We start from the raw sequence: 55,023 nt of genomic DNA, 5'->3' as shown, positions 1-55,023 counted from the left end.
AAGCTCGCCGATCTCGTTCGCGCGAGTCAGCGTAGCGCCACCTAGCGCGGCGCGCTCAACCGTAACGCAGTTCACCCCGGAAGGGCAGATTACGACGAGCAATTTCGGTGTTCACCGCCTGTTGCAGCGGCGTATTCGACTCGCGCGCAGCCGCACGACGGGCGATTGCGTATAATTCGGCATCCAGCATGGCTCTCGCCATGTCCGTGCATTCGTCGGTTAATTTTCTCATCGGATGTCCCTCCTATCGAGGGGCAAAGCGGAATTCCGCGCACTGTCAGCTGCAATGTACAGCCGACTCGATGATAAACAGCGAAACTCCCCGCCTCAACGCGAGAAGTGTAACACAGCTGGCAAAAAATGGGTGGGAAATCCGAACCGCTCGCCCGATTTCCCGTGCCGCCGGTCAGGCCGCCTTGCGGAACTCCAGGTCCAGCCGATCCCAAATCTCGACCAGCGCGGAGACAAGCTCACGCATCATCTCTTCGCTGTGGGACGGGCCGGGCGTGAACCGCAGCCGCTCCGTACCGCGCGGCACGGTGGGGAAGTTGATGGGCTGCACATACACGCCATATTCGGCGAGCAGAATGTCGCTGATCCGCTTGGCCTTCACCGGATCGCCGACCATCAGCGGCACGATATGGGTGACCGACGGCATGACCGGCAGATTGGCATTGGCCATTTCGGCCTTGAGGAACGCCGCTGCGGCCTGTTGCGCGTCGCGCTCGACCTGGCTCTGCTTGAGGTGACGCACGGCCGCCAGCACGCCGGCAACGAGCACCGGCGAGAGGGAGGTAGTGAAGATAAAACCCGGCGCATAGCTGCGGATCACATCGATGATCACCTTGTCGGCAGCGATATAGCCGCCCATCACGCCAAAGGCTTTGCCCAACGTGCCCTCGAGGATCGTGATGCGGTGCGCCGCCTCGTCCCGCTCGGTGATGCCACCGCCGCGCTGGCCGTACATTCCTACGGCATGCACTTCATCGCAGTAGGTGAGCGCGTTGAACTCATCGGCAAGGTCGCAGATGTCGTGGATGGGCGCCACGTCGCCGTCCATCGAATAAACGCTCTCGAAGGCGATCAGCTTGGGCGCATCCGGATCGGCCTCGGCCAGCAGTTCGCGCAGATGGGCCACGTCATTATGACGGAACACGCGCTTCTCGCAGCCCGAATTGCGGATGCCCGCAATCATCGAGGCGTGGTTGAGCGCATCAGAAAAGATGATGCAGCCGGGCAGCAGCTTGCCCAGCGTGGCGAGTGTCGCCTCGTTGGAGACATAGCCGGATGTGAAGAGCAGCGCGCTCTCCTTGCCGTGCAGGTCAGCCAGCTCGGCTTCCAGATCGATATGATAATGGGTGTTGCCGCCGATATTGCGGGTGCCGCCGGAGCCGGCGCCGACATCGTGCAGCGCCTCTTCCATGGCCGCGATCACCTTGGGATGCTGGCCCATGGCGAGATAATCGTTGGAGCACCAGACGGTGATCGGCTTCGGACCGTTATGCCCGGCAAAGCAGCGCGCATTGGGGAAGGCGCCCTTGTTCCGCAGAATGTCGATGAAGACCCGGTAGCGGCCCTCGCCATGCAGGCGCTCGATCGCCTGCGTGAAAACATGCTGATAATTCATGGTCGGCAGCTTGTCCCGTCTCGATACCGCGCCTCTAGCGGTCTATGGCTCGCAATTCCACTGATAATGGCTTGCAAGTCGATATTGGCGTCTAATGATGTAGCGCCGCTACGCTTTGATTTGCCTCAAAGCAGTTCGGTTTTGGTGATGCCGTAAGTCTGCAGCGCGGGGCTGAGTGCGTCGATGTCCGGTGAGGGGCCGGTGAAGACGGCTTTGCCCGGCGCCGGCTCGGCCGGCCAAGGCGCCTCGCCATTCAGCCAGGCGATCCGCCGCGCGATTCCGTCGCCGCCGTGGAGGAAGGTGATGGGGCGCGGCGCGGCCTCGGCCAGTTCGGCTTCCACCAACGGAAAGTGCGTGCAGGCGAGCACCACCATGTCCATCCGGTCTCCGCCCGGCTGCTCGAGCAGGCCGGCGAGGGCGGTGGCCGGAATTTCCGGGTCGGCCGGTGCACCGCGCAGCCGCGCCTCGGCATAAGCGACCAAAGCGGCGCTGCCATGGCGCAAGACCGTACAGTCCGCGCCATGCTCGCGGGCGAGCCGATCGACATAGGGTTGTCGCACCGTCGCATCCGTGCCCAGCACGCCGATGACCCGAGTCTTCGAGGCTAGAGCGGCCGGCTTGATCGCAGGCACCGTGCCGACAACGGGAATATCGAGCGCCGCGCGCACCGAGGCGAGGGCGATGGTCGAAGCGGTGTTGCAGGCGATCACGGCCATGCGGGGGCGATAGCGCTCCACCAGCCGGCCCAGCAGCGCCGGGACGCGCGCCGCGATCTCCGCCTCGCTCTTGATGCCATAGGGAAAGCCGGCATTGTCGGCGGCATAGACGATGGGCATCGTCGGCAGCAGGGCCATGGCGGGGCGCAGGATGGACAGCCCCCCCACGCCGGAATCGAAGAACAGGACGGGAGCCGCTTCAGGCGGGCGGGTCGGTTCAGCCATGGCGCTTCTCTTGACGCTGCGTGTCCGCACAAGTCAATCGTCGATGATGGGCGCGGTTGAGCGCTGATGGCGGCTCTGCCATCATGGCATCCGATAACGGAGGAAGAGGATGGACGGCACAATCGACCGTGAAGAGCGGCATCGGCTTATCGACATGATCACGGCGGCCTGGAAGACCAAGGTGATTGGCGAGGCGGTTGGGTTGGGCCTCATCGAGGAACTCGCTGCCGGACGCCACGATAGCGCGGCTATCGCTCAGTCACTGGGTGCCAGTGAGGACGGGGTCATGCGCCTGTTGCGCGCACTGGCGGTGCTTGGCCTTGTCACGCATGAGGGCTCGGATCGCTTCTCGCCTACGCCGCTCGGGGATTGCCTGCGCAAGGACGCGCCAGATTCGCTATATGGCATGAGCGGACATTGGAATGAGCGGATGTGGAACAGCTTCGCCAATCTGGGTGTCAGCGTGAAGAGCGGGGAGCCCTCCGTGCCGTCCGGCCCTGATCATTTCGTCCAGCAGCAGGCTGATCCGGCGCGGGCGGATGTCTTCAACCGCGCCATGGCAGAAGGGAGCCTGCGTGTCGGGCGGGCTCTCGCGCGGGCTTATGACTTTTCCGACGTGAAGACGGTGCGGGACGTCGGCGGCGGCTATGGCGCACTGCTTGTCGGCTTGCTCGAAGCCCATCCCCATCTGCGCGGCGAAATTTTTGATCTGGCCACGCTCGGCGACGCTGCGCTCAATTGGCAGGACGGGCAGCCCGTTCGAGATCGCATTGCCTATCTCGGCGGCAGCTTTTTCGATGCCGTTCCGCCCGGCGCGGACCTCCTTCTCCTCAAATTCATTCTGCATGACTGGAACGACGCGCGGTGTCGGACAATCCTGTCCAACTGCCGGGATGCGATTGGGGACGGGCGCATCCTGATCATCGAGCGGATCGTGCCCGACCGTGTCGGCCCGGGCGACGAAGACGTGATCCGGGGCGACCTGATCATGCTCAGCGTTGGCGGCAAGGAGCGAACGGAGGCCGAATATCGCGCCTTGTTGAGCGCGACCGGGCTCGAAATGACCGGCATCACCCCGATCGATGACCGTTATGCGGCCATTGAAGCGCGGCGCGTCGGCTAATTGATGAATGCGGAGCGCACCGGCGGGCGATCCGCCAGCGCGCTGAAAGGCTGATCAGCCGTCCTTATTGGCCGCGATGCGCTCGGCTGACTGGATGGTGTTCTCCAGCAGCATCGCGATGGTCATCGGGCCGACGCCGCCCGGCACGGGCGTGATGTGGCTCGCCTTTTTGGAAACGCCCTCGAAATCCACATCGCCGACCACGCGGCCATCGGGCAGGCGATTGATGCCCACGTCGATCACCACCACACCGGTCTTCACCATCTGCGGCACGATCAGGTTCGGCACGCCCGCAGCGACGACGAGAATATCGGCGAGGATGGTCCACTGGCCGAGATCCCGCGTCTTGGCATGGCAGATCGCGACTGTCGCATCATTGGCCATGAGCATCAGCGCCATCGGCTTGCCGACGATGTTGGATGCGCCGACTACGACGACATTGCGCCCTTCGATGGGGATGCCCTCATGCTTGAGCAGGTTCATCACGCCATAAGGCGTGCAGGGCGGGAAGACCTGGCGCCCCACCACCAGCGCGCCGACATTGTAAAGGTGGAAGCCATCGACGTCCTTCTCGGGCGCGATGGTCTCCAGCACCTTCTCCATGTCGATATGCTTGGGCAGGGGCAGCTGGACGAGAATGCCGTGGACATTGGGATCGGCATTCAACTTGCCGATCAGCACCAGCAATTCCTCATTGGTGATGGTGGCCGGGTGACGATGGCTGATCGACTTGATGCCGACCGCCTCGCAGGCCTTCACCTTGCGGCTGACATAGATGGCGGATGCGGGGTCCTCACCAACCAGCACAACCGCCAGACCGGGCGTCACGCCGCGCGCCTGAAGTGCCTCGACCCGTGCGCGCTGCTCGTCGCGCATCTTGAGGGCGACGGTCTTGCCGTCGATCAGCTTGGCGCCGCCCACTGGCCGATTGTCCGTTGCGAGAGCGTTCACGCGATCCTGCCTTTCTGATGCGGCCTGTGATGTCGGCCCATTTGCTGTTCGTCCCGATCCCATGCCCGGCGGTCGCGCGCGTCACGCTTGATCTCTCCCAGGTGGAATGCCCTCATAGAGCCTTCTGCTCTTTAAGGGCCGCGACGCAGCAAGTGCAGCCAAGCAATTGATCTTTGGCGCCGTCCATAAGTGGCGGGATAATTCAAGTCAAACGAGGCTGGGGCTTTCGCAGGAATGCCTGATCGACCCGGCGTGAGCCTGCTGGGCTGGGGGCGGTCGGAACGATAAGAGTGGCCCATTTTAGAACAGCAATGGTTAATATTATTGTTAATCATATTCTAAGGTCTGCTATGCGCCTCCAGTCAGCTGCAGACTCGCAGCGGCACATGTGGGAGATTATCATGCGTAAATCACTTTTGGCGGCAGCGTCGCTCGGTGCGATGCTGCTGGCGGCAGCGCCTGCCTCTGCAGCAGTCACGTTCACGCTGGATGATGTGAACTTCGTCGGCGGCGGTGCGCTGACGGGATCGTTCACCACCAGCAACGATCTGTCGACGCTGCTCGATTTCTCGATCAGCACCACGAAGAACAATTACGGCTTCTTCGGCAACTTCCCGGGCGACACCTACACGCTGGCGGATGCCCTTGGCTTCACCTGGTCTTCGACCCTCGGTCTGAGCGCATCGTTCCTCTCGCCGATTTCGAGCATCTCGCTGGTCTTTGCAAGCCCGCTGACGGCTGATGGCACGTCGCTCGCGCTCTCGAACGAGACCGTCGTGAAGTGGAATGGCGGCACGCGCTTCGCCCTGTCCGGCAGCGTTTCGCCGGTTGCGGCGCCCGTGCCTGAGCCGGCAACGTGGATGATGCTGATCGGCGGGTTTGCGATTGCTGGTACGATGATGCGTCGTCGTCGCACGACTGTCAGCTTCGCCTGAGTCGAGCGCTCGATTTCAAGGAAGCCCGGCTGGAAACGGCCGGGCTTTTTTGCGTGCCAATCTAGCCGGTCCGGCAACGCGCCCGGTGCGCTTACATGTCGATTTCGCGCACGCCCTTGAGCCTGCGAGCGCGCTCCACGCGGTTGCGCAGTTCCGTGCGGATATGGCGCGCATTCTCCAGGTTGCTGATGCGCAGCACGGTGCGCCGATCGACGCCTTCGCCGGTCAGGTCCGAGGAAATGATCTGCAGATTGCCGACGTCAAACAATTGCTGGATGATGGAGAAATCCGCGCGCACATCCTTGATGCGGTAGAGTTCGATCTCCTCTTCCGTCCGGGCGAGGATGCCCTGCCGAATGAACAGGCGCTCGCCGCTCAGCTCGTACCATGTCATGCGATAGCGCAGCGCGACCACGCCCACGGCAATAAAGGGAATCCCGAGCAGCAGGATCGATCCGGCCAAGGTCAGCCAGCCCTTGAAGGATTTGAGCAGGAAGGCCGACATGGTCGGGCGAAATCCGATGACATGCTCGGTCTGCCATCCCGCCATCTGAAGTGCTCTGCCGGTCATGCTCTGCTCCATCCTCGCCGCGCTCTAGTCGGCCGGGGCAGGGAGCACGTCAAGAGGGGTGAGTGATCGCTTTTGCGACGAGCCCACCTTGCATCTCGCCGAGCAGCGGGCGCTGTAGTATTCCGGCCCGCTAGAGGCATCGGGCGACGCGGTCGCCGACGGTCGGATCGAACACGAGGTAGAACATGCGCAAGAAACTGCTCGGCTTTCTGGCGTTGGGATTGCTGGGTGCGGTCAGCGCGACTGCGCAGGGGCGGACATCCGTCGCCGCGCCGAGCGCATCCTATCGGCTGGCGCCCTTTGGCGCCGTGCATGTCGACCGGCCGGCCGGTGCGCCGCAGGGTGTCGTGATCTTCCTTTCGGATTCGCCGACTGCCGCTCCCATCGCGCGCGGTTTGAGCCAGCGCGGGCTCCTCGTTGCGACGGTTTCGGCCGCTACATTGCTCAAGACCGTTCAGGCTTGGCATCAACGCTGCCTCAACCTGAATGCGCCGATCAACGATCTCTCCAAGGATCTCCAGCATCGTGCGGGAATTGAGGCCTATCTCAAGCCCGTGCTGATCGGCCAAGGCATGGGAGCGGCTCTGACCTATGCCGCGCTGTCGCAATGGCCCAACGCGCCCTACCGTGGGGTGATCTCGATCGGCTTCACGCCGCAGGTGATTAGTGCCAGCCCGTGGTGCGCGACCGGAGGGGCGTCCTTTGCGCGCGTCGGGCAGACCGCTCGGTGGTCGTTGAAACCGAACAGGCAGATTGGCGTGCCTTGGCTCGTCATGGGCACGGCGGCGCAAGTCGGCCGGACGCAATCCTTCGTGCGCGCGGTGCCGGGCGCCAACCAGAGAACGCTGCCCTCAGCCGCGCAGGCATGGCCGAAAGCCATCGCGGATGCGACGATGGCACTGCTGCCGCGCGACCAGCCGCGCCCTCCCGCCGGCGCGCTCCCGCACCTCACCATGCCGCTCACGTTGGTGCAGGCGGCGCCGACGCCGATGAACCGCGATCTGATGGCGATCATCTATTCGGGCGACGGCGGCTGGGCGAGCATCGACCGCGACGTGGCGAGCCAACTCGCTGCGGCAGGGATACCGGTGGTCGGCGTGGACAGCCTCGAATATTTCTGGACTGCGCGCACCCCTGCCGGGACCGGGCGCGATCTCGGAGCGCTCATCGAGACATTCAGCGAGCGATGGGCGCGTCCGCGGGTTCTGCTCATCGGTTACAGCTTCGGCGCGGATGCCCTCCCATTCATGGTCGATGCTCTACCGCCGGCCATCCGCAGCAAGATCGAGCGCGTGTCCCTGCTGGGCTTGAGCAGCACGGCGGATTTCCAGTTTCACCTCAGTAGCTGGCTGGACGTGGGCGATAGCGGCGGGCTGCCGACCATTCCGGCGATTACCCGGCTGCGAGGCCTGGCGGTCCAGTGCGTGCGGGGGCAGGATGAAGAGGAGAGCGCCTGCGGCAAGATCCCGCAGGGGCTGGCCCAGCAATATGTCGTGCCGGGCGGTCATCATTTCGATAGCAACGCGGCGTTGCTGGCGCAGATCATCCTCGCTCGCAAGCGCCCCTGAAGCGCTGACGATGGATCAGGTCTGGGGGCTGCCGCCGATGAGGCTCTGCAGGTCGATGAGCGCGCGGGCGAGCGAGATGCCCTGAGGCCCGGCGATGTAGCGCGGCTCCCATTCGGGCGAGAATTTCTCCTTATAGGCGCGCAGCCCCTCAAAGCCGTAAAAGGCATTGCCGTGCTGATAGAGAAACGCCCCGAGCTTTGACCACAAAGGCGCGAGGCGGCGCGCTTCCAGCCCGGAGAGTGGCGCCATGCCGATGTTGAACCAGCGATAGCCCTGTTGCTGCCCCCATTGCATCAGGCGGATGAACAGAAAGTCCATGGTGCCATAAGGCGCGGCGTCGTCATGGCGCATGAGGTCGATGGAGAGTTCCGAGCGGGTCTGTGTCTGCCAGATGTTGGCGAAGGCGACGATCTGCCCCTGACTGCGCACGACGGCGCAATCGAATCTTGCCAGATAGGCCGGGTCGAAGCGGCCGACGCTAAAGCCTTTCTCGCGCTGGCCCTTGGCCTTGAGCCAGAAATCGGAGACGCGCTCGAGTTCGCCCATATGGGTGGGTACGTCGGTCGCAGGGATCACCTCGAACGTCGCGCCCTCGCGCGTCGCCCGGCGCTCTGCATGGCGCAGCGACTTGGCGCTGGGGCCATCGAGCGAGAATGTCGCGAGGTCCACATGGGCTTCCTCGCCGTATTTGGTGATGCGCAGGCCCAGTTCGATGGCCATCGGCAGGGCGACCGGGCTGATCTGGTAGAGCAGCAGGCGTCCCTGCGCCGCGTCCGCCTTTTCGCGCAGGTCCCAGAGCAGGTCCGACCATTCGTCCTCGGCGCCGACAGGATCGCCCATCACGATCCAACTGGCGCCCTTGATCTGATACATCAGGAAGGCGCGGCCGCTTTGCGAGTGGAGGAAGCGCTTGTCTCCGGTGAAGGCAAGATTTGCGTCAGTCCGGTCGGCCAGCGCGATAGCGGCGGGGGACGGCTCATCGCCCCCAGCTTCTACGGCGCGTTCGGCCCGGCCGGGCTCGAACAGGCGGGCAAGGCCGACGCCAACGAGCAGCACCGCGACGGCAAGACTGGCGCGCAGGAATCGCGCGGCATCGGCGCGCTCGGCAAAGCGCCACCACAGATCGTTCTGATAATCCACATGTCGGTAAGCGAATAGACCGATCCAGATCGACAGGCCGACCACCACCGCAATCGTCGCCAGCCAGCCGGGCGAGAAGGCCTCCGCCAGCAGGCGTGTGCGCCGGTAGAACGCGGGCTTGGACCATTGCAGCGCGGCCGCGATGAGCAGCATGACGCCTGCTTCCTCATAATCCAGCCCCTTCACGATCGAGAAGACCGCGCCGGCGAGAAGCAGCAGGCGCGTGAGCCAGAAAGCACCGTCAAGGCGACGGTAAAGCCCGGCGGAGAGCACCAGTAGAGCCGCGCCGATCAGGCTCCCGGCCATGTGGGACAGCTCCACGAACGGCAGCGGCACGATGTCGGACACGGTGTTGGCGCGCCAGGGGATGGTCGGCAGCGATCCGGAGATCAGCAGCACCGTGCCGCCGAAAAAGACCAGCGCAGAGATCATCAGTGGCGCCATGCCGGAGGCGACGACCTGAGCGCCGCGCAGCGTTCGTCCGATGGGCTTATGCCACCGCGCGCCCTCCTGCACCACGATCAGCACGGCCGCCACAATCAGCGGGGCGATATAATAGATGAGGCGATAGGCCAGCAGGGCGGCGACCAGCTCCGGCCGGTCCACATTGGGCAAGGCAATCAGCATGATCGCCTCGAACACGCCGATGCCGCCCGGCACATGGGTGATGAGCACGGCGACGATTGCCAGGGTATAGCCGATGAAGAAGGCCGGCCAGGCGCTGATCTCGATGCCAGGAATGAGCACGAACAACGCCGCGCTGGCCGCTCCAAGATCGAGCGCGCTGATCCCGATGAGCGCGATGATCTGCTTGGCCGGCGGCAAAGGGAGCGACCAGCGACGGACATGCAACGTCCGCCCTCGTCGTCCGGACCAGAGGAGGCCTGCAGCGGTGGCGAGCAGCAAGGCGAGCCCAATCGCACGCAGCACACCAGGCGGGACGACCATCCCGTCAAAAGCCAGCGCTTCGGGCCGCCAGGCGAGCATGGCGCCTGAGAGCACGAACACACCGCTCCAGAAGGTCAGGCTGGCGATCAGGATCACGCGGGCAATATCCCCGGCGCCCAAACCGGAGGCGCTGTACACCCGATATCGCGCCGACCCGCCGGTCAGCAGCGAGAGGCCGAGATTATGGCTCAGAGTGTAGCTGGTGAACGAGGCGATCGCGGCGGTGCGGTAAGGCAGGGGGCGCCCAATGGTGCGCAGGGCCATCACATCATACAGCGTCAGCGCGGCGTAGCTGCATGCGGTGAGGAGCGCGGCAGCCAGAAAGGCGAGAGGAGGCAAGGCGTGGAATGCTGCCCTCACGTCGCGCAGATGGACCTCGCGCAGCAAGTGGCTGAGCGCCACGAAGCCGAGCACGGCCAACAGCAAAGCAACGCCAATGGTCAGGATTGTGCGATGGCGCTGAGTCATGGTCTTCATCTGCCCCCCGGAGGCCATCGGGCGCTAATCGGCCTGAACCTGGCGGACCCAGATCTGGCTTTTGCACAGCCAGCCACCGATCAGGCAACCGGAAATCTTCACCCGATCCCGGTCGAGCTGCTCGATGGTGGACGAGAAGGTGCGGCCAAGGTCCGGCACATAGACGCGGCCCGCCCAATGCCCCGGTGACTTGGCATGATAATCCTGCAGGAGTTTGGTCCCGATCAGCCTGGAGACCCCAGCGTCGGCGGCATCGGCAAGGGCGGTCGCGTTCGCCCAGCTCACCCAGCCGCACAGGCCGCCGTCGCAATCGCCCGTGGTAACGACCACCGTGCCGCGCGGATTGATCCAATGCCCGGCAATGGCGTTCTCGGCATGAGCCGGCGTGAAGGCGCCGATCATGGCGGCAACGGCTATCGCGAGCAGCTTAGCCATGAGGATTGACCCCGGCCGAGGTCATCGCGTCGAACAATAGTCCCGTGACCGCCGCGACATCCCAGTTCAGCTGATGACCGCCGGGAAGGCCATGACTGCGCAGATTAGGCAGGTGGAATCGGGGGCAGAGGCTTTGCGGTTCTTCCTTGCCGTAGACGCAGAGCAAGGGGAGCCAGCTGAGCGTGCGCGCGGTAGGCAGGGCATCATGCTCGGTCTCCCAGAAGCTCAGCACTTCGCTTGGCGATGCACGATACTCGACCGTCGCGCCGGGCACGAAGAGCGCGGCCAGCGCGATATCCCGACGCTGCGCCTCCGGCAGGTTGGCGAGGCCGACATGGAGCATATCCGCGCCAAAGGACTGGCCGATCAGCACCACGCGCCCTTGCGGGTTCACGGCGCGCGCCTGCGCCAGCGCCTGGGTGATGAGCGCAGCAGCCTCGGACGGGGTGCGGGTCTTGCGATAATAGGTCAGGCTGTTGACGCCAACCACCGGGATGCCGGCTGCTTCAAGGCGCTGCGCAATCCTTGGCCCCATGCCGACCCGAAAGCCCATGTCGCCGGAAAAGATGACCGCCACGGGCGCACCGGCGCGCGGATGGTAGCCGGCGGGGCGCAAAATCGTGAACGGGTCGCTGCCGAAATAGCCCAACCAGCCGAACGCCATGAGCACCAGCGCCATAAGGGCAACGAGCGTGATTGCCGTCTTCCGCATCCATCCTCCGCGCCTCGTCATGCTGCTCTCATGTCCATGATCGTCCGAGGGTATCCTCTGGCAGTGACAGCCGGTCAACGCGGTGGCCGCTTCATGAACTTCATGTCATGTGGCGGTCAGCCGCCCGCCATTCCCGATGGTCTAGGCGGGATGTCATGGGCCTCTCGAACCGCCTCCTCTATTTCTTTCTCGTTCCGCTGGCGGGCGCGCCGCCCTTGCTGTCCTCCCATCTCGTGCCACCGTCAGCCGCCGCGCCTCGCCATGCTACGCATGCCGGGTTCACGCTGGGCGAGGACAAGGCGGGCCGGATCGTCGTGACCAGCCTGCGGGATGGGCAGGCAGGGGGCGGGCCGATTGCGGTGGGCGATCAATTGCGCGCTGTGGATGGGCATGCAGTGCGAAGGCTCGGCGTGGCGCGGCACATGATCGACGATCCCGCCCATTGCGACATTCCGCTATCGCTGGCGCACGGCGCCGTGCGATATGAGGCCCGCGCTCGACGATGCGGCAAATAATGGCGCCAGGGACGGTGGAATGGGCAGAAAAATACTCCTGGTCGAAGATGATCGTGCGACGGCCGAGTTCATCTTGAAGGGGCTGGCCGAACATGGCCATGTCGGCGATCATAGCGCGGATGGGCGCGACGGCCTCTTCATGGCGACCGATGGCGGCTATGACGCGATCATTCTCGACCGGATGCTGCCGGGCATGGACGGTATGGCCGTGCTGGGCGCCCTGCGTGCTGCCGGCATCGAAACGCCGGTGATCCTGCTGACTGCGCTCGGCTCCGTAGATGACCGCGTGACGGGGTTGACGGCGGGTGCCGACGATTATCTGGTCAAACCCTTCGCCTTTGCCGAACTGCTCGCCCGGCTGGAACTGCTGATGCGCAAGGGCGGCCATGGTACATCGGTGGAGACGACGCTTGCCTGCAGCGATCTCCACATGGATCTGCTCAAGCGCACGGTGCAGCGCGGCGGTCGACGCGTCGAGCTTCAGCCGCGCGAGTTCCGGCTGCTCGAATATCTGATGCGCTACGCAGGGCAGGTCGTCACGCGCACGATGCTGCTCGAAGGCGTGTGGGATTATCATTTCGACCCTGGCACCAACGTCATCGACGTGCATGTCAGCCGCTTGCGCCGGAAAATCGATATTGAGGGCGATGTCCCCCTGATCCACACCGTGCGCGGCGCGGGCTACCGGCTGGGCGAATGAGTCGACCGGGTGCCGCATCCGGGGCGGGCCTGCGCTGGCTGCGCTCGTCGCATGTCCGCTTCATGGGCTGGATCTTGCTGCTGGAACTGGTGTTCGGCGCGGCGTTACTCGCCTCGGTCACGCAATTCGTGCGCGCCGACCTCGCGGCGGCCGACCGCAGCATCGCCGTTGAGGATCGCGACAGCCTGCTGATGATCGGCCGGGATGAAGGCGTGCAGGCGCTGAACCGGGCAATCGCCGAGCGAACTGCGGACGATAACGATGCCCTCATTCTGCTCGTGGATCGTAACGGGCGCAAAGTGGCTGGAAACCTCTCGGATTGGCCGCCCGATGTCACGGCCGAGGCGGGCTGGACGCGCGCCGAGCTTTACCGGCTGGGAGATGCAGAGCCGGCCCCGTTCGGCATCACCGCCGCGCGGCTGGGCGATGGGCGCCGCTTGCTCGTCGGCCGCCGCGCCGAGGCCAGCGATCAAATCCGCCAGACTGTTCACGAGGCCCTGCTGACCGCGCTGGCGCTTGCCCTGCCGCTCGCGCTCGCCGGCGCATGGTTCGTAGTGCAGATCATCGATCGCCGGATTGGGCACATCGCCGCGACGGCAGAGGGCGTAGGCGCAGGCGATATCGAGCAGCGCGTGCCGCTGCACGGTTCCGGGGACAGCTTCGACCGGCTGGGGGAGGCGATCAATGGGATGCTGGACAGGATCGGCAGCCTGATCGGCGAACTGCGCACCGTCACCGACAGCATGGCGCACGATCTGCGCTCGCCATTGACCCGCCTGCGCGCACGAATCGACCGGGCGCTGGAGACGGACGATCCGGCGGCAATGCGCACGGCCATCGAGGGCATCAGCCGCGAGGCGGACCAGCTGCTCGCCATGCTTACCACCGCGCTGGAGATCAGCCGCGCGGAAGCGGGCATCGGGCGCGAGCGCTTCCGGCCCACACTGCTGGGCGAGATGCTCGCCGATCTGGAAGACTTGTACGCGCCGCTGGTTGAGGAGCAAGGCCGCAGCCTTTCCATCGCAATCGAGCGGCCGGTCGAGGTCAGCGTCCATCGCGAATTGCTGGGTCAGGCGCTCGCCAACCTCCTCGACAATGCGCTCAAATATGGCGCGGGTGCGATGACGCTGTATCTGGATCGCGAGGTTGCAGACGTGATCATCGGTCTTGCCGATGAAGGGGCGGGCATCGCGCCGGATCGGGAAGCAGAAGCCTTGCGGCGCTTCGGTCGGCTGGATGCCGCGCGCGGGCAGGCTGGGGCAGGCCTTGGATTATCGCTCGTCGCGGCCGTGGCGCGCATGCATGGCGGTCAGGTCCGTTTCACCCGCCGCCATGGTCTGTTCGCGGTTGAAATTCTCATCGGCGTGGGAGGCTGAGCGGCCTTCGGTCTGCTTCCGCTGCCGACAGGATCAAGCCTGTCTCCATGAAGCGGTCGACCGGAGCCATGCGGGCAAGGGGGAGGGACGGCATGGCTCCGGTGACGGGGGATCACTTCTTGACGGTCGTGCTCTTGGCCGGAGCGGCGAGCGATGCAGTCGTCGTGCTCTTGGCCGGCTTGGCGGGCTTGGCCACCTTGTGATGGCTTTCCTTCGCCGGTGCCGTCTTGGCCGAAGCGACAACCGGCGTGGCGATGGCTGCGAGGGATGCCAGGCCGGCAATGATCAGGCGACGGTTCATGAGGGTATCTCCTTCAACAAGCGACCCTTCGTGGATCGCAAGCCCCTTATGGCCCCCAGCACCGAACCGGAGCATGGCGCCTGCATGAACTTTTGGACATGTGGGGAATCGGGGTGGCGCACGATCCATTGCCGCCAAAGACTAGCGACCGGAAGAGGAAGCCCGCGTGAGAAGATTTGGCGGACAGGGTGGGATTCGAACCCACGGTGAGCTTCCACCCACGGCGGTTTTCAAGACCGCTGCCTTAAACCACTCGGCCACCTGTCCGTTGCTCCGCGCCCTAGTCGAAACTGTTCGGCAAAGGAAGCCCGCGCGAGCGAGGCATTGTTGCGCGGGCGGTTCGTCGCAGGGGCGATGCGCCCAATTGCGGAGGCTTGCCTTGCGCGTCCTGCGTCAACTCTGCCAATATGCGCGGATGACAATGCATTCGCTTCGCCGCCGGCTGTTGCCGCTTTGCGGTTTCGCTCTCGGTCTTTCCCTCGCCGCGCAGGCCCCCGCCGTGGCGCAGGCACTGCCCTCGTCGAACGATCCGGTCGATGCGCAGACGGCGGCCGGGTTCACGGGTTATCTGCAAAGTCTGCGTGGCAAGGCGCGGACGCAAGGCGTGAGCGATGCGACTTTCGACCGGGCGATTGCCGGGCTGAGCTTCAACCCGCGCGTCGCGGCGCTGGATCGCGGCAATCTGCCGACAGCCGACAATGCCCAGATTCCCGATTTCGAGCCCTATCGCCAGCGCCACATCGATGCGCGGAAGATTGCCCGCGGCCGCGCGGTCTACAATGCCAATCGCGCGCTGCTGGTGGCGATCGAGCGTGATACGGGCGTGCCGGAGGAGATCATGGTCGCGATTTACGGCCATGAGACGAATTACGGCACGATCAGCGGCGATTTCGACCTGCTGCGCTCGCTGGCGACGCTCGCTTATGAAGGGCGCCGGCGCGCGCTGTTCGAGCCGGAACTGCTGGCCGTGATGTCTATGATGCAACGCGGCGTTCCGCGTGAGCGGCTGGTCGGCAGCTATGCCGGCGCGTTTGGCTATCCGCAGTTCCTGCCTAGCGTCTATCTGCGCGATGCGGTGGATGCCGATGGTGACGGGACGCCCAATATCTGGTCGAGCGAGCCCGATGCGCTGGCCTCCATCGCCAATTATTTCCAGCGCGCCGGCTGGCGCAAAGGCGAGCCCTGGGGCGTCGCGGTGCGGCTGCCGACCGGATTCGACCGTCGGCGGATCACCAGCACGCTCAATCCCACTCGCTGCCCGCGCGTGTTCGGTCGTCACAGTCGCTGGCTCTCGATGCGCGAGTGGCAGGCGCTCGGAATCATGCCGGAGGGCGGCTCCTGGCCGGATGGCAGTATTCAGGCGACGCTGATCGAGCCGGATGGCCCGGGCAAGACGGCCTATCTGCTCACCGGCAATTACCGCGTAATCCTCGACTACAACTGCTCGAACTTCTACGCGCTGTCCGTCGGCCTGCTGGCCGATGCGGTGCGGCCTTGATCCGGGGCTAGGCAGAGCCATGGCGGATGGCTAAGGACGAAGCGAAGCCGCGATGCCCGCAGGGCGCGCGATGACCTGTCAACGACCGGATTTTCCCATGCGCGCACTTCTGCCGATTGCCCTCGTCCTGCCGCTCTTCCTGTCCGCCGCGCAGGCGAACACGCCAAGCTACACCTCCGAGGCCTCCGTCGCCTATATGGTCGATCTGTCGTCCGGCCGGGTGCTGTTCGATAAGGATGCGGACCGGCGGATGCCGCCGGCATCCATGGCCAAGATGATGACCGCGCATGTGGCGTTCAATCTCATCAAGCAGGGCAAGCTGCGGCTCGACCAGAAGTTCACCGTCCGTCCGGAAACCTGGCGTAAGTGGCATAGCCAGGGCTCGACCATGTTCCTCTCCGTCAATGAGGAGGTCTCGGTCGAGAACCTGTTGCACGGCATCGTCACGCTCTCGGGCAATGATGCCTGCGTGGTGCTGGCCGAGGGCATCGCCGGATCGGAAGAGGCCTTCACCGACCTCATGAATGCCGAAGCCAAGCGGCTGGGCATGACCAACAGCCATTTTGCGAACACCACCGGTTGGCCCGACGAAGGCCGCACCTACACCACCGCGCGCGATCTTGCGACGCTCGCCCGCAACACGCTGGAAGAGACGCCGGACCTCTACAAGCAGTTCTACACGGTCAAATCCTTCACTTGGGGCCAGACCATGGGCGGATCGGAGATCAGCCAGGCCAATCGCAACCCGATTCTCGGGCGTGTGGATGGCGCGGATGGCCTCAAGACCGGCCATACCGAGGAGGCGGGCTACGGCTTCACCGGCTCGGCCCAGCAGAATGGTCGCCGTCTTGTGATGGTCGTCGCGGGCCTCACTAGCTTCAATGGCCGCGTGGAGGAATCCGTGCGCTTCATGGACTGGGGCTTCAAGGCCTGGCGGTCCAAGCCGCTGGCCAAGAAGGGCGTTACGCTGGGGCAGGCGCAGGTCCAGGGCGGCTGGGCACGCTCGGTCGATCTGGTGACGCCGCGCGATCTCGTCGCGACCGTGCCGATTGCGGCGGCGAATGGCGAGATCAAGGCGCGGGTCGTCTATCGCGGCCCAATCAAGGCGCCGATCGCGCAGGGGCAGGAGATTGCTCATCTGGTGGTGGATGCCGGGGACGGCACTACGCAGACCCTGCCGCTTGTAGCCAAGGAAGCTGTCGCAGAAGGCGGCTTCTTCGCGCGCCTGTGGAACGGCTTCCTCTCCTTCTTTAGCTGAGTACCGACATGACGCGCGGCCGCTTCATCACGCTGGAAGGCGGCGAGGGCGTCGGCAAGTCCACGCAGGCCCGTCTGCTCGCGGAGGCGCTTGAGGCGCGCGGCATCCAGACAGTGCTGACCCGCGAGCCCGGTGGCAGCGAGGGGGCCGAGGCCATTCGCGGCCTCCTGCTCTCCGGTGCGGCGGATCGCTGGAGCGTGCGCGCCGAGGCGCTGCTGTTCGCTGCGGCCCGGGCCGATCATGCCGAGCGCACCATTCTGCCGGCCGTGGAGGCCGGCAAATGGGTGATCTGTGACCGTTTTCTGGACAGCAGCCGTGCCTATCAGGGCGTGGGCGGCGTGCTGAGCGACGAGGACATTCTGACGCTCCACCGCATCGGCTCGGGCGGGCTGTTGCCGGATCGCACCCTGCTGCTCGCCCTGCCGCTCGATGAGAGCAGCGAACGGGCCGGCGCGCGGGATGCCGGGGCGGTGGATCGGATCGGCGGGCGCGATGCTGGGTTTCATCGCGATGTCGCCGAGTCATTTCGCCGGTTCGCAGCCGCTGAACCCGCGCGTTTCCGGGAAATTGATGCCAGCGGATCGATGGAGACGGTGCGCGACCGGCTGCTGGCCGCGCTCGCCGACTGGCTGCGATGACGCGCTGGCTCGGCCATGACGAGCAGATCGCGACGCTGATCGAGGCCAGCGCGACGACCCGGCTCCATCATGGCTGGATCTTCGCCGGGCCGCGGGGGCTGGGCAAGGCCGGGATCGCCTATGATTTCGCCCGGCGGCTGCTGGTCAGCGGCGCGGGACGTCCCGTCCCGTCGGATCGGCTCGCACCGGACCCCACAGACCCGGCGATGCGCCTGTTCGATGGCGGCGCCCATCCCGATTTCATGCGGCTCGAACGACTTGAGCGCGACAGCAAGACTGACAGCGGCGCACTCGCCCGCAACATCACCGTCGATCAGGTGCGCAGCCTCTCGCGTCTGCTGCATAGCGCGCCCTCCATGGGCAGCCGGCGTGTTGTGCTGATCGACAGCGCGGATGATCTGGAGGCGGGCGCTGCCAACGCCCTCCTCAAGAGCCTGGAAGAGCCGCCGACGGGTGCGATCTTCGTGCTCGTGGCGCATCGGCCCGGTCGCTTGCTGCCCACTATCCGCTCCCGCTGCCGGGTGCTCCGCTTTGCGCCGCTGGATGATGCGAGCATGGCACAGGCGCTGGCGACCGCGCTGCCGGAGGTGCCAGAGCCTGAGCGCGCCGCGCTGGCGGCGAGTGCCGAGGGGGCACCGGGGCAAGCGATCGCCAATCGCGATCTGGATCTGCCCGGGCTGGAGCACGCACTCGATGCCATCGCGCAGGGTGGACGCGGTGGGGAGGGCGCCCGCGCCGGCCTGATGAGCGCGCTCTCGGGGGTGGCGGCTCGCCCCCGCCTCGAAGCCTTTGTCGATCTTGTGCCGCGCTACATCGCCCGCCGTCTGCGGGGTGCGCCCGCGTCCAGGCTCGGTCCTGGCATCGCCGCCTATGAAGAAGCCCAGCGCCTCGGCGCCGGCGCTGTCACCCCGCTGCAGCTCGAGCCCGGCGCGCTGGTCTACACCCTGTGCGAGACCGTGGCGCGCGTCGGGCGATAGAGGTGTTCGCTGGCCTTTCTGAATAGGTGCTCCTGCGAAGACAGGAGCCCAGGGCACAACTGACGAACCTAGCCGCCCCAGGCTCCTGCCTTCGCAGGAGCGCATCCAAGCGTACATCATCGGCTGCCCAGCAGGAAAATCACCACATTGCCAAAATCGCGCTATACCCCTCGCGAACGGCAAGTGGGGGACTGACAGGATGGCGAGCGAGCACAGGCAAACCCGAGATGCGCCCGACTTGCCTTCCACACCGATAGACGAAACCCCGCCCGTCGGACTGGAGCGCTGGAAACGGCTCGGCCCCGGCATCGTCGTGGCCGCGACCGGCGTCGGCGCGGGCGATCTCGTCGCCACGCTCGTTGCCGGCGCGCGCTTTGGCTATGCGTTGCTCTGGGCCGCCGTCATCGGCTGCATCATTAAGATCGCGCTGGCCGAGGCGACCGGGCGCTATCATCTCGCCACCGGATCGACGATGCTGCAAGGCTGGCGGTCGCTCGGCCATTGGACGAGCTGGTACTTCGGCATCTACATCCTGATCTGGGGCTTCGTGTATGGCGGCACGGCGATGAGCGCGACCGCGCTGCCGCTCGCCGCGATGTTCCCCGGCCTGCTACCGTTCTGGGCTTGGGGGATGCTGTCTGGCCTTGCCGGCGCGCTGTTCGTCCTGTTCAATCGCTATGCGGTGTTCGAGGCCGTGATGAAGCTGCTGATCGGCGTCATGTTCGTCGTCGTTGTCGGGCTTGCGATCCTCGTCATGCCCGATCTCGACGCAGCACTGATCGGCCTCGCGCCCACGCTGCCGGAGGGCTCGGCCATCTATACGCTGGGCCTCATCGGCGGCGTCGGCGGCACGATCACGCTCGCGGCCTATGGCTATTGGGTCAACGCCAAGGGTTGGCGCTCCCCAGCCTGGATCCCGATGATGCGGTTCGACAATCGCGTGGCCTATATCGCGACCGGCATCTTCGTCATCGCGATGCTCATCGTCGGTGCCGAACTGCTCTACACCGCGCAGATCGCGCTTTCCGGTGGCGACCGGGGCCTGCTCGATCTGGGCGCGGTGCTGGAGGCGCGCTTCGGGCGTACCGTGGCGACCTTGTTCCTCATCGGGTTCGCGGCGACGACCTTTTCGTCGGTGCTCGGCGTCTGGCAAGGCGTATCGCTGCTGTTTGCGGATTTCGTCCGCAGTATCCGGGCGGAACGGGCACGGGAGATTGCGGTGCATGATCCGGCCATAGCGGCCACGCTGGACCGGACGCCGGCCTTCCGCTTCTACGTCCTCTGGCTCACCTTCCCGCCCATGCTCCTGCTGTTTCTGGGCCAGCCTTTTGCGCTCATCATTGCTTATGGCGCGTTCGGTGCCTTCTTCATGCCCTTCCTCGCCGTCACGCTCATGTGGCTGCTCAATTCGAAGGCAGTGCCCGCGCAATGGCGCTCGGGCTGGTGGTCTAACCTGATGCTCGGCCTGGCCTCGCTGCTCTTTGCGGTGCTGTGCGTGGATCAGATCCGCTCGCTGTTGTAAGTCACCCTTTCCGCGGGGCGCCGCGCTGCGAGGTCGGAGAGGAGTCTAGGCATCCTCCCTGTACCCCGCTAGAGAAGCCGCAAGCGAAAGCCGCGCCTCAGACGGCCCTTATCCAGCAGGACATCATGCCCAAACCCTTAACCATTACCACGGCGATCAGTTACCCCAATGGCCGCCCTCATATCGGCCATGCCTATGAAGCAATCGCGACGGACGCCTTCGCCCGCGCGGCCCGGATGATGGGGCGGGACGTGTTCTTCCAGACAGGCACCGACGAGCATGGCCTCAAAATGGCGCAGGCCGCCCGTGCGCGCGGCGTTGAGCCTGTCGCGCTGGCCGATGAGATGTCAGGCTATTTCAGGGAGATGGATGATCTTTTGAACATCAGCTATGATCGCTTTATCCGCACCAGCGAGCCGGCCCATCATGTCGCAAGCCAGGCCATTTGGCAGGCGATGGTCGACAATGGCGACCTGTATCTCGATCGCTATGAAGGCTGGTACTCGGTCCGCGATGAGGCCTATTATGATGAAAGCGAGCTAAGCCTCAGCGATGGCGGGGAAAAGCTCTCCCCGCAGGGCACGCCGGTGGAATGGACCGTGGAGGAGAGCTGGTTCTTCCGCCTCTCGGCCTATCAGGACCGTCTGTTGGCGCTCTACCGCGATCAGCCGGACTTCATTCAGCCCGAAAGCCGCCGCAACGAGATCCTCCGTTTCGTCGAGGGCGGGCTGCGCGATTTGTCTGTCTCGCGCACCAGCTTCGATTGGGGCGTGAAGGTCCCCGGCTCGCCGGATCACGTCATGTATGTGTGGGTGGATGCGCTCACAAACTATCTCACAGGTTGCGGCTATCCCTCTGATCCAGAACGCATGGCGCGCTACTGGGCGGAAGGGGGCGACATCGTCCACATCATCGGCAAGGATATCGTACGCTTCCACACGGTCTACTGGCCGGCTTTCCTGATGAGCGCGAAACTGCCTTTGCCGAAAACGGTGTTCGGCCACGGCTTCCTGCTCAACCGCGGCGAGAAGATGTCCAAGTCACTGGGGAATGTTGCCGATCCGGTCGAGCTGGCCGAGGCCTTCGGCGTCGATCCGCTGCGCTACTTCCTGCTGGCCGAGGTCGGCTTCGGCAATGATGGCAGCTATAGCGCGGAAGCCATTGTTCATAAATCGAATACCGAGCTTGGCAACGCCTTCGGCAATCTCGCCCAGCGCGTGCTGAGCTTCATTGCCAAGAACCTGGAAGGCCGTGTGCCCACACCGGCACCCAATGCCGATGATGAGGCCTTGCTTCCGCAGGTGCGGCAGATTGCCATGCAGGATGTTCCCGGCGCATTCGAGCGCTTCGCCCCGCACGAGGCGATCCAGGCCTGGCTGCGCGCGGCCTATGCCTGCAATGCCTATGTCGATGCGCAGGCCCCTTGGGCGCTCCGCAAGACCGATCCGGCCCGTATGGAGGCCGTGCTGGCGACGCTCTATGTCTGCATTGCGACGCTGGCTGTCTCCGCACTGCCGGTCATCCCGCGCAGCGCAGAGGAACTGCTCGACCGCATGGGGCTGCCTCAGGATGCGCGCACGTTCAGCGCCATCGGCACGGACTGGTACACGCCGCTGCGCGCGAGCGGCCATGTCGTCGGCCCGCAGCAGCCGCTCTTCCCCCGCCTTGAACCCCCCGCAGCGGAAGCCTGATGCTCGTCGATAGCCATTGTCACCTCAATTATGAGGGGCTGGTCGAGGATCAGCCCGCTGTCCTCGCCCGTGCGCGTGCGGCGGGGGTGGGCACGATGCTCAACATCTCCACCCGCGAGCGGGAGTGGGCCGCGATTATCGGACTGGCCGAGCGCGAGGCGGACGTCTGGGCGAGCGTCGGCATTCATCCGCATGAGGCGGACAGCCATGCCCATGTCGATACCGCCAAGCTTGTGGCCGCTGCGGCCAATCCCCGTGTCGTCGGTATCGGCGAGACCGGGCTGGATTATTATTACGACCATAGCGATCGCGTCCAGCAGCAGACGAGCTTTCGCGCCCATATCGCCGCCGCGCGCGAGACCGGTCTGCCGATCATCATCCATACCCGCGATGCCGAGGCGGACACCGCGGCCATTCTGCGGGACGAGATGGGGCAGGGGACATTCACCGGAGTGATCCACTGCTTCACCGCCAGCGATGCCTTTGCCGACATCGCACTGGACCTCGGCCTGTTCATCAGTATTTCCGGGATCGTGACCTTCAAGAACGCCAAGGCTTTGCAGCAGACGGCGGCGCGCATTCCGGCCGACCGTTTGCTGGTCGAGACGGACTCGCCCTTCCTCGCGCCGGTGCCGCACCGCGGACGGCCCTGCGAACCGGCGTTCGTCGCCGATACCGCGCGCTTCCTGGCCAATCTTCGTGGCGAGCCTCTGGAGGCGCTGACGCAGGCAACGACGCACAACTTCTTCGCCCTGTTCTCCCGCGCCGCGCCGGTCGCGTGACGCCATGACGCTCAAGCTGGTCATGTTGGGGAGCGGCACTTCCTCGGGCGTTCCGCGTATCGGCAATGATTGGGGGCAGTGCGATCCCGCCGAGCCGCGCAATCGCCGCACCCGCGTCTCGATCCTTGTCGAGAGTGCGACCACGCGGTTGCTGGTCGACACCTCCCCGGATTTCCGCGCGCAGATGCTGGCGGCCGATGTCGTGCATCTGGATGCCGTCTTCTGGACCCACGACCATGCCGATCACTGCCACGGCATCGATGATCTGCGGCAGATCATGCATCATCGTGGCACCCCTGTACCCGGCTATGGTCACAAGGCGACCATGGCGGCGTTGCGCAGCCGCTTCGACTATGCGTTCGATGGGCGCGAGGGGTATCGCGCGACCATCGCGGGCCATGACCTGCCCGACGAGGGGGTGACGGTGGGCGACATCGCGGTCACCCATGTCGATCAGCCCCATGGCTTCATCTCCTCGAGCGGCTTCCGATTCTCCTGCGGCGGCCGGTCGCTGGCCTACGCCACGGATTTTCACGAGATGACCGATGCGATGGTCTCGCTCTATGCGGGCGTGGATTGTCTCGTCATCGATGCGCTGCGCGAGCGGCCGCACCCGACCCACGCCCATCTGGCTCTGACGCTGGAGGCGATCGCGCGGATACGCCCAGGCCGCGCCATCCTCACCCACATGGATAACAGCATGGACTATGCCCGTCTGCGCGCCATGCTTCCCGAAGGCGTCGAGCCCGGCTACGATGGTCTGACCGCCCTGATCTGATCTCCCTTCGCGGGCGTCCGTTCCAGCAGGAGAGTTGGCCATGGCCGATATGATTGCCCAAAGCCTCTGGTTCGTCCTGGCCTTCGTCCTTGTCGGCAGCAGCCTGGCCCTGCGCCGCCTCCCGCTCCACCATCTGGTGAAGATGATCCTCATCTGGATCGCCATTTTCGCCGCTGTCTGGATCGTCGTTCTGGCCTTCCGCGGCCTCTCTGGCTGACCCCGACACAATATTTTGCATCAATCCCATCTTATCTGTTCGAGGCTGTTGACACCCCCGAACAGCCCCCCTAAAGCGCCGGTCCTACCCCGTGCCCAGATGGCGGAATTGGTAGACGCACCAGCTTCAGGTGCTGGCGATCGCAAGGTCGTGGAGGTTCGAGTCCTCTTCTGGGCACCACAACTGGCTCTGGCGACGTCCAGGTAAGTCCAGTAAGCGGCTGGTTTCACAGCATTTCTTGACCGAAAATCGCCAGACACCGTCCGGCGAAATCCGGCTAAGGGCAACAGCAGCGACCACAAAATGTTGCCGTTTTTGTTGCCCTCGGATCGACCCGGCATTGCTGGGAAAACGACCATGCTGACCTACATCCAGATCAATGCCGCCAAGCCGAGAGAGAAGGCTTGGAACCTTTCAGATTCCCAAGGCCTCTATCTCGTCATCCAGCCCAATGGCTCAAAGCTGTGGCGCTTCAACTACCGTTTCCTGGATAAACAGAAAAAGCTTCACCTCGGAGGGTGGCCAACCATAAGCCTCGCAGAGGCCCGTGTCCGGCGCGATGAAGCCAGGAAGAAGATTGCTGAGGGGATTGATCCTGCGCTTGAGAAGAAGCGCGCGCGGATCGCTGATAAATATGCCGCCGCAAACACTTTCGAGGCGGTCGCGCAGGAGTGGCTCGTCAAATGCGAGCGGGATGGCCTCGCGCCGGTGACCGTCGACAAGATCCGCTGGCTGCTCGCCAAGGCGTACCCAGTGATCGGCACCATCCCCATCGCGCAAATCACACCCCATGAAGCACTCGCCGTCCTCCGAAAGGTCGAGGCGACAGGTGCCTATGAAAGCGCGCGGCGAATGAGGAGCGTCCTGAGCCGTGTCTTCCGCTATGGCGTCGCGACTGTCCGATGCGACAAGGACGTCGCGGCAGATCTGCGCGGGGCAATCGCCGCGCCGAAGGTCAAGCACTTCGCCGCCATCACCAAGCCCTCCGAAGTGGGCGCGCTACTGCGGGCCATCGATGGGTATACGGGACACAAGGTGACGGTAATGGCTATGCGCCTGTCTCCGCACGTTCTACTGCGCCCTGGCGAGCTCAGGCAGGCCGAATGGTCCGACATCGATTTCGATGAAGCCATCTGGTTTATCCCCGCCGAACGGATGAAGATGCGTAGGCCTCATCGCGTGCCGCTGTCGCAGCAGGTGATCGAGATGCTGAAGGAACTGCACGAGCACACGCATTGGTGGAAATATCTGTTTCCCTGCCTCGGCAAGCCGCGCAAGCCGATGTCGGAGAATGCCGTAAACCAAGGCCTGCGCAAGCTCGGTTATACCACTGACCAGATGACTGCGCATGGATTCCGGGCAATGGCAGCCACGCTTCTCAACGAGATGGGCGAATGGAACCCCGACGCGATCGAGCGGCAACTCGCGCATGTCGATACGAACCAAGTTCGGCGGGCCTACGCCCGCGGCGAATATTGGGACGAGCGTGTGCAGATGATGCAGCGCTGGTCCGACTATCTCGACGAACTGCGCGACGGCGGCAAAATTCTCCGGCCCAACTTCCCGGCGGCACGCCGCGCATCTTGATCACACCCACCCTCCCGCTGGCGGTTGGTGACCGTCAGCGGGGTCTTTGGCCAGCATTAAGGCTTACGGCTGATTGTGGGACATTTTTGCCATACAGCGCTGCTGCTACGAACGTCCGGCAATGCCGGTAGCTGCCATTCAACGGATCACTCGCCTGCGCGCTCCTTGACGCACAGGCGAGTGCCCTTTGCCGTTTCGGCGCGCCGATTCAGATCGCCGGGAAGTCCACCTCCGTTGCAGCCACGTTGTTGATCAGGTTGGTGAAGAAGTTCTCCGCCACCACGGCCACGATCTCGACGATCTGGGCCTCGCTGAACCCGGCGGCACGGACCGCGTCCACATCACGCTGCGAGACCTTGCCGCGGGCTTCGGCCACCCGGCGGGCAAAGGCGGCTGCAGCTGCGGCACGCGGCTCCGCCGAAGTGCCTTGCCTGGCGAGGTCGATCTCTTCGCGGCTGAGCTTGGCAAGGTTGAAGCCGGTGAAGGTGTGAGCGGCATCGCAATATTCGCAGCCGTTCACCGCCGCCACCGTCAGCGCGATCCGTTCCCGCGTCTTCACGTCGAGCGCCTTGCCGAGTGCCTGGCTGAGCGCGCCGTGGGCACCCAGCGCAGCCGGGCTGTTGGACAGGACGCGGAAGAAGTTTGGCACGCGGCCAAGCTTTGCGGCGATGGCGGACAAGGTGGCCTGCGAAGCTTCAGGCGCAGCTTCCGGGGCGAGCGTGTTGATGCGGGACATGATGGGTTCCTTTCGGGATCTTGAGGTGTCTGGAAGGAGCGGGACCGGCTCAGGCGCCGACCGGGATCGGGTTTTCGACCAGACTCTGGTTGAAGGCTTCGAACAGGGCGTGTTCGTTCGCGCCGGGGTTATCGCGCATCGGGCGGATAGCATCGACGATCACTTCGGGCGCGTCGGTGGCAAGGGCAACCAGCGTCTGTTCGATGAAGTCGGCCAGCGGCATGGCGCGCGGGTCGCCGCTCTTGTAGATGAGGTCGGTGTCCACCCACGGCGGGGCGATTTCCTGCACCAGGACGCTGGTGTCGCGCAGTTGGAACCGCTGCGACAGGGCAAAGGAGTGGAGTGCCGCCTTGGTGGCCGAATAGATCGCGTTGGCGGCGATCGGAACATAGGCGAGAACGCTGCTGGTGTAGAGCACGGTCGCTTCGGGCTGCTGCTTCAGGTGCTCGATCAGGGCCGAGGTCACGCGGATCGGACCGAGCAGGTTGGTCGCGATCAGCTCTTGCGCCAAGGCATCGTCAATCACGCCGGACACGTCATCGAAAGGCATGAAGCCCGCATTGTTGAAGACCACGTTGAGGTCGGGATAGCTGGCGATCAGTTCGCGGGCGGCGGCCTGGATGCTGTCCACGCTGTTCACGTCGAGTTCGATGGCCGACATGCCGGGGTTGGCAGCGGTGACTTCCTTGAGCAGCGCCGTGCGGCGGCCCGAGATGATCACCTTGTTGCCAAGGCGGTGGAGCGCTTCGGCCAGGCCCCGGCCGATTCCGCTGGTGCCGCCGGTGATGAACACGGTGTTGCCGGTGAGTTTCATGGGGAAATATCCTTTTGCTTGGAGAGGATTGAGAGAGAAAGGCAGGCGAATGGTTCAGGCCGCGACGTGGAAGCGCGGGGCAGAGCGGGTGGCGGACAGCTGGGGGCCAAGGGCGGCGCGGGCGGCCTCGAATTCCGTCCAGAGATGCGCATCGCGCAGGGCCGGGATCGTGTTGATTTCGCCCTGATTCAGCCCGGCCAGCGCGGCGTCGACCATGTCGGCAGCATCCATCACGATCTCTTCCGGAAGGTGTTCGACCGGCAGGCCGCCGTTGGCCCAGAAGTCGGTCCGGGTGGCGCCGGGCAGCACGGCCTGGGCCCGCACGCCCTTGTCGGCTAGTTCGTGGTTGAGCGAGATGGTGAAGGCTTGGACGAAGGCCTTGGTCCCGCCATAGACGCCGTTGAGCAGTTCGGGAGCGACCGCCACGATCGAGGCGATGTTGATCACCGTGCCGCCGCCGCGGGCGACAAATCCAGGCACCGCCGCATAGGTAAGGCGCATCAGCGCGGTGACGTTGAGCTGGACCATCGCTTCCATCCGCTCGACATCGCTTTCCAGCAGCGTGGTGTGCGTGCCCACCCCGGCATTGTTGACCAGCGCGGTGATCGAGGCATCTTCGCGCAGGACCCGTTCAACCCGGGCCACATTGGCGCTGTCGGCAAGGTCGGCGGCAAGCACCTCGACCGAGCGGCCGGTCTTGTCGGAAATCTGCGCGGCAAGCGTCTGAAGCTTGTCCTTGTTGCGGGCGACGAGGATCAGATCGTAGCCGCGGACGGCGAGGCGATCGGCGTAGATGGCGCCGATCCCGGTCGATGCGCCGGTGATGAGAGCTGTGCCGAGTTTGGATGCGGTGGCGGTCATGGGTCAGGTCCTTTCGTGGCGGTGAGAGCGCCTTCGCTCTCGACAAGGACCTTATGGACGGAACCGCGAGTGTCTGATATGACGTAGAAAGTACTGTTTCCTGCCACGCGCCGTCTGGAGTCCCAAATGCCCCACGTTGCAATGGTTCTGACGCCCGGTTTCCAGTTCCTTGCACTGGGGGTGCAGGCCGCTTTCGAACTGGCCAATGCCGTTAAGGGAGAGCCGTTCTATACCCTGTCCATCGCCTCGGTGGATGGTGGACCGGTCATGTCATCGAGCGGATTTGCCGTGCCGACCACGCCGCTGGCAGAGGTCGGCACGGTCGATACGTTGCTGTTGCTGGCCGGGCTGGTCCCCCCGCCGCCTCAGGAAGAGTCAACGCTTGATACCCTGCGGACCATGGCGCGGGAATCGCGGCGGGTGGCGGGGCTTTGCACCGGCGCCTTCCTCCTCGGCCAGATGGGCCTGCTGGATGGGCGGCGGGCAACCACGCACTGGGCCTATGCCCGCCAGATGCGCGAAACGTTTCCCGATGTGCGGGTGGAAGACGATCGGATCTTCATCAACGAAGGACCGGTCTGGACCTCGGCCGGGCTTACTGCCGGGCTCGATCTGGCGGTCGCCTTGATCGAGAAAGACCTTGGCCGCGACTTGGCGGGCGCGATCGCCCGGCGGCTGGTCATGCATCATCGACGCGCGGGCGGTCAGTCGCAACATTCCGAACTGCTGGAACTGGCGCCGAGCAGCGACCGGATCCAGAAGGCGTTGATCTTTGCCAAGGCCAACCTTGCCAACCCGCTGACCGTGGACGAACTGGCCGAGGTGGCCGCCCTATCCCCCCGCCAGTTCGCCCGCGCGTTCCGGGCAGAAACCGGGCAGACCCCGGCCAAGGCGGTGGAGCAGATGCGGCTGGAGGCAGCACGGCTGATGCTGGAGGAAACCCGCCACCCGATGGACCAGATCGCGCGGGAAAGCGGCTTCGTCGATATGCGCCGTATGCGCGAGGCCTTCATGCGCCAGTACGGCCAGCCCCCTCAGGCACTCCGCCGCCTGGCAAGGGCCGCGTGATTTGCCAATGTCAGACTGCGCCGTGTCCGGACATTCAGCGCCCCCTGCTGAACGGCATGATCTGGTGGGTGCCCCCGACAGCGAAAGCCGCATCGTGGGACAAACCCGTTATTCCCGCAAGGTCCGCTGAACGACAGCTATCCACCAGATTCGGCCGTTCGGCAGACCGCTCCTTGGACCGCCTACGCGAAAGTCTGGTGGGAAGCCGCCAGGTGGGTTTCGGGGAATTCGCAAAGATAGCTGCCAATCTGACTGACCGCAGATCGGAACTGGGAAAGCGTCAGCCTCCCCAAAATCTCTTAGCCTGAGCGCTGTAGCTGCTGGAACACGCCAAGCCGATCCGTGATCTGCCAATGGCCTGTCAGCCGATCTTCGCTGTCGAACGTGTAGACCGTCGCGCCCGACATACGGATCACCCGGCCGGTTGCCGGGAACCCCGCCAAGTCACCTCGATGCGTACCGTTCCAAAGCCAGGTCATCACGACATTATCACCCTCGGCGAACAATCCCTGAGTGTCGAACCGTTGGTCGGGGAAAGCAGCTCTCGACTTTCGAACCCGATCTTTGAAACCGGCGCGATCAAGCGTTCTGCCCTCCCAGGGATCGCCGGGATCGTGATGGATGGTGTATGTCTCCGCGACATAGCCATCAGCCGCGTCTGCATCGCCGCCATCCCAAACCTGTCGTATGAAAGCGGCAAGCCGCTGCTTACGCTCATCCACGGTGATCATGATTGCGCCTTGCTCGGGTTCGGCTGGGCGAGTGCCAGCGCATGGTCCTGAATGTCCTGCGGCCACGTCGCCATTCGCTCGGCGAAAGTCCCATCCTCACCAGCGAACAGGGCGCGGATCGCTTCTTCGTAACCTGGCAAATCGCCGGCCAGCGCCGACAGGAAGCGATAGGTACGCTCGTGTGCTGCCTTACGGTCGGCCTGACCACCATCGGCGCGGCGCGCTTCGTCGACGAGACGACGCAATGTCTGCGAGGCTCCCCCCGTTTGCCTTCCAAGCCATTCCCAATGTCGCGGTAGCAGGGTCACTTCACGCGCAACCACGCCCAGCTTCGGCCGGCCTCTCGATCGGTTTGACTTAGCCGCCAAGGCCTCAAGCTCGCCATGCTCGGTCAATCGCGTGACGATCTCTGCTGTGGTGCCTCGAAGATCGAGGTCGATCACGGCACCAGAAGCATCATCGAAGGTGAGGATCGAACCTTGCGATTGGCCTTCCCACGCTTTGATCGCCAACGCCACGTCAATCAGCGCCCCGCTCGCGATGCGCTTGGTGCCGGCGAAGGCGGTACAGGGAGCGGACAGATACTCGGACATGCGCCTTTATAGCCGGGTATAATCGTGCGTCAATTCATCCGGACAATATTGCGCGATCTGCTCCATCGTTGTAGGGCTGACGCAGCAGCAGGAGGATGGCGCATGCACGGGGAAGATCGAAGGGCGGCTGTTGCGGCCTATAAGGAGAGAAAAGTCGAATCGGGCATCTACGCTGTTCGATGCGGGCCATCAGATCGGATGTGGGTCGGCAGTGCTCCCGATCTATCCACTATCCAGAACCGCCTGTGGTTCACGCTACGGCAGGGGAGCAATTCGCATCGTTCTCTTCAAGAGGCGTGGGCATCTTATGGGGGCGAGGCTTTCACCTTCGAGGTTGTCGCGAGACTGGTCGACGGGGATTATCCTGGCTACACCCGCACCACCGCGCTCAAAAGCCTGCATGCGCATTGGGTCGAGAAATTGAACGGCATCCGCATATAGCGAGTACCCGGTGGAGCTCTCCGATCAGGAGCCCTCGACAGCGCAACCCAACGTACCGCCGAACGGCCAGTTTCGGGGGGACACGCAGATCGATGGAACGGCCTTAAGTGGTCGCCTCCCGTCCGGCAGAGTCGTTACCCTCGAATAGCTGCTCACGCCGAAATCGGTCGTCCGGCCGGCTCGGCCGAACGTCTTGATGTGGTCGCGTGCTGCCGGAAGCCGAACGCCGGGTCGTGGGACAAAGCGGCCGATCTGCCTGGGCCGCCCGAACGTCGGGTCCTCCCGAAACACGACATTCGCTGGGGTAGCCCTTCGCGTTCCTGAAAGAGCCGGTCTGCCGCTCATCCACCATAGCTGCATAGTAGCGTCGTCGCCAACGCGCGCGCCTGCGGCGCGAGCGCGGCGTCGGCCAGCTCGCCAGCGGTCCAAAAGGACAGGACTCCGCGAAAAGCGAAGGCGAGCTGCTGCGGCAATTCGGTGAGGGCTTCCGAACGCCGCGCTGCGTTGAGGCCGTCGCCGTCATCCAGGGCGAGAGCCCACAAGGCGGCCGACCGCGCCGCGACCAAGCCGGGATCGGGCGCCGGGGTGCCCAGCCAGCCCATGACGCCGCGACTGACCAGCGGTTCTTCAAGCATCACGGCGGCGGCAATGTCCACCGCCGCGCCGACACGCGCCGCCGCGTCGCCGGGGGGCGAGGCGGCCCGGTAGCGCGCCTCCATCGCATCGATCCGTCGGCCTGACAGGGCCTGCATGATTCCGGCCTTGCTGCCGAAGTGATTGAACGGCGTTGCGAAGCTGACCCCAGCCTCAGAAGCGAGGTCGCGCATCGAGAAGTCAGCCTTGCCCTGTCGCATCAGATGTTCGGCTGCATCGAGGATGCGGGCGCGGACGGGTGCGCCGCGTTGGAGGCCAGTGGGTGGGTTGCTCTTGTTCTGGGTCATTCTCATATCTATATCATGATATAGTTTGTATGCAACCAGGAGTCGCCCATGACCATCGCCCCCAAGACCTTCCTCATCACCGGCGTCAGCTCAGGCCTCGGCCGCGCGTTCGCCGAAGGCGCGCTCGCTGCGGGCCACAAGGTGATTGGAACGGTGCGCCGCGCCGAAGATGCCGACCCCTTTGCAGCCCTTAAGCCCGATCGCGCACATCCGCTGTTGCTCGACGTTACCGACTTTGCGGCAATCCCAGACGCCGTACGCGGTGCCGAGACGGCGACCGGGCCGATTGACGTGCTCGTCAACAATGCCGGCTATGGCCATGAGGGCGTCCTGGAAGAATCCTCGATGGACGATCTCCAGCGCCAGTTCGCCGCTAACGTCTTCGGTCCTGTCGCGATGATGCAGGCGGTGCTGCCGGGCATGCGTGCGCGCCGTGCCGGGCACATCATCAACGTCACCTCAATGGGGGGCTTCATCACCATGCCCGGCATCACCTTCTACTGCGGCAGCAAGTTTGCACTAGAGGGCATTTCGGAGGCGCTGGGCAAAGAGGTTGCCGGCCTAGGCATCCGTGTTACGGCGCTCGCTCCCGGCCAGTTCCGCACGGATTGGGCGGGCCGGTCGATGGATCGCACGCCGCGCAGCATCGGCGATTATGATGCGGTGATGGACCCGATCCGCTCGGCGCGTCAGGCCAAGAGCGGCAATCAACCAGGCGATCCGGCGAAGGCGGCGCAAGCCGTGCTGCGGCTGGTCGAGGCCGATACCCCGCCGGTACGCCTGTTCCTTGGCGAGGATGCGCTTGGGCTAGTTGATCACAAGCTCGACGCAATGCGGGCCGAGATGACGGCGTGGAACGCGCTGTCTCGGTCGACCAGTTTTTCGGCGTGAGCGACGCGTGTGATTGGGCGCGGGCAAGATCGAACGCATAGCCTCGCTATCGGCGCGATTCTGGCGAAACGCCGAAAGCGCGCCGATAGGCGTGTGAGACGGCCGGTTCAGGCGGAAAAAGCCATTCTCGCGTCCTGTTCGGTATGGCGTGTTTTGGTCGGTTCGTGCTGTTCCAAAAGCGATAGTATTTTCGTGAAAGGGCGCGCGACCTGATTGATGGATGATCGTTGCAATTCTGCCGGATGGGTTGTCATCCCGCATGCCCGATCAGTACCGCTCCCACCGCCACTACCAGGCAGGCCATGATCCGGTAACCGCTGAGATTTTCGCGGAGGAAAAAGCGTCCGATGAGGGCGGCGAATACGACGCTCGTCTCTCGCAGCGCCGACACCGGCCCCATCGCACCGCGCGTCATCGCGACGATGACGATGCCATAGGCCAGCAACGAGGCGAGCCCTCCACTCGCCGCCACCAGCGTCTCCCGTCGCCCGCGCAACAAAGAGCGAGCATCGCGCAGCAGGACGTAAGTCGTCGGCGCGAGCAAGCCCCATAACAGGCACATCCAGACTGTGTAGCCGACCGAGGAGCCCGACAGCCGGGCGCCGATGCCGTCGGTCACGCTGTAGGCGCCGATGAAACAGCCGGTACCGAGCGCGAAGAGCAGGGTCTGCCGGCCGATGGTGCGCCCCTGGAAGGCCAGCGCGATGATGCCGCCCGACACCAGCAACACACCTATCAGATTGAGCGCGTCGGGTAGCTCGCGCGCGAAGATCGAGGCGCCGAGCGAGACCAGCAGCGGCGAGGCCCCGCGGGCGATCGGGTAGGTCTGCCCGAGATCGCCTTGCCGGTAGGTACGCACGAGGAAGAGATTATAGCCGGTGTGAAGCGACGCCGACAAGGCGACGCAGCCCCAACTCGCTACTGCGGGAACGGGCACGAGGGGCACCATCACCGTGCAGGCGAGCGCGATGGCGATGCACATGATCGTCATCGACCAAAGCCGATCGTCGCCGCCGCGAAGTAAGGCGTTCCAGCTCGCATGGAGGATCGCCGCGAACAAGACGATTAGGCTGGTCCCAATGGACATGAGGCTATCGAGTCGCCTTGGTTCGCGCCGTGAGCTTGTTGCCGTCCGGATCACGCAGGTAGGCGACGAAGACGCCGTTCGGGCGCTCGCAGGGCGGGGTTTCGATCGAGGTGCCGCCGTGCGTAGTGCCGGCCTCGTGCCATGCGCGGACCTTGTCCTGGCTGGTCGCGGCGATGCCGATGGTACCGCCGTTGGCGGCGGTCGCTGGGTTGCCGTCGATTGGCTCGGTAATCATCAGCCGTCCGCCTTCGTGCTCGTAGATCAGCCGCCCCCTCCCGTCCCGCTTGCCAAGCTTGCCGCCAAGCGCCGTGAACGTCGCGTCGTAGAAAACTTTGGACCGCTCCAAGTCGTTGCTGCCGATCATGATGTGCGTGAACATATGTCCTCCGGAGAATAGCGCCCTTGGCAGCTCAGCATCGATGGCGGTTCACGGCTGGCGGCATCGGGCATGGGCATCATTCCTGCCTAGCCTACCATTCCGGCGGATACGACCTTTCCGCATTGGAACTGTTGCGAGACGAGCGTTGCGGGAGCTCGCAGACACCCGGACGGCAGGCTTGGCTTTCCCAAATCCTGTTCCCGATCCCCAAATGGCAGATTGCAGATGGAAAAACGGGACGGTCGGACATTTCCAAAACCGTCTGTTTCGGGAAGCCTGGGTCTTCGATTGAACGGCAATATTTGGCGGCTGCCGATCGATCGTTCATGCTCGACCGGCGGCTCTTGTCAGATCTTGGAGTTCACTTCACCCCGGAGGATCGGTGAAATCTGGTCGGCAGATGTCTCAATTCCGCTGCATATGAAGGCCCTCTACTGCCAGCCACCACCGAGCGCGAGAAAGATCGCGATCTGATCGTCGACCAGTTCCGATTGCGCTGCAGCCCGCTGAACCTGCGCGACGGCAAGAGTGGCCTGCGCGGAGAGGACTGGCAGGAAATCGCTGCGTCCAAAACGGAACAGCTTGTCGGCTTGCGCGGCGGACGCTTCGGCACTTCGTGCGGCGCGGTCCAGCGCGGCGGCCCTGTCGCGGTTGCGGGCGTAGGTGGCGAGCGCCGTCTCCGTGCCGCGCAGCGCTTCGAGCACGACCGCGTCGAACCGGGCGAGATCCTCCGCGACTCGCTCCTGCGCAGCCGCGATCCGGGCCTTCACGATCGGTCGACTGGGAAAATTCCAGCTGACCAATGGCCCGAAGCCGAACCCAAAACTGTGACTGCTGCCGACGTTCTCGACCTTGCCGCCAGCCAGAATGCCACCGCCCACGCTCACGCTGGGATAAAGATCGGCAATGGCGACACCGATGCGCGCGGTATCTCCGGCAATGCTCCGCTCGGCCTGCCGGATATCGGGGCGTCGGCGCAGAAGCGCGGCGCCGTCGCCCACCGGCAGGGGCCGCGCAAGCACTGGTAAAGTGGCACAAGCCTCTATCTCGCGAGGATAATCCGCCGGGGCCTTGCCGAGCAATGTCGCCAGGAGGAACAGCGATGCCTGCCGCTTCGCGACAAAGGCCGGGAGAGCCGCCTCGCTGGTCTCCACCGCCGTTCGGGCACGGGTTACGTCGAAAGCGGTGCCGCGCCCACCGCGCGCGAGGCGGATCGTGGCGTCCAATGTGCGTCTTTGCAGGCCAGCCACCCGTTGCGCGGTAGCCATCTGGAAGTTGGCCGCGCAAACCCCGGCATAGGCCCTGGCCACCGTCGCCGCCACGCCGATGCGAACAGTGTCGCGCGCCGCCGCGACCGCATCGCGATCAGCCTCACCGGCCTCGATGGCACGCCTGAGCTTGCCGGCGAGGTCGAGCGGATAGCTGGCGGACAGCCCCAAGCCATAGGTGGCGACGCCCGGCATGCTCGCGCCCGCTGAAGTGGTGCTGTAATCCCGCTCCTGCGCCGCCTGCACGCTGACGCCTGTCGAGATCGCGCGGGCTCCGGCGGTCTGGCGCAGCACTGCCTCGGCCTTGCGCAGATTGGCGTCGGCGGCGCGCAGGTCGGCATTGACGGCGAGCGCCTGTTCGACCAGCGCATCGAGGCGGGGATCGGCGTAAAGGCTCCACCAGCGGTCGGGCAGCGGTTCCTGCGCGAAAGCGCTGTCGTCGCCCGCCACGAAGGCCCCTTGCGCCGGAAGGGTTTGCGCGATGGTCGCTTGCGGGCCATGGTAATCCGGCCCGGCCACGCATCCGGCAACCAGCAGGGCAGCCGACAGTGTCAGCGCCGCCTTCATGACCGCACCCTTGCCTGCGCCGTAACGGGGGCCTGCGCCATGACTGGCTGGGCATCGGCAGGGACGATTTCGACGGTCGCGGTCCGGCCTGCGATCAGCCGGGTTCCCGGCGGGACACGGTCGATGCGGATGCGCACCGGGATACGTTGGGCAAGGCGCACCCATGAGAAGGTCGGCGTCACCTTGGGCAGCAGGTTCTGCGCCTCGCCGCGCTGGTCGTCGGCGATGGCGGCGGCGATGCTTTCGACCCTGCCGGTGATATCCTTGTCATCGCCCATCAGGCGCACCCGCGCCCGATCGCCCACCGCGACCCGGTGCAGCTTCGTCTCCTCGAAATAGCCCTCAATACGCAGCGATGCGGTATCGACGAGCGCCATGGCCTGCGCGCCCGCCGCCAGATAGTCGCCGGGATGAATGTCGAGGTTGGTGATGGTCCCGCCCACGGTGGCGCGGATCTCGGTGCGATGCCGGTCGACATCGGCGACGTTGCGGGCTGCCAGTGCGCTTTTGAGCGCCGCCTCCAGCGTGCTGACTTTCGCGGCGTTCTGCTCGCGTGCCTCTGCGGCCACCAGATCGCCCAAGGCGCGGTCACGCCGGGATTCGCGGCGAGCCTGCTCCAGTTCGGCGCGGGCCTGCGCGATGGCGGCATCCGCTCGCTCGATCGTGGCGTCGATGCGGGGGCGGTCGAGCACGATCAGCAACTGGCCAGGCGTGACGGTCTGGTTGTCCTGCACCATGACCTGCGTGACCAGTCCGCCGACATCGGTGGAAACGCGGATGATATCGGCGCGGACATGGCCGTCGCGCGTCCAGGGCGTGCGCTCGTAGCGGTGCCAGAGTTGCAGTGCGAGGACGGCGGCCAAGGCCACGGCGCCAATGGTCAGGGCATAGCGGCCCAGCAGGGACAGGATTGGCTTCATGGCATAAGTCCGGAAGATGGCAGGTACTGCGCGAGCAGACCGAAGAGGACGATGAAGACGGCCAGTTCGACGAACGGCCTGCGGGCAAAGGCGCGGTCTGCCCCGGTCAGCGTGAGGAGGCGCAGAACGATCGCCGCGCCGATCAGCGCGACAAGCGCGATCACCAGCAGGCCGGGCAGCAGGACGCCGCCGATGGCGATGTCGGCGATCATGCGGGATGCCCTTTGCCGGTAGCATTGTGGGCGTTCAGCGCGAAGCTCAGGTCAATGAGGAGGTCGCGCAAGTCCGCACCATTCGCCCCTCCACCGCCCGGCAGTTTGGCCCGTTCTATGTCGGCCTGCATGGCGAGCCGGTTCAGGGCATCATCCCCGGGCTTTTGCTCGCCGCTGAAGGCTCGGGCCACTGCGCCAAGCAAGGCGGATACATCGCCGGCGTCAGCGTGCCCGTCCGCAGTCTTCTGGCGTAGCAGGCCCACCACATGACCGACACGAAGATAGAGCAGAACTTCGCCGACCGGGTCCGTCTCGCCCGCCTTGGCCTGTCTGGCGCGTGGGAGGAGCAAGGCGGTGCGGTCGATCATGAGCCCGGTCCACCGTGCCTCATCAATCGCACGGCCCTGCGCCCGGCGGGCAACGTCGCGGCGGCTCAGGCGCAGCAGGCGGGTGATGGCCTGCCTTGCAGGCACCGTCTGGAACAGGCTCATGCTGACAGCGGCAAAGCCAGTGCCGACGACGAGCGCCACGGTGCTGTTGAGATAGGTTGCGAAATCGCCGGTGTATCTGGAGCCAAGGCCGGTCAGGATCGGAAAGCTGAGCGTGATGCCCAGCGCCATCAACATAGTCGGCGGCCGCGCTTGCAGCGACCCCGCCCACAAAAGAACAGGGGCGAGCACCGCGACCAGCACCGGAAAGTCGCTGACGCGCGGTAGGATGATGAAACTGTAGGCAAGGCCCAGCACCACGGCATAGAGCGAGCCGATCAGATACTTGATGACGGCAGGCTTGGGTGTGTCGATATTGCCGAACAAGGCGCAGGCGACTCCGACGATGGACAGCGCCAATGCGCCATCCGACCAGGCGGACCAGATCCACAGCAGGCATGCGCTGAAGACGCCGACGACCGCGCCCAGGGCTGCGCGCGCGGCCACGCGGTGGTCGCGATGATGGACATAGCCGGTGACATTGCCTGTGCCGCCGACGCTCCTTTGCGGTCGACCGCCTTGCTGGGCGAATGCGCCCAACCGGTCGCAGTCGTCGAACAGGGCGATGAGTTCGACCAGATGACCGCAGAGATTGGCGCCTAAGGCATTGTCATGGTGTAGCGGGTCGGCCAGCAGTTGCGTGCGGATGAACCGTGCCTGTTCTGACAGTTGTCTGGGCGTTTCTTGCCTGTCGGATTCCGCACTGGCGAGCCAATGGCGGCAATCCTCGATCAGTTGGCGCAAATCGCTCTCGGCCAGGCTGAGAGCCGAGAGCCTGTGAACCCGCACCTCGATCTCGCTGGCCAGAGGGATCAGCCGGGCGAGCCCATCGTGAAGCCGGTGCAGCGTCTCGCGCGGCGGAGCGGATCGCGGATCGTCATAGGGCAGATGCGCGGCCAGTCCGTTGAGGGCGAGCAGGTCGCATGCCAGCATCGCCCGCCTGCCGCGCCGGTCGGCAACCGGCTCGCCCAGCAGTGCCTGCCGCCCAAGGCTGCGCGCATCGGCAAGGGTGGAGGCGAGTTTGGCATTGAATTGGCCTGTCATGCGCCGGGGCGCGATGAAGCGATGGATCAGCACGGCGCAGGCGATGCCTAGCCCGATCTCCTGCACGCGCACCGCTGCCGTGTCGAACATCGCGCCCGGATCGGCGACGCCAGGAAAGCCGATCAGGCTGGCCGTGTACCCTGCCAGCACGAAGCCATAGGCGCGCGGTGTCCGATCCAGCAGCGAGAAATAGAGGCACAGCCCTATCCAGCAAGCAAGGATCAGGCTGCACAGGACGGGCTCGTTAGCGAAGTTCGGAACGATGGCCACATTCGCGACAGCGCCCAAGATCGTTCCGGCGAGCCGATAGATGCCGCGTCCGAGCGAGGCGCCCGCCGATGTTTGGGAGACGATGTAGACGGTCAGGATGGCCCAATAGGGTTTGGGGAGGCCGATGCGCAGCGCCACATAATAGGCCAGCATCGCCGCCGCGAAGGTCTTGGCCGAAAAGAGCAGCGCGTCGCGGTCTGCCTTGATCGCTGGCGATGATAACAGCCTTGCGGCCTTGGACCGGGCCGTGCCGAAAAGCTGCGCAAGGTTTGGAATGGAAAGGCTGGCGGTTGTCATGCTGGCAACCATCGCGCCCTATCTAGAAATTATAAATTCGATATCCTGTCAGAAAATCACTATATCCATTCAATCCCATGACCACAGCATCTGCAATTTCCGGGTTCGATCCCGATCTCGCCGCCCTGCCTGCGGTGGCCTATCATCTCGATTTCTCGCAGCATGCCGCCGAGGTGCCCCAGCATGTACATCGCAAGGGGCAACTGATCCTGGCCTTGCATGGAGCAGTGACGTGCCGCGCCAGGGATGAGATCTGGATCGGCCCGCCCGACTGCGGCATCTGGATTCCGGGCGGCGTGGCCCACAGCGCCCGCACAACCGACAATGCCCGGCTAAACTATCTGTTCGTCGAGCCCGGCGCTGCACCGTTGCCGCAAGAATGCTGCACGCTCTCAATTTCGCCCATGATTCGCGCGATGGTCGAACGGCTCGCGCGTGAGGGGGGCGACTATCCGCCCGAGGGGCACGCCGCACGAATGGCGCGCGTCCTGCTCGATGAACTGGCTGAGATGCCGCGCGAACAGTTTAACCTGCCGATTTCCGGCGATCCGAAAATCCGCCTGATCGCCGATGCGCTGACGCTTGATCCGTCCGATCGCCGCACCCTGGGCGAATGGGCGCGCCATGTCGCCATGAGCGAGAGCTCGCTCGCCCGGCTGATGCTGCGCGAGACAGGGCTGAGTTTTGGTCGCTGGCGCCAGCAGTTGCACCTCATCGTCGCCCTGCGCGAACTGGCGAGTGGAACCGCCGTCCAGAATGTCGCTAGCGAACTCGGCTATGAGTCGGTCAATGCCTTCATCACCATGTTCAAGAAGGCCCTCGGCAGCACGCCCGCACAGTATTTTGCAGCTAGGCGTAATGGGTCCAAGGACAGATCGCCAGAGTATCTCTAACCGACCGCCCTCGACAAACGCTGCCGTTGGCGATTGAGACGCGAACGTCTCGATGTGGTCGATAGCTGCTAGTCCTACGATGCCCGCATTATCTGCCGATTGCAGCATTCAACCTGCCACGCAGATCGGCATGTTTTCCAGAATTCTGCGCCATGAGCTTCCTCAGATTGATCAGTTTCCACCGAACTGCGGGGAGGTTCGCCGCTTCTGGTAAACCGATCAGGCTGAAGTCGGGCTGCGCATCATGGAGGGACAGGAGAAATTCGGCCGCGGGGCCATTGGTCCGTGCCCGGATATCCTCGATCAGGCGCTCGCGGGCGGCGAGAAGCGTTTCGAGCGGCACATGCTCGATCGCCATGCCGTCGAATTCCTGGGCGAAGGCGCGGTCAATATCGATGCGGTTGGGATCGATCAGTTCGTGGGCCGGGCGGCCCGAGCATGCGGCATAGACCAGAAAAGTGCGGAACAGGTCGTCACTGATGCCTTCGTGTTGGTAGAGCAGATGGATGTCGTAGAGGTCCCGTGGATGCTGGCGATCGAGTGCCGCGCAAATCTTGCCGGCATAGATGTCCTCGAAGGCAAGCACGGACATCTCAGCAAAGCCGAATGCTTCCTCCACCGCATCCGTAACCCGCATGGCGTGCGGCGCCTTCACGGTGCCTCGAAGGACGGGCGAGACCTCTATCTTAACTTCGGCATCGGCGGAACGGAGGAGCACCCGGGTATCGCCATCGCCCCCGCCGCTGATCCTTTGCGCATTGACGCCAGGAAGGCTCTTCCGTGCGCGCTCGACGATGCGGTCGAAAGCGGCATCGATATTGGCGAGGGCGGTTTCGCGATCGTGGAGCGGCACGTAGGTCAGGTCGATGTCGACTGAGAGCCGCGGCATGTCTCGGTAAAAGAGATTGATCGCCGTGCCGCCCTTGAGTGCGAAATCCGGCTCGTCGGCCACGATGGGGATTGCGCTCACCAGGAGGCTGACTTGGGCTGCATAGCGTTCACGCGCCATCGCCGGCCTCATTGGCTGGCTCGGGGGCCGCAAATTCTTCCGGCACGACGAGTTGATAGGCTGCCGCATAGCGACCGCCTTCGACCAGCATGCGCGGGCCCTTGCCCATATCGATACCAGCACGATCGATGTGCGGCAGCCACCGATGCCGATGGCGGTCGGCGAAAAGAAAGAACAGCCGCCTCACCTTTATGCTCTTGCAGGCGCCCAGCAAGGCACTCAACCGGCCTGGACGCAGCGTCGCTAGGCCTTGGAATAGCATGTCGACCTTGTGGAAGCTCTCCTGGTCGGGAAGTTCGTTCAGGGCTTCGAGCACCGCGCGCTCGGGGGTTGAACGCCGCATTGGCCAATCCCAGGGATTCGGTCCAGTGCCTGCCGCGGGGTCGAAGTCATTGTCCTCGATTCCAAGAGAGTCCGAACCGAACAACTGCCGTCGCCGCATCAAGACGTGGGCGTCGAGAGTTAGCCTGGACAGCCAGGACGGTACGTTGCCGTAGAGGTAGACATTCGCGCTGCGGCCAAGGGCGAGATAGTGGCTGTGCCCTTCGAGGCTCAGCGCACTCATGCCGCCGACGTGGAAATCATAACCCATTATCCACTGGGCCGAGAGCACCGCCATCTTCCATTCGACAACATGTCCCGCTGGTTTGCCCGGGTAGGGTCGGCGATAGACGCCGCGTGCGACACGCTCGAGCCATCCTTCTCGATCATAGCTCGCTGCGGAACTCTTGGCGACGTCATTGGCAATCAACCATCGCGAGTCGACCAGGAAGCCAGCCGGAACCCGATCAAGGACATATTTTAGTCGATTTCGATTTGGTTCGGCCATAATGGCCTAAATAGCAAATTTTCAAAATTCCTCCAAATCTTATTTCGACAAGCCAGGATTTGGTACATCTAGGATAGGCTAAATCCGGCAGATACAAAATTTCGATCAGCCCGACATCTGATCATCACGCCTAGGTCGGCTAGGTCTGGGTCAGGTTCCTGAGGCTCCGGAACTGGATCAGCGTCGCTCGCCCGACCTTGATGGTTTCAAGGTCCCCGGACTGGATCAATTCGTAGATCCGCGAGCGACTGAGACCCGTGATGCGCACGGCGGTCGCGACACGGACCGTCAGCGGCTGCAATGCCTGCTCGGCCATGTGGTCGATCATGTACGCCCCCTCTGCGCTGCCTCGCGAGCCCGGACAAAAGCCCGGTCGCTCTCAAGGAAGGCCGCCAGCATTGCCGGGATCAGTTCGGCGATCGGCTCTTCGCTGCCATAGGCCGCCGCGTAGATGGCAGCATATTCACGCAAGGCGCCTTGCAGGTCGGGGGTGATCGTAATCGCAAGCTTGACCGGCGTCCGGTCCGGCAGCTTGGCAAGCTTCAGGTCGGCCATAGGGCTATCCTCCAATATTGCCGCGCCAGGGCGCGAGGATGAGTTCCCGGCTCACCAGCAGCCGTACTGGTGCGCCGGGGCGGATCGTGATGGTCGGCTGGACGTCAAGGTTTCGGGACGTCAGTTGATCGCCAGCGCGCGATACGTTCTGCTGCGTGGACTCGCGGATAGCCTGGACGAGGTCGCTCTCGCCTTTGATCGACAGTTCCGAACCCACTCCAAGCAAGGTCGCCAAGGCGACGCCCTTGAGCAGTGCCCAGCTATGGAAATCGATCTTGTCCGCGAGACCCGCATAGCCCGAAGGATCCGTTGCAGGCATATTGTCGAGGCGCAGCGAGCTGCCGTCGGGCAGGATGATCCTTTGCCAGATCACCAATGCACGGCGCTGGCCGAAGGCGACGACGCTGTCATACTTGCCGACCAGCCGGGCGCCCTGCGGCACCAGCAGGAAGCGACCGGTTGCACTGTCGAATACGTTCTGCGTGACCTGGGCCGTGACAAGTCCCGGCAGGTCCGAATTGAGGCCAGTGATAAGGCTGGCCGCGATGACGCTGCCCGCAGACAGCATGTAGGGAGAGGCCGGGGCCAGCAGCGCGTGCGGATTGGCATCGCCGCCCAAGTCGATCCGCTCGGCGAATGCCGTCTTGCGATCCTCCGAGGCCGGCGCAGCTGTCGGGACGAACTGTTGGCCTGCCGAGATGGCTTCAGTTGCCGATGGCGTGGAATCGCCAGGCTTCGTCTGGGCCATGAGCCCCGACTGGCGCGCCGCCTTGAGCTCTGCGAGGCGCGCCATCCTCTCCACCTCGGCGGTGTCAGTGCCAGTCCGGGCGGCAGCACTGCCATCTATCGGTGCGAACTGTTGCTGCTGGGCGCGCAGGATCGGTCGGCCAAGGTCGCCCGGCAGTGGCGGCCCCAGTCTTGGCGCATCGCCGTAGCTTGACGGCAAGGCCGAAAGAGCATCGGTCGAGGTCTTGCCCATCGGCTGCGCCAGCTCGCTTTCCTGGGGTGGCCGGTGGAAGATCCGGGGCTTTAGCGCCATCCAGGCAATGCCTATCAGGCTGGCTGAGCCCAGCGCGGCAATGCCGATGATCGCACCCCGCCGAAACCGGATGGCCCGTGCGGGACTTGCGCGCAGGACCAGCGTCTCGGGATCGACCTTCGGCGCGGGTGTGGCCGGCTGCCCGGCTATTTCGGCCGTCATGCGCCCCTCCGATGCTTTGCCCCGCCCCCGCGGGTGATGCGGACGACCTGCTGCTTCTTGAGACCGAGCCGCAGCTCGGCCACATCGAACAGGCGGTCGATGATGTAGTAGCGCTCACGCACCCGGTAGTTGGCGAGTTCGGCCGTTCCGTCGGGCCCAAGCACGAACAATGGCGGTGCCTCGCCCTGCGACAGGCCTACAGGAAATTCGATATAGGTCTTCTGTCCGTCGTCGAACGCGCGCAGTGGCCGCCATGCCGGCCGATCCCCCGACAAGGCATAGTCGAAGCGCAACTGGCCCACGTCGAGGCCTGCTGCGATCGGTGCGGCGGACCGGACAACTTCGGCCTGCCGTTTGAGCGCAAGCAATTCGTCCTGGGGATAGGTCCAGCTTACCGCCGCCATGGGCGTTCGGGCCGTGCTGGCGAGGCGCAGGTGGTAGGTTCGCCGGTCGGTGGTGATGACAAGGTTCGTTACGAGCCCCGCGTTGAACGGCTTTACGAGAATGTGCGTTCGCCGGGTATCGCCGTTTCCGCTGGTCGTATCGCCTATAACCCAGCGCGCCGTATCGCCGCTCGCGACGGCCACGAGCGCTTCGCCCGGCTGCAATGCGATGTCGGTCACCGCTCCTGGCGCGGTATAGGCTTGGAAGATCATCCCCTCGGAAAAGGCATAGACCTGCGTTGCGTTGATAAACCCCTGCGCGGCCGGTTGCTCGGTCGAACTGCGGTTGGCGGCGGCCACACGGCGCACGGGCGACGCACCGTCGTGGGCCTGGGCCGGGACACAGGCAAGCGCGGCAATGGGGAAAAGCATGGAGCGGATGATCATGGCTGGACCTCCTTGGCGTTCTGGGTGACGGGCGCCGCCAGGCCGGGATCGAGCGGCGAACCGAGTGGCAGGTTCGAGGCGGGCGAGGCCATTGGAACTGGCCTCGAAGGTGAAGGGGATTGTGGCTCGCCATCGAGCTCGCGACTCCAGTCGATCGCGTCGACGTAGATTCCGAGTGGATTGCGACGCAGCGTGTCGGCATCGACGGGAGGCTTGGTCACAATGGTCAGGATGGCCGTCCAGCGGCTACTCCCGGCCCGTGCACCGCGCTCGAACACAGTCTCGGTCCACTTCACCTGGAACGAGGTGTCGGAAGCCCGCACGACGCTCGTCACCTGGACCGATACCGTTCGCTCGCCAATGCGGGCGAATGGGTCGTTGCTGCGGGCATAGTCGCCAAGGAACTGGGCACCGCGCCGTGTTGCGAAATCATAGGCCTCGAGCCAGCCACGCTTCATCAGGACAGGGTCGAGCGACGCCGAGCGTACGTTCGTGATGAAGCGGCCAAGGTGCCAGGCGATCTGCGGGTCCGTTGGCCGGTAGCCGGCGGCCGCTTCGCTGACGGCGCGGGCTTCGCCCAGTCGATCGACTTCGACCACATAGGGTACCACCCGGCTCTGCAGGGACTGCCAGACAAGTCCACCGGACAGACTTGCCGCGAGGCCGAGGCTCACGAAGGCCGCAAGACGCCAATTGCGTGCCTGCACCCGGGCCGAGCCGATCCGGTCGTCCCAGACCTGGCCCGCACGCTGGTATGGCGTCTCTGGAATTGGGGTGCGTCCATAGCGCTGGACGCTGCGCTTGAAGATCATGGCCTAGTCGTTCCTTTCCTTGATGTCGGGAGTGGCGGCACCACCGCCCCGGTCGCCCTGTTGAAGCGCATGGAGGGCAAGCTGCCGGCGATGCCGCGTGGACTGCTCCGCGCGCATGGCGCGCGCCCAGGCGGGCGCAGCATCATTGCCTCCGCCTGCCTGGGCCTGTCCCGGGCTTGTCTTCGTGTCGTTAAGTGCGTTCCAGGCGGCCTGGCGTCCGCTCGACGCAGCTTCGCTGAGGCCCAGTGCTTCCGATGCCTTGGCTCGGACCGCGTTGCCCGCGGCTTTCGTCACACCAGAAAGGCCAGCGCCGACTGAGGAATTGCCCGCCGCCTCCTGGCCAAGGCCATAGGCCGTGCTCGCTGCCGAACCCATGGCCGTGCCGGAACGGACCGCCCCCAGGGCTGCCCCACCGAGAGCGCGCGCACCGCCCATGGCCGCGCCGCCTGCAACCATAGTGATGCCAGCCGCTCCGGCCGCGGTGCCGAAGGCTGCACCAGCACCAAACTGGGGAGCGCCCGAGACAAGGCCGCTTGCAATCGAGGGCCCGAAGATTCCAAGGCCGAACAGGGACAGGCTCGCCAGCACGAGGCTCATGGCCTGGCCGATGTCTGGCTCCTGGCCCTGGAGGGCAGCTGTGAATTCGGCGAAGAAGTTGGATCCGATGCCGACGATCACGGCGAGCACCATGACCTTGATGCCCGAGGAAACCACGTTGCCGAGAACGCGCTCGGCGAGGAAGCTGGTCCGGTTCCAGAGAGCGAACGGCACGAGGATGAAGCCGGCAAGGCTCGTCAGCTTGAACTCGATGATCGTCACGAACATCTGCACCGCGAGGATGAAGAAGGCGATGATCACCAGGGCCCATGCGAACAGCAGCACCATGATCGTCAGGAAGTTGTCGAAGAAGGTCGTGAAACCAACCATCTCGCTTGCCTGGTTGAGCAGCGGCCAGGCTGCCTCGAACCCGGTCCCTGCAAGCCGCCCCGGCTTGAGCAGGTCATCGGCACCGAGCGTGCCCCCGCCAGCGGTGAGCCCTGCCTGCGCGAAAGACCGGAAGATGATGTCCGCGAGCGTGGAGAAGCTGTTCAGGATGAATGCGAACGTGCCGATGTAGAGGATCTTGCGGAGGAAGCGGCCGATGACATTGTCCTCGCCGCCCATCGCCCAGAACAGGCCGGCAAGCGTGATGTCGATGCCGATGAGCACGGACGTCAGGAAGCCCACGTCCGGGCCGAGCAGCCCGAACCCGCTGTCGATGTAGGTGATGAACGACTGCATGAAGCGGTCGATGACATTGAGGTCGTTCACGGGCGTGGTCTTCCTGGATGGATTGGATGCCGCGGGGCGTGACTGGGGGTTGGCCACGCCCCGCGGGCGGCGGCAGGCGCGGGAGGCTCGCCTTGCTGCCATGGCCGGGTCGGCTTTGAGCCGCGTGGGGGCTATTGCGGCGTGTAGGCCGACCCGGAGCCGAGGAACTTCTTCGTCGCGGCCCGCGCCTCGACCCCTTGTGTCGCCCGTCGGGCCTGTTCCTGGGCCTCGGCCCGGAACTGGGCGGCCATCATCTGCTGGATCTGGAACTGCTGCTTTGCCGTCAGGGCCAGCAGTTGGTTCGTCGCCTGCTGCGCTGCAAGCGATCCCTCGGCACCCTGACTTCGCGACACGATGTCGGCGAGCGCCTGGGTGTCGTCCCGCACGTTCTCGACGACCTGCGACTGAACCGTCATCGTCTGGCGAAAGGCATCCATGCTGGCATCGAGCCGGCCGCGGGCGCCCTGCACGCGCTGGTCGGTTCGAAGGGCTGTTGCAAAGTCTTGCGGAAACATCGATCGGAACCGGGCGTCGAGCTGGTCGACCCGAAAATCGATACCCTGGGCCTGGCCCATGAGGCGGTCGATCTGGGCGAGCTTCTGCCGAAGGGCATCGAGCTGGGGAAAATCGATCCGGGAGAGGTTCTTGCCCATGTTAACCAGCATCTGCGCCTCGTTCTGGAGTTGCCTGATCTGCTGGTTGACCTGCTGGAGCGTGCGTGCGGCGGTCAGGATGTTCTGGGCGTAGTTGCTCGGGTCGAAGACCGAGATCTGTGCCTGGGCGGGCGCTGCGGGCAGGCCGAGTATGGCGCCCGTGACGCAGATCGATGCCAGGGCCAAGCTGCATGCGACGGCATGGGCGGGGGCAGAAATTCGCATCAGGATTCTCCTTCTTCGGGGGATAGGGGTTCGGGGGCCTTCGCCAGGAGGTCAGCCGCCCAGTCGAGGCCAGCGGTGCGCAGGAAGCGGGCTGCGAACTCGTGGGTGCCGCCCGCCTCGAGCAGCGCGTCGATGCGGGCTTGGGTCGCGGGATCGGAGGCAGCGCAGAACGCAAGCGCGACAGGGCCGAGACCCAGTTCGAACAGGCGGTTCCCACGGGCAGACTGGAGGTAGTACTGGCGCTTGGGCGTTGCCCTCGCGACCAGCTCGACCTGTCGGTCATTGAGGCCGAACTGCTCGTAGATGCTGCGGGATTGCGGTTCGATCGCCCGGTCGTTGGGGAGCAGGATACGTTGCGGGCAGCTTTCGATGATGGCGGGCGCGATTGACGATTGAGATATGTCGGCGAGGCTCTGCGTGGCGAAGACCACCGAGACGTTCTTCTTGCGCAGGACCTTGAGCCATTCCCGGATCCGGGCTGCGAACAGCGGATGGTCGAGGAATATCCAGGCTTCGTCGAGGATGAGCAGCGTCGGGCGGCCGTCGAACCGCTCCTCGAGGCGGTGGAAGAGATAGGACAGCACCGGGGCGACCACGCCGGCCTGGCCCATCAAGGCCTCCGTCTCGAAGCATTGCATGTCGGCAAGCTCGAGGCCCTGCTCGGCGGCATCGAGCAGGCGCCCATAGGGGCCGTCCAGCGTATAGGGTTGCAAGGCCGTGCGCAGGGCGTTGGACTGGAGCAGCAGCGCGAGGCCAGTCATCGTCCGTTGCTCCGCTGGTGCGGTGGCGAGACTGCCCAGCGCCGACCAGAGCATGTCCTTTACGTCCGGCGTGACCGCGACCTTCTCGTGCTCGAGCAGGGCCGCGATCCATTCTGCTGCCCAGCTGCGCTCGAGAGGCCGGTCGATCCCGGCCAAGGGCTGGAAGGCGAGCGCCTTGCCCTCGTCGCTGCCAAGGGCATGGTGGATGCCGCCGCAGGCGAGAACGGCAGCGCGCGCGGAAAAACCCTTGTCGAAGATATAGACCTGCGCACCCTCGTAGCGCCGGAACTGGAAGGCGAGGGTAGCGAGGAGCACGGACTTGCCCGCTCCCGTGGGGCCAACGACCAGCATGTGGCCGACATCCCCGACGTGCGTCGACAGGCGGAACGGCGTCGAGCCCGCCGTGCTGGCGAGGAGCAGCGGCGGCCCATCGAGATGCTCGTTGCGGCGAGGACCCGCCCATGTGCTCGAAAGCGGCATGAGGTGCGCAAGGTTGAGCGTATGGACGAGCGGCTGCCGGACGTTGGCGTAGGACTGGCCGGGAAGCGAGGAGAGCCAAGCCTCGACGGCATTCACGCCCTCGCGGATGGTCGTGAAGCCAAGGCCATTGACGATGCGCTCGACGGCGCGGAGCTTCTCCTCGACGGCGCCCCGGTCCCGGTCGCTCACTGTGATCGTCGTGGTCAGGTAGCCGAATGCGACATGGTCCTGCCCAAGCACCTGAAGGGCTTCATCTGCATCGACGACCTTGTTGTCTGCATCGCTGTCGAGCAACTGCGTTGGCTGGTTGTAGAGGACCTCGCGCAGCAGCGCGCTGACCGACTTGCGCTTGTTGAACCACTGCCGGCGAAGTCCGGTCAGCGTCCTGGTTGCCTCTGCCTTGTCGAGCGCGATGAAGCGCGTGACCCAGCGATAAGGCAGGCCGAGGTGATTGAGCGCATCAAGGATGCCCGGCCGGCTCATGTTCGGGAAGCCCAGCACGCTCAGCGCTCGCATGTGGCTCGCCCCGAGGATCGGCTCGAGCCCACCCGTCAGCGGGGTATCGACCAGTAGCGCATCGAGATAGACCGGCGTTTCCGGCACGGAGACTGGATGTCGCTTTTCCGAAATGCACCCGTGGAGGAAGGTCAGCGTCTCGCCGTCGTCCAGTGCACGAACTTCCGGCATGAAACCTGACAGGAGGTCTGCCACGCGGTCTGTCTCGGCCACGAAGCCCGACAGCGCCCCTCGCCAGTCCCTTGCTCCGTCGGCATCCGGCCGGTCGACGAGCCTGCGCCCGGCGCTGTCCACGGCATCGGCGGCAGGTAGCCATTGCAGGGTCAGGTGGTAGCGGCTTTCGAAATGCACGCCCTCTGCCTCGAACGCCGCGCGGCGCTCACGATCGACAAGGGCGCTGGCCGGATCCGGGAACCGGCTTGCGGGATAGCCGGGGGCGGCCACCCGCTCGGCATCGAAGAACATTGCCCAGCCACTGCCAAGGCGCTTGAGGACATTGTTCGCTCGCGCGCAGGCACCGATCAGTTCGGCCTCGGTCGCGGACTCAAGGTCTGGCCCGCGAAAGGCGAGCGTGCGCTGGAAGCTTCCGTCCTTGTTGAGCACGATGCCTGGCCCGACCAGGGCCGCCCACGGCAAGTGATCGGCAAGCCGGTCGGCGCGCGACCGATATTCGGCAAGGTTCAGCATGCGAGGTAGCCTTTCTGCCGCAGGTGCCGGACGAGCACCGGGGCGAAGTCGGGATCACGCCGGGCGGCGAGGACGGCGAGGCTGTGCCCCGCCGCCCAGAGCACCATCCCGGCCAGCCATTGCTGGAGGCCCAGCCCGACGCCGGCAGCGAGCGTCCCGTTGACGATGGCAATGCCGCGCGGGGCACCGCCAAGCAGGATCGGACTGCCGAGCGAGCAATGAATCGGCGCCTCGAAGCCCTCGATGTGGCCGCCGGCAGAATGGTGGACGCTGCCGCTCATGCGATGAGGGCCCCGCCGCCGAAGCTGAAGAAGGAGAGGAAGAAGCTCGACGCGGCAAAGGCGATCGACAGCCCGAAGACGATCTGGATCAGGCGGCGGAAGCCACCGGCCGTCTCGCCGAACGCGAGCGTAAGACCGGTGACGATGATGATGATCACCGCGACGATCTTCGCAACGGGGCCCTGCACCGATTCCAGCACCTGCTGCAACGGTTCCTCCCATGGCATGCCGGAACCCGCCGCATGCGCCTGCGCCGAGACCATGAGGGAAGCGGCAAGGGCAGCGACCGCAACCAGCGCGGACGGCATCGGAAAACGGGTGGGCTTGGTCATGAGGCATCTCCTTCGGGTTGGGGATTGAGAAGATCGGCAAGGTCGTAGGCACCGGCGCGAGTGTCGAACCCAGTGACCCGCGCGACCGCGGCCACCCGGCGGCCAGCGCCGCGACCAGCGATGAAGACGATGATGTCGATGGCCTCGGCGATGAGCTGCCGCGGCACGGTCACCACGGCCTCCTGGACGAGCTGCTCGATCCGGGTGAGCGCAGCGCGGGCCGAGTTGGCGTGGACCGTGGCGATGCCGCCAGGGTGCCCGGTGTTCCACGCCTTCAACATGTCGAGCGCTTCTGGACCGCGCACCTCGCCAACCACGATACGGTCGGGCCTCAGGCGCATCGTCGAGCGCACGAGGTCGGTCATCGAAGCCGCGCCCGCCCTGGTTCGCAGCGCGACCGTGTCAGGCAGGGGGCATTGCAGTTCCCGGGTGTCCTCGATGAGGATGACGCGGGCATCGACACTGGCCATCTCGGCAAGAAGCGCATTGGCGAGCGTCGTCTTGCCCGAACTGGTGCCGCCGGCGACGAGGATGTTGAGCCGGTCGGCCACCGCCCTGCGCAGCAGCCGTGCCGCTTCAACCGGCATGATGCCCTCAGCGACATAGTCCTCGAGCAGGTGCAGCCGCTCGGCAGGCTTGCGAATGGAGAAGCAGGGAGCTTCGGATACAGGCGGAAGCACGCCTTCGAAGCGTTCGCCCGCACGCCTTTCGGCATGGGGCGGCAGCTCCGCCGAGATTACCGGCCTGTCTCCATGGATCTCGGCGCGGGCATGGCTGGCCACGAGGCGGATGATGCGCTCGACTTGTGCGGGCGGGATCCGCACGCCGGTGTCGATGCGGCCTTCGCCAAGGCGGTCGAGCCGCAGGGCGCCGTCCGGGTTGACCATGATCTCCTGGGTCCGGGAATCGGCGAGCGCCGAAGCGATCTCCGGACCCATCGCGGTTCTCAGCATCGCGCGGCGTCGCGCGCTCGAAAGGACAGCCGGATCATGCTGCGCGCTCACTCGCCCGCCTCCGATCCCAGCGTGCGCCGACCGGTCGCGACCTGGCGGCCGACCTGATTGACGAAGGCCTCGAAGCGCTTGGCGCCGAGCGCGCGACCAGCCTGGTCATTCTCGGCAAGCGGGGTCTGGATCGCGAGTTCGAACCGGATGAAAAGGGCCAGCGTCTCGAGGATTACGTAGGTATCCCGGTCGACCCGGCCGATCGCCTTGGTCAGGCGGTCCAGCCGGATCGAGAAGCGGTCCTCGAGCTCGGACGCGCCGCGGCGATTGAGCCACGCCGTCAGGGCATCGACCAGGATCGCCGACTTTGTCGCGCCGGGCCTAGCGGCCAGCGCCTCTAGCCTGTCGCTGAGCGGCTGCGGCAGGAAGAGTTGGTGGCGAACCTTCTCCATGATCAAAAATCCAGCTGGAGGTCGTCGGGACGCGGCGTCCCGGCATCGAGTGCGTAGACGGCCCGCGCCGCTCCGAGCGCCTGGACCCGGTCCATGGCTCGGCGCTCGGCAGCCTGGTCACCATCGTCGTCGGCCAGGCCGAGGGGATCGGCGATCTCTGCGTCTGGTAATGCGACGACCTCGATCTCGTGCGCGGGGTGGCGAGCCTGCTCGAGCCCGCCGGAATCGGCGCCGTCATCAAGGTCGAGGCGGCCGCCGAGCCGTTCGTCAGCGCTGCGGACCTGGCCAGCCCAGTCGTCAGCGCGCTGCGGCGGGAGGTCCTGGTACGCGCCAGGAGTCAGCGCGGGTGCAGGCAGCACGCGGGCGGCAAGGCGACGGTCCTCATAGTAGCGCAGCTTGCTGGCGCGCACTGGCGGATGGCCCGAGACCAGCACGAGCTCATCCTTGTGGCTGAGCTGCATGACCTCGCCAGGCGTCAGCAGTGCGCGGGCGGTCTCCTGGCGGCTGACCATGACGTGGGCGAGCCAGGGCGCGAGCCGGTGACCGGCATAGTTGCGCATGGCCCGCTGTTCGGTGGCAGTGCCAAGGGCATCCGAGATGCGCTTCGCCGTGCGCTCGTCATTGCTGGCGAAGGCAATGCGGACATGGCAGTTGTCGAGGATGGCGTTGTGCTCGCCATAAGCCTTCTCGATCTGGTTGAGGCTCTGCGCGATGAGGAATGCGCGCACCCCGTAGCCGGCGAGAAAGGCGAGGCTCGTCTCAAAGAAATCGAGGCGGCCCAGCGCGGGGAATTCGTCGAGCATCATGAGAAGCCGATGACGGTTGCCGCGCATGGTGGCCTGGCCCACGGAGCCCTCCGCCTGCAGCTCCTCGGTCAGCCGGCGACCGATCTGGTTGAGGATGAGCCGAACCAGCGGCTTGGTGCGGCTGATGTCCGATGGTGGCACGACAAGGTACAATGAGACCGGATTCCTGGCCTCGACGAGGTCGGCGATCCGCCAGTCCGAGGCGCTCGTCACGGCAGCGACGGTTGGGTCGCGGTAAAGCCCGAGAAAGGACATGGCTGTCGAGAGGACGCCCGAGCGCTCGTTCTCGCTTTTGTTGAGGAGCTCGCGCGCGGCCGAGGCGACGACCGGGTGCACGCGCGGTGCCGCTTCGCTGCCAAGGTGGTTGGTAGCCATCATGCCCCGCAAGGTCGCGGTGAACGGGCGCTGGGGGTCCGAAAGGAAGGTGGCGACCCGGGCGAGCGTCTTCTCCTCCTCCGCATAGAGGACATGGAGGATCGCGCCCACGAGCAGCGAATGGCTCGTCTTTTCCCAGTGGTTGCGCCGCTCAAGCGCGCCTTCGGGATCGACCAGGATATCGGCGATGTTCTGGACGTCGCGAACCTCGTCGATGCCGCGGCGGACCTCCAGCAGCGGATTGTATCGGGCCGAACGGGCGTCGGTCGGGTTGAACAGGAGGCAGTGGGAGAAGCGCTGGCGCCAGCCGGCGGTCAGCTGCCAATTCTCGCCCTTGATGTCGTGGATCACGGCCGAACCCGTCCAGCCGAGCAGCGTGGGTACGACGAGGCCCACGCCCTTGCCCGAGCGGGTCGGCGCGAATGCCATGATGTGCTCGGGACCGTCGTGGCGCAGGTAGCGCGCGCCGAGGCGGCCAAGGATTACGCCGCGCTCATCCAGCAGGCCTGCGGCAGCGATATCCCGCAGGTCTGCCCAGCGCGCCGAGCCGTAGGTCGTCACATTGCTCGATTGGCGCGCGCGCCAGACCGACCCAAAGATGGCAGCACCGCAACCGGCCAGGCCACCTGCCGCGGCAATTGCACCGGCCTCGTCGAAGACAACCGGCGCATAGGCGTCGAACTGGAACCACCAGACGAAGATCGACCAGGGCCGATAGACCGGCATTCCGAGGAAAAGTAGCCAGGGCGCGCCAAGCTGCGGCTGGTACGCGAGGGCCGCCGCCGCCCATTGGGTGGCAGACCAGATGCCCGCGACGATGATCGCGAGCACGACAAGGATCTGTCCTATGAGCAGCTTGGTCGGGGTCATGCGGGCCTCCGCCCACCGCCGACTCATTCGATGGCGGGCAGCCCCAAGCATCGGGCCAACCGCCTCCTGGCATCAGTCACCGGCAGGTGCCGCGAAGGACCTTCCTGGTGTCACAAAAATCTATCGACCTGAAATTCGCCGGCAGTGGAAGGCGCGCTGCGATCCAGGACCGCGCCAGCCTGACTTCGTTGGTCGGCATCCGCTCTCCCAACGCAGGAGCGTGCCTAGCGATCGCCGACGGAAGGGACCTGCCCACAGGCAGGCTACTGGTAGAACGCGCTGGGCGGCATTCCGAATTGCCGCCGAAACATGGCGGTAAAGGCGCTCTGGCTTGCATATCCGCTGTCGAAAGCGACGTCGATGATCCGCTCTCCCCGTGCCAGACGCTCAAGGGCGGCCAGCAGGCGCACCTGCTGCCGCCATTGTCCGAAAGTGAGACCCGTCTCCCGCGTGAACGTTCGCTGGAACGTGCGGGTCGTCATGCCCGCCAGTCGCGCCCATTGTTCGGTCGCCTGACCGTCGCCGGGGTCCTCCATCAGGAGCTGGCAGACCTTGCCGATGCCTGGGTGGATGGGAAGCGGCAGGTGAAGCGGCAAGGTCGAGGTGGTCCGGAGTTCATCAAGCAGGAGCAACATCAGCCGGTCGTCCCGGGAATTTTCCGGGTAATTCAGCGGTACCTTGCAGGCTGCAACGATCAATTCCCGTAACAACGGCCCCACCGAAACGACGCAGCTCGAGCGCGGCAGCTCGTCATGCGCATCGCTGGCGACGAAGACGGTGCGCATCTGCACCGGTCCGCACATCCGCACTTCGTGGACCACGTTGGGCTGCAGCCAGACGGCGCGTGTCGGCGGGACAACCCAATGCCCTGTAACCGATCGCACGACCATGACGCCGGAGATGGCATAGAGCAGCTGGGCGCGCGCATGCGCGTGCTCGCCGGTACTGGCTCCGTCTGGGTAGTCAGCCACAAGCGCGGATACCGTTCGCTCGCTTTGCTCATGCTGCTCCAGCAAGCAATGGATGTTGTCGCTTTCGCTATACATGATGTCGCTATATCGTGATACTGCCGACCCTGGAAGCACCTACAAAGTCGGAGGACCAAAACTTGGAGCCTCCATGCGGTATCTTTCTTTTATCTACCCGACGCTGGCCATCCTGCTGTGGGCCGGGAATGTCGTGGTCTCGCGGCTGTCGGCCCATGTCATTGGCCCCCAGGCGATAACCTTCTACCGGCTGGCACTGGCCGTAATACTTCTCAGTCCCTTTGTTGCTGCCCCCGCATGGCGCAACCGAGCCATCTTCTGGCGCCATTTCGGGAAACT

Annotated in this window: 59 protein-coding genes and 2 tRNA genes (2 of these 61 only partly in view); 23 read left to right on the top strand and 38 right to left on the bottom strand. The window is 64.9% G+C overall.

All coding sequences use genetic code 11. The features are described 5' to 3' along the window. Nucleotides 1-45 carry the 3' portion of a putative bifunctional diguanylate cyclase/phosphodiesterase gene (locus M2336_RS13885; RefSeq protein WP_264593110.1) on the top strand. 2,076 nt of this gene lie to the left of the window's left edge, so only the last 45 of its 2,121 coding nucleotides appear in the window; its start codon lies off the left edge, out of view; the stop codon is at nt 43-45. A gap of 10 nt (nt 46-55) precedes the next feature. Here the strand turns inward: M2336_RS13885 and M2336_RS13880 are convergent, their stop codons facing one another. From M2336_RS13880 to murI, 3 genes are all read right to left on the bottom strand, one after another. Beyond that, complete coding sequence (locus M2336_RS13880; protein ID WP_181559792.1) at nt 56-232, bottom strand: hypothetical protein; 177 nt, start codon at nt 230-232, stop codon at nt 56-58. Nucleotides 233-406: 174 nt separating this feature from the next. Then, nucleotides 407-1,627 (bottom strand): 5-aminolevulinate synthase, encoded by a 1,221-nt coding sequence (gene hemA, locus M2336_RS13875; protein WP_264572941.1) that lies wholly within the window; start codon nt 1,625-1,627, stop codon nt 407-409. 125 nt (nt 1,628-1,752) lie between these two features. Continuing rightward, entirely contained in the window at nt 1,753-2,568 is an 816-nt protein-coding gene (gene murI / locus M2336_RS13870) for a glutamate racemase (RefSeq protein ID WP_264572940.1), read from the bottom strand. A gap of 109 nt (nt 2,569-2,677) precedes the next feature. Here murI and M2336_RS13865 point away from each other — a divergent pair, with 109 nt between their 5' ends. Beyond that, nucleotides 2,678-3,691 (top strand): acetylserotonin O-methyltransferase, encoded by a 1,014-nt coding sequence (locus M2336_RS13865; protein ID WP_264572939.1) that lies wholly within the window; start codon nt 2,678-2,680, stop codon nt 3,689-3,691. Nucleotides 3,692-3,745: 54 nt separating this feature from the next. Here the strand turns inward: M2336_RS13865 and folD are convergent, their stop codons facing one another. Then, the gene (folD, locus tag M2336_RS13860; protein WP_319801495.1) at nt 3,746-4,567 is read right to left on the bottom strand and encodes a bifunctional methylenetetrahydrofolate dehydrogenase/methenyltetrahydrofolate cyclohydrolase FolD; all 822 of its coding nucleotides are present in this window, start codon (nt 4,565-4,567) and stop codon (nt 3,746-3,748) included. 476 nt (nt 4,568-5,043) lie between these two features. On the opposite strand from folD, the gene M2336_RS13855 reads away from it, so the two are divergent. Continuing rightward, the gene (locus M2336_RS13855; RefSeq protein WP_264572938.1) at nt 5,044-5,577 is read left to right on the top strand and encodes a PEPxxWA-CTERM sorting domain-containing protein; all 534 of its coding nucleotides are present in this window, start codon (nt 5,044-5,046) and stop codon (nt 5,575-5,577) included. 91 nt (nt 5,578-5,668) lie between these two features. Here M2336_RS13855 and M2336_RS13850 read toward each other — a convergent pair whose 3' ends face one another. Next, complete coding sequence (locus M2336_RS13850) at nt 5,669-6,148, bottom strand: PH domain-containing protein (RefSeq protein ID WP_264572937.1); 480 nt, start codon at nt 6,146-6,148, stop codon at nt 5,669-5,671. A gap of 185 nt (nt 6,149-6,333) precedes the next feature. On the opposite strand from M2336_RS13850, the gene M2336_RS13845 reads away from it, so the two are divergent. After that, nucleotides 6,334-7,716: an AcvB/VirJ family lysyl-phosphatidylglycerol hydrolase gene (locus M2336_RS13845; RefSeq protein ID WP_264572936.1), complete on the top strand. Its 1,383-nt coding sequence runs from the start codon at nt 6,334-6,336 to the stop codon at nt 7,714-7,716. A gap of 15 nt (nt 7,717-7,731) precedes the next feature. Here M2336_RS13845 and mprF read toward each other — a convergent pair whose 3' ends face one another. The 3 genes from mprF to M2336_RS13830 are packed head-to-tail and all read right to left on the bottom strand — an operon-like array spanning nt 7,732 to nt 11,428. Continuing rightward, nucleotides 7,732-10,281 (bottom strand): bifunctional lysylphosphatidylglycerol flippase/synthetase MprF, encoded by a 2,550-nt coding sequence (gene mprF / locus M2336_RS13840; RefSeq protein ID WP_264572935.1) that lies wholly within the window; start codon nt 10,279-10,281, stop codon nt 7,732-7,734. Between the two features lie 24 nt (nt 10,282-10,305). Further along, nucleotides 10,306-10,716 carry a DUF2147 domain-containing protein gene (locus M2336_RS13835; RefSeq protein ID WP_264570400.1) on the bottom strand — a complete coding sequence of 137 codons (411 nt, stop codon included), beginning with the start codon at nt 10,714-10,716 and terminating at the stop codon, nt 10,306-10,308. After that, nucleotides 10,709-11,428: a virulence factor gene (locus M2336_RS13830; RefSeq protein ID WP_264572934.1), complete on the bottom strand. Its 720-nt coding sequence runs from the start codon at nt 11,426-11,428 to the stop codon at nt 10,709-10,711. The genes M2336_RS13835 and M2336_RS13830 overlap by 8 nt, the downstream gene beginning before the upstream one ends. Nucleotides 11,429-11,583: 155 nt before the next feature. Between M2336_RS13830 and M2336_RS13825 the strand changes: the two genes are divergently transcribed. From M2336_RS13825 to M2336_RS13815, 3 genes are read left to right on the top strand one after another with little or no spacing between them, the layout of a single operon-like run. Then, entirely contained in the window at nt 11,584-11,943 is a 360-nt protein-coding gene (locus M2336_RS13825; protein WP_264572933.1) for a PDZ domain-containing protein, read from the top strand. Nucleotides 11,944-11,962: 19 nt separating this feature from the next. Beyond that, on the top strand, nt 11,963-12,643 hold the full coding sequence (locus tag M2336_RS13820) for a winged helix-turn-helix domain-containing protein (RefSeq protein ID WP_264593109.1): 681 nt from the start codon (nt 11,963-11,965) through the stop codon (nt 12,641-12,643). Further along, a complete protein-coding gene (locus tag M2336_RS13815; protein ID WP_264572932.1) occupies nt 12,640-14,019 on the top strand; it encodes a sensor histidine kinase in 1,380 nt (459 codons plus the stop codon). Before M2336_RS13820 ends, M2336_RS13815 begins: the two co-directional genes overlap by 4 nt. 112 nt (nt 14,020-14,131) lie before the next feature. Here the strand turns inward: M2336_RS13815 and M2336_RS13810 are convergent, their stop codons facing one another. Next, the gene (locus tag M2336_RS13810) at nt 14,132-14,320 is read right to left on the bottom strand and encodes a hypothetical protein (RefSeq protein ID WP_264572931.1); all 189 of its coding nucleotides are present in this window, start codon (nt 14,318-14,320) and stop codon (nt 14,132-14,134) included. A gap of 177 nt (nt 14,321-14,497) precedes the next feature. Next, nucleotides 14,498-14,587 (bottom strand) — tRNA-Ser (locus M2336_RS13805). A gap of 154 nt (nt 14,588-14,741) precedes the next feature. Between M2336_RS13805 and M2336_RS13800 the strand changes: the two genes are divergently transcribed. The 11 genes from M2336_RS13800 (at nt 14,742) to M2336_RS13750 (ending at nt 25,268) form a co-directional block, all read left to right on the top strand. Continuing rightward, nucleotides 14,742-15,818, top strand: a complete 1,077-nt coding sequence (locus M2336_RS13800) for a lytic transglycosylase domain-containing protein (protein ID WP_264593108.1) — start codon at nt 14,742-14,744, stop codon at nt 15,816-15,818. A 97-nt stretch (nt 15,819-15,915) separates the two neighbouring features. Next, entirely contained in the window at nt 15,916-17,076 is a 1,161-nt protein-coding gene (locus M2336_RS13795) for a D-alanyl-D-alanine carboxypeptidase family protein (RefSeq protein ID WP_264572929.1), read from the top strand. Between the two features lie 8 nt (nt 17,077-17,084). After that, on the top strand, nt 17,085-17,714 hold the full coding sequence (gene tmk / locus M2336_RS13790) for a dTMP kinase (protein WP_264572928.1): 630 nt from the start codon (nt 17,085-17,087) through the stop codon (nt 17,712-17,714). Continuing rightward, nucleotides 17,711-18,691, top strand: coding sequence for an AAA family ATPase (locus M2336_RS13785; protein WP_264572927.1), 981 nt, complete (start codon nt 17,711-17,713; stop codon nt 18,689-18,691). The genes tmk and M2336_RS13785 overlap by 4 nt, the downstream gene beginning before the upstream one ends. Before the next feature lie 238 nt (nt 18,692-18,929). After that, nucleotides 18,930-20,213 (top strand): Nramp family divalent metal transporter, encoded by a 1,284-nt coding sequence (locus M2336_RS13780; RefSeq protein WP_264572926.1) that lies wholly within the window; start codon nt 18,930-18,932, stop codon nt 20,211-20,213. Between the two features lie 125 nt (nt 20,214-20,338). Beyond that, the gene (gene metG, locus M2336_RS13775; protein ID WP_264593107.1) at nt 20,339-21,904 is read left to right on the top strand and encodes a methionine--tRNA ligase; all 1,566 of its coding nucleotides are present in this window, start codon (nt 20,339-20,341) and stop codon (nt 21,902-21,904) included. Then, the gene (locus tag M2336_RS13770; protein WP_264572924.1) at nt 21,904-22,686 is read left to right on the top strand and encodes a TatD family hydrolase; all 783 of its coding nucleotides are present in this window, start codon (nt 21,904-21,906) and stop codon (nt 22,684-22,686) included. The genes metG and M2336_RS13770 overlap by 1 nt, the downstream gene beginning before the upstream one ends. Nucleotides 22,687-22,690: 4 nt before the next feature. Next, nucleotides 22,691-23,464 (top strand): MBL fold metallo-hydrolase, encoded by a 774-nt coding sequence (locus M2336_RS13765; protein WP_264572923.1) that lies wholly within the window; start codon nt 22,691-22,693, stop codon nt 23,462-23,464. A 40-nt stretch (nt 23,465-23,504) separates the two neighbouring features. Next, the gene (locus M2336_RS13760) at nt 23,505-23,681 is read left to right on the top strand and encodes a hypothetical protein (protein ID WP_264572922.1); all 177 of its coding nucleotides are present in this window, start codon (nt 23,505-23,507) and stop codon (nt 23,679-23,681) included. Between the two features lie 93 nt (nt 23,682-23,774). After that, nucleotides 23,775-23,861, top strand: a tRNA-Leu gene (locus M2336_RS13755). A gap of 177 nt (nt 23,862-24,038) precedes the next feature. After that, entirely contained in the window at nt 24,039-25,268 is a 1,230-nt protein-coding gene (locus M2336_RS13750) for a tyrosine-type recombinase/integrase (protein WP_264593106.1), read from the top strand. A gap of 208 nt (nt 25,269-25,476) precedes the next feature. Here M2336_RS13750 and M2336_RS13745 read toward each other — a convergent pair whose 3' ends face one another. From M2336_RS13745 to M2336_RS13735, 3 genes are all read right to left on the bottom strand, one after another. Further along, the gene (locus M2336_RS13745; RefSeq protein WP_133652590.1) at nt 25,477-26,004 is read right to left on the bottom strand and encodes a carboxymuconolactone decarboxylase family protein; all 528 of its coding nucleotides are present in this window, start codon (nt 26,002-26,004) and stop codon (nt 25,477-25,479) included. 49 nt (nt 26,005-26,053) lie between these two features. Next, nucleotides 26,054-26,797, bottom strand: coding sequence for an SDR family oxidoreductase (locus M2336_RS13740; RefSeq protein ID WP_264593105.1), 744 nt, complete (start codon nt 26,795-26,797; stop codon nt 26,054-26,056). A 75-nt stretch (nt 26,798-26,872) separates the two neighbouring features. Continuing rightward, entirely contained in the window at nt 26,873-27,679 is an 807-nt protein-coding gene (locus M2336_RS13735; RefSeq protein WP_133652588.1) for an SDR family NAD(P)-dependent oxidoreductase, read from the bottom strand. A gap of 126 nt (nt 27,680-27,805) precedes the next feature. Here M2336_RS13735 and M2336_RS13730 point away from each other — a divergent pair, with 126 nt between their 5' ends. Beyond that, a complete protein-coding gene (locus M2336_RS13730) occupies nt 27,806-28,747 on the top strand; it encodes a GlxA family transcriptional regulator (RefSeq protein WP_166666327.1) in 942 nt (313 codons plus the stop codon). Between the two features lie 299 nt (nt 28,748-29,046). Here M2336_RS13730 and M2336_RS13725 read toward each other — a convergent pair whose 3' ends face one another. Next, complete coding sequence (locus M2336_RS13725) at nt 29,047-29,478, bottom strand: ester cyclase (protein WP_264572422.1); 432 nt, start codon at nt 29,476-29,478, stop codon at nt 29,047-29,049. Then, entirely contained in the window at nt 29,475-30,071 is a 597-nt protein-coding gene (locus tag M2336_RS13720) for a DUF2239 family protein (RefSeq protein WP_264593104.1), read from the bottom strand. The genes M2336_RS13725 and M2336_RS13720 overlap by 4 nt, the downstream gene beginning before the upstream one ends. Nucleotides 30,072-30,173: 102 nt before the next feature. On the opposite strand from M2336_RS13720, the gene M2336_RS13715 reads away from it, so the two are divergent. Next, a complete protein-coding gene (locus M2336_RS13715; protein ID WP_264593103.1) occupies nt 30,174-30,512 on the top strand; it encodes a GIY-YIG nuclease family protein in 339 nt (112 codons plus the stop codon). 341 nt (nt 30,513-30,853) lie between these two features. Here M2336_RS13715 and M2336_RS13710 read toward each other — a convergent pair whose 3' ends face one another. Continuing rightward, complete coding sequence (locus tag M2336_RS13710; RefSeq protein WP_133652587.1) at nt 30,854-31,453, bottom strand: TetR/AcrR family transcriptional regulator; 600 nt, start codon at nt 31,451-31,453, stop codon at nt 30,854-30,856. A 48-nt stretch (nt 31,454-31,501) separates the two neighbouring features. Here M2336_RS13710 and M2336_RS13705 point away from each other — a divergent pair, with 48 nt between their 5' ends. Next, the gene (locus M2336_RS13705; RefSeq protein WP_009822169.1) at nt 31,502-32,344 is read left to right on the top strand and encodes an oxidoreductase; all 843 of its coding nucleotides are present in this window, start codon (nt 31,502-31,504) and stop codon (nt 32,342-32,344) included. 250 nt (nt 32,345-32,594) lie between these two features. Here the strand turns inward: M2336_RS13705 and M2336_RS13700 are convergent, their stop codons facing one another. From M2336_RS13700 to M2336_RS13675, 6 genes are all read right to left on the bottom strand, one after another. Beyond that, nucleotides 32,595-33,431, bottom strand: a complete 837-nt coding sequence (locus tag M2336_RS13700) for a DMT family transporter (protein ID WP_264593102.1) — start codon at nt 33,429-33,431, stop codon at nt 32,595-32,597. Nucleotides 33,432-33,435: 4 nt separating this feature from the next. After that, nucleotides 33,436-33,810 (bottom strand): VOC family protein, encoded by a 375-nt coding sequence (locus M2336_RS13695; protein ID WP_171794891.1) that lies wholly within the window; start codon nt 33,808-33,810, stop codon nt 33,436-33,438. Between the two features lie 431 nt (nt 33,811-34,241). Beyond that, on the bottom strand, nt 34,242-35,645 hold the full coding sequence (locus tag M2336_RS13690; protein ID WP_264593101.1) for an efflux transporter outer membrane subunit: 1,404 nt from the start codon (nt 35,643-35,645) through the stop codon (nt 34,242-34,244). Further along, entirely contained in the window at nt 35,642-36,565 is a 924-nt protein-coding gene (locus tag M2336_RS13685) for an HlyD family secretion protein (RefSeq protein WP_192669871.1), read from the bottom strand. Before M2336_RS13685 ends, M2336_RS13690 begins: the two co-directional genes overlap by 4 nt. Further along, the gene (locus M2336_RS13680) at nt 36,562-36,777 is read right to left on the bottom strand and encodes a DUF1656 domain-containing protein (RefSeq protein ID WP_171794894.1); all 216 of its coding nucleotides are present in this window, start codon (nt 36,775-36,777) and stop codon (nt 36,562-36,564) included. The genes M2336_RS13685 and M2336_RS13680 overlap by 4 nt, the downstream gene beginning before the upstream one ends. Further along, the gene (locus M2336_RS13675) at nt 36,774-38,876 is read right to left on the bottom strand and encodes an FUSC family protein (RefSeq protein WP_171794895.1); all 2,103 of its coding nucleotides are present in this window, start codon (nt 38,874-38,876) and stop codon (nt 36,774-36,776) included. Before M2336_RS13675 ends, M2336_RS13680 begins: the two co-directional genes overlap by 4 nt. Nucleotides 38,877-38,953: 77 nt before the next feature. On the opposite strand from M2336_RS13675, the gene M2336_RS13670 reads away from it, so the two are divergent. Further along, the gene (locus tag M2336_RS13670) at nt 38,954-39,769 is read left to right on the top strand and encodes an AraC family transcriptional regulator (RefSeq protein WP_171794896.1); all 816 of its coding nucleotides are present in this window, start codon (nt 38,954-38,956) and stop codon (nt 39,767-39,769) included. Nucleotides 39,770-39,857: 88 nt separating this feature from the next. On the opposite strand, the gene M2336_RS13665 is transcribed toward M2336_RS13670, so the two are convergent. The 16 genes from M2336_RS13665 to M2336_RS13590 all read right to left on the bottom strand — a co-directional run bounded on the left by M2336_RS13665 (nt 39,858) and on the right by M2336_RS13590 (nt 54,744). Continuing rightward, complete coding sequence (locus M2336_RS13665) at nt 39,858-40,778, bottom strand: nucleotidyl transferase AbiEii/AbiGii toxin family protein (RefSeq protein WP_264593100.1); 921 nt, start codon at nt 40,776-40,778, stop codon at nt 39,858-39,860. Continuing rightward, nucleotides 40,768-41,607: a type IV toxin-antitoxin system AbiEi family antitoxin gene (locus tag M2336_RS13660; protein WP_264593099.1), complete on the bottom strand. Its 840-nt coding sequence runs from the start codon at nt 41,605-41,607 to the stop codon at nt 40,768-40,770. The genes M2336_RS13665 and M2336_RS13660 overlap by 11 nt, the downstream gene beginning before the upstream one ends. Before the next feature lie 139 nt (nt 41,608-41,746). After that, nucleotides 41,747-41,935: a helix-turn-helix domain-containing protein gene (locus tag M2336_RS13655; protein ID WP_264593098.1), complete on the bottom strand. Its 189-nt coding sequence runs from the start codon at nt 41,933-41,935 to the stop codon at nt 41,747-41,749. Next, the gene (locus tag M2336_RS13650) at nt 41,932-42,162 is read right to left on the bottom strand and encodes a DUF2274 domain-containing protein (RefSeq protein ID WP_264593097.1); all 231 of its coding nucleotides are present in this window, start codon (nt 42,160-42,162) and stop codon (nt 41,932-41,934) included. The genes M2336_RS13655 and M2336_RS13650 overlap by 4 nt, the downstream gene beginning before the upstream one ends. Before the next feature lie 4 nt (nt 42,163-42,166). Further along, nucleotides 42,167-43,363, bottom strand: coding sequence for a TrbI/VirB10 family protein (locus M2336_RS13645; protein WP_264593096.1), 1,197 nt, complete (start codon nt 43,361-43,363; stop codon nt 42,167-42,169). Then, nucleotides 43,360-44,193, bottom strand: coding sequence for a P-type conjugative transfer protein TrbG (gene trbG, locus M2336_RS13640; RefSeq protein ID WP_264593095.1), 834 nt, complete (start codon nt 44,191-44,193; stop codon nt 43,360-43,362). The genes M2336_RS13645 and trbG overlap by 4 nt, the downstream gene beginning before the upstream one ends. Then, entirely contained in the window at nt 44,190-45,005 is an 816-nt protein-coding gene (trbF, locus tag M2336_RS13635) for a conjugal transfer protein TrbF (RefSeq protein ID WP_264593094.1), read from the bottom strand. Before trbF ends, trbG begins: the two co-directional genes overlap by 4 nt. A gap of 3 nt (nt 45,006-45,008) precedes the next feature. After that, nucleotides 45,009-46,316, bottom strand: coding sequence for a P-type conjugative transfer protein TrbL (trbL, locus tag M2336_RS13630; RefSeq protein ID WP_264593093.1), 1,308 nt, complete (start codon nt 46,314-46,316; stop codon nt 45,009-45,011). Between the two features lie 131 nt (nt 46,317-46,447). Continuing rightward, on the bottom strand, nt 46,448-47,194 hold the full coding sequence (trbJ, locus tag M2336_RS13625) for a P-type conjugative transfer protein TrbJ (protein WP_264593092.1): 747 nt from the start codon (nt 47,192-47,194) through the stop codon (nt 46,448-46,450). Beyond that, nucleotides 47,194-49,638, bottom strand: a complete 2,445-nt coding sequence (gene trbE / locus M2336_RS13620; protein ID WP_264593091.1) for a conjugal transfer protein TrbE — start codon at nt 49,636-49,638, stop codon at nt 47,194-47,196. The genes trbJ and trbE overlap by 1 nt, the downstream gene beginning before the upstream one ends. Further along, complete coding sequence (locus M2336_RS13615; protein ID WP_264593090.1) at nt 49,632-49,919, bottom strand: VirB3 family type IV secretion system protein; 288 nt, start codon at nt 49,917-49,919, stop codon at nt 49,632-49,634. Before M2336_RS13615 ends, trbE begins: the two co-directional genes overlap by 7 nt. After that, entirely contained in the window at nt 49,916-50,227 is a 312-nt protein-coding gene (locus M2336_RS13610; RefSeq protein WP_264593263.1) for a TrbC/VirB2 family protein, read from the bottom strand. Before M2336_RS13610 ends, M2336_RS13615 begins: the two co-directional genes overlap by 4 nt. Before the next feature lie 20 nt (nt 50,228-50,247). Then, nucleotides 50,248-51,204, bottom strand: a complete 957-nt coding sequence (gene trbB, locus M2336_RS13605; protein ID WP_264593262.1) for a P-type conjugative transfer ATPase TrbB — start codon at nt 51,202-51,204, stop codon at nt 50,248-50,250. 47 nt (nt 51,205-51,251) lie between these two features. Then, nucleotides 51,252-51,647 (bottom strand): CopG family transcriptional regulator, encoded by a 396-nt coding sequence (locus M2336_RS13600; protein WP_264593089.1) that lies wholly within the window; start codon nt 51,645-51,647, stop codon nt 51,252-51,254. A gap of 2 nt (nt 51,648-51,649) precedes the next feature. Next, the gene (locus tag M2336_RS13595) at nt 51,650-53,698 is read right to left on the bottom strand and encodes a conjugal transfer protein TraG (RefSeq protein WP_264593088.1); all 2,049 of its coding nucleotides are present in this window, start codon (nt 53,696-53,698) and stop codon (nt 51,650-51,652) included. Between the two features lie 263 nt (nt 53,699-53,961). Next, complete coding sequence (locus tag M2336_RS13590; protein ID WP_264593087.1) at nt 53,962-54,744, bottom strand: AraC family transcriptional regulator; 783 nt, start codon at nt 54,742-54,744, stop codon at nt 53,962-53,964. A 73-nt stretch (nt 54,745-54,817) separates the two neighbouring features. On the opposite strand from M2336_RS13590, the gene M2336_RS13585 reads away from it, so the two are divergent. Then, nucleotides 54,818-55,023: the 5' end (the start) of a DMT family transporter gene (locus M2336_RS13585; protein WP_264593086.1), read on the top strand. 712 nt of this gene lie beyond the right edge of the window; the window shows 206 of its 918 coding nt (coding positions 1-206); it begins with the start codon at nt 54,818-54,820; its stop codon lies off the right edge, out of view.

Source organism: Sphingobium sp. B1D7B (genome assembly GCF_025961965.1).
Classification (GTDB): Bacteria; Pseudomonadota; Alphaproteobacteria; order Sphingomonadales; family Sphingomonadaceae; genus Sphingobium.
Note: the sequence above shows the minus strand (reverse complement) of the source record. Positions and strands in the feature narration are given on the sequence as shown.

Coding starts and splice junctions, on each gene's coding strand:
- M2336_RS13880 (WP_181559792.1), bottom strand. CDS start 232: ATGAGAAAATTAACCGACGAATGCACGGACATGGCGAGAGCCATGCTG.
- hemA (WP_264572941.1), bottom strand. CDS start 1,627: ATGAATTATCAGCATGTTTTCACGCAGGCGATCGAGCGCCTGCATGGC.
- murI (WP_264572940.1), bottom strand. CDS start 2,568: ATGGCTGAACCGACCCGCCCGCCTGAAGCGGCTCCCGTCCTGTTCTTC.
- M2336_RS13865 (WP_264572939.1), top strand. CDS start 2,678: ATGGACGGCACAATCGACCGTGAAGAGCGGCATCGGCTTATCGACATG.
- folD (WP_319801495.1), bottom strand. CDS start 4,567: ATGCGCGACGAGCAGCGCGCACGGGTCGAGGCACTTCAGGCGCGCGGC.
- M2336_RS13855 (WP_264572938.1), top strand. CDS start 5,044: ATGCGTAAATCACTTTTGGCGGCAGCGTCGCTCGGTGCGATGCTGCTG.
- M2336_RS13850 (WP_264572937.1), bottom strand. CDS start 6,148: ATGACCGGCAGAGCACTTCAGATGGCGGGATGGCAGACCGAGCATGTC.
- M2336_RS13845 (WP_264572936.1), top strand. CDS start 6,334: ATGCGCAAGAAACTGCTCGGCTTTCTGGCGTTGGGATTGCTGGGTGCG.
- mprF (WP_264572935.1), bottom strand. CDS start 10,281: ATGAAGACCATGACTCAGCGCCATCGCACAATCCTGACCATTGGCGTT.
- M2336_RS13835 (WP_264570400.1), bottom strand. CDS start 10,716: ATGGCTAAGCTGCTCGCGATAGCCGTTGCCGCCATGATCGGCGCCTTC.
- M2336_RS13830 (WP_264572934.1), bottom strand. CDS start 11,428: ATGCGGAAGACGGCAATCACGCTCGTTGCCCTTATGGCGCTGGTGCTC.
- M2336_RS13825 (WP_264572933.1), top strand. CDS start 11,584: ATGGGCCTCTCGAACCGCCTCCTCTATTTCTTTCTCGTTCCGCTGGCG.
- M2336_RS13820 (WP_264593109.1), top strand. CDS start 11,963: ATGGGCAGAAAAATACTCCTGGTCGAAGATGATCGTGCGACGGCCGAG.
- M2336_RS13815 (WP_264572932.1), top strand. CDS start 12,640: ATGAGTCGACCGGGTGCCGCATCCGGGGCGGGCCTGCGCTGGCTGCGC.
- M2336_RS13810 (WP_264572931.1), bottom strand. CDS start 14,320: ATGAACCGTCGCCTGATCATTGCCGGCCTGGCATCCCTCGCAGCCATC.
- M2336_RS13800 (WP_264593108.1), top strand. CDS start 14,742: ATGCATTCGCTTCGCCGCCGGCTGTTGCCGCTTTGCGGTTTCGCTCTC.
- M2336_RS13795 (WP_264572929.1), top strand. CDS start 15,916: ATGCGCGCACTTCTGCCGATTGCCCTCGTCCTGCCGCTCTTCCTGTCC.
- tmk (WP_264572928.1), top strand. CDS start 17,085: ATGACGCGCGGCCGCTTCATCACGCTGGAAGGCGGCGAGGGCGTCGGC.
- M2336_RS13785 (WP_264572927.1), top strand. CDS start 17,711: ATGACGCGCTGGCTCGGCCATGACGAGCAGATCGCGACGCTGATCGAG.
- metG (WP_264593107.1), top strand. CDS start 20,339: ATGCCCAAACCCTTAACCATTACCACGGCGATCAGTTACCCCAATGGC.
- M2336_RS13770 (WP_264572924.1), top strand. CDS start 21,904: ATGCTCGTCGATAGCCATTGTCACCTCAATTATGAGGGGCTGGTCGAG.
- M2336_RS13765 (WP_264572923.1), top strand. CDS start 22,691: ATGACGCTCAAGCTGGTCATGTTGGGGAGCGGCACTTCCTCGGGCGTT.
- M2336_RS13760 (WP_264572922.1), top strand. CDS start 23,505: ATGGCCGATATGATTGCCCAAAGCCTCTGGTTCGTCCTGGCCTTCGTC.
- M2336_RS13750 (WP_264593106.1), top strand. CDS start 24,039: ATGCTGACCTACATCCAGATCAATGCCGCCAAGCCGAGAGAGAAGGCT.
- M2336_RS13745 (WP_133652590.1), bottom strand. CDS start 26,004: ATGTCCCGCATCAACACGCTCGCCCCGGAAGCTGCGCCTGAAGCTTCG.
- M2336_RS13735 (WP_133652588.1), bottom strand. CDS start 27,679: ATGACCGCCACCGCATCCAAACTCGGCACAGCTCTCATCACCGGCGCA.
- M2336_RS13730 (WP_166666327.1), top strand. CDS start 27,806: ATGCCCCACGTTGCAATGGTTCTGACGCCCGGTTTCCAGTTCCTTGCA.
- M2336_RS13725 (WP_264572422.1), bottom strand. CDS start 29,478: ATGATCACCGTGGATGAGCGTAAGCAGCGGCTTGCCGCTTTCATACGA.
- M2336_RS13720 (WP_264593104.1), bottom strand. CDS start 30,071: ATGTCCGAGTATCTGTCCGCTCCCTGTACCGCCTTCGCCGGCACCAAG.
- M2336_RS13715 (WP_264593103.1), top strand. CDS start 30,174: ATGCACGGGGAAGATCGAAGGGCGGCTGTTGCGGCCTATAAGGAGAGA.
- M2336_RS13710 (WP_133652587.1), bottom strand. CDS start 31,453: ATGACCCAGAACAAGAGCAACCCACCCACTGGCCTCCAACGCGGCGCA.
- M2336_RS13705 (WP_009822169.1), top strand. CDS start 31,502: ATGACCATCGCCCCCAAGACCTTCCTCATCACCGGCGTCAGCTCAGGC.
- M2336_RS13700 (WP_264593102.1), bottom strand. CDS start 33,431: ATGTCCATTGGGACCAGCCTAATCGTCTTGTTCGCGGCGATCCTCCAT.
- M2336_RS13695 (WP_171794891.1), bottom strand. CDS start 33,810: ATGTTCACGCACATCATGATCGGCAGCAACGACTTGGAGCGGTCCAAA.
- M2336_RS13690 (WP_264593101.1), bottom strand. CDS start 35,645: ATGAAGGCGGCGCTGACACTGTCGGCTGCCCTGCTGGTTGCCGGATGC.
- M2336_RS13685 (WP_192669871.1), bottom strand. CDS start 36,565: ATGAAGCCAATCCTGTCCCTGCTGGGCCGCTATGCCCTGACCATTGGC.
- M2336_RS13680 (WP_171794894.1), bottom strand. CDS start 36,777: ATGATCGCCGACATCGCCATCGGCGGCGTCCTGCTGCCCGGCCTGCTG.
- M2336_RS13675 (WP_171794895.1), bottom strand. CDS start 38,876: ATGACAACCGCCAGCCTTTCCATTCCAAACCTTGCGCAGCTTTTCGGC.
- M2336_RS13670 (WP_171794896.1), top strand. CDS start 38,954: ATGACCACAGCATCTGCAATTTCCGGGTTCGATCCCGATCTCGCCGCC.
- M2336_RS13665 (WP_264593100.1), bottom strand. CDS start 40,778: ATGGCGCGTGAACGCTATGCAGCCCAAGTCAGCCTCCTGGTGAGCGCA.
- M2336_RS13660 (WP_264593099.1), bottom strand. CDS start 41,607: ATGGCCGAACCAAATCGAAATCGACTAAAATATGTCCTTGATCGGGTT.
- M2336_RS13655 (WP_264593098.1), bottom strand. CDS start 41,935: ATGATCGACCACATGGCCGAGCAGGCATTGCAGCCGCTGACGGTCCGT.
- M2336_RS13650 (WP_264593097.1), bottom strand. CDS start 42,162: ATGGCCGACCTGAAGCTTGCCAAGCTGCCGGACCGGACGCCGGTCAAG.
- M2336_RS13645 (WP_264593096.1), bottom strand. CDS start 43,363: ATGACGGCCGAAATAGCCGGGCAGCCGGCCACACCCGCGCCGAAGGTC.
- trbG (WP_264593095.1), bottom strand. CDS start 44,193: ATGATCATCCGCTCCATGCTTTTCCCCATTGCCGCGCTTGCCTGTGTC.
- trbF (WP_264593094.1), bottom strand. CDS start 45,005: ATGATCTTCAAGCGCAGCGTCCAGCGCTATGGACGCACCCCAATTCCA.
- trbJ (WP_264593092.1), bottom strand. CDS start 47,194: ATGCGAATTTCTGCCCCCGCCCATGCCGTCGCATGCAGCTTGGCCCTG.
- trbE (WP_264593091.1), bottom strand. CDS start 49,638: ATGCTGAACCTTGCCGAATATCGGTCGCGCGCCGACCGGCTTGCCGAT.
- M2336_RS13615 (WP_264593090.1), bottom strand. CDS start 49,919: ATGAGCGGCAGCGTCCACCATTCTGCCGGCGGCCACATCGAGGGCTTC.
- M2336_RS13610 (WP_264593263.1), bottom strand. CDS start 50,227: ATGCCGTCCGCGCTGGTTGCGGTCGCTGCCCTTGCCGCTTCCCTCATG.
- trbB (WP_264593262.1), bottom strand. CDS start 51,204: ATGCTGAGAACCGCGATGGGTCCGGAGATCGCTTCGGCGCTCGCCGAT.
- M2336_RS13600 (WP_264593089.1), bottom strand. CDS start 51,647: ATGGAGAAGGTTCGCCACCAACTCTTCCTGCCGCAGCCGCTCAGCGAC.
- M2336_RS13595 (WP_264593088.1), bottom strand. CDS start 53,698: ATGACCCCGACCAAGCTGCTCATAGGACAGATCCTTGTCGTGCTCGCG.
- M2336_RS13590 (WP_264593087.1), bottom strand. CDS start 54,744: ATGTATAGCGAAAGCGACAACATCCATTGCTTGCTGGAGCAGCATGAG.